Genomic DNA, 57,671 nt, shown 5'->3' with positions numbered 1-57,671 from the left:
CACCGCCGCGATCAGCCTGCCCGCCGGGGCCAGCTGTATCGACGCCGCCTACGCCCAGTACGGCGAGGCGGCCCACGGCTGTATCGGCGCCCGGGTCAACGGGCGCCTCACCTCCCTGTCCTCCCCGCTCTCCGACGGGGACACCGTGCAGCTGCTGCTCGCCCACGACGCCTCCTCCGGGCCGGCCGCCGACTGGCTGGAGCACGCCCGGACCCCCGCCGCCCGGATCGCCATCGGCAGCTGGCTCGCGGCCCATCCCGACGGCGCCGGACCCGACGCCGCGGCCCCCCGGGCGCCGCTGTCCGTGACCGGGCTGCGGGGCGGAGGGGGCAACGCCGTCGTCGACCTCCCCGACGCCCACGTACGGCTCGCCGGCTGCTGCACTCCGGTGCCGCCCGACGCGGTCGCCGGGTTCGTCGTCCGGGGCGGGGCCGTCACCGTGCACCGGATCCACTGTCCGGCGGTGGACCAGATGCGTTCCGTGGGCCGCACCTCGGTCGCCGTGCACTGGCGGGCCACCGCGGACTGCCGCGTCACCCTGCTCGCTGAATCGTTCGGCCGCCCGCACCTGCTGGCCGATCTGACCGAGGCCATCGCCCGTCAGGGGGTCGAGGTGATCTCGGCCACCGTGGAGCCGCCGGTCGAGCAGCGGGTCCACCACTCCTACACGCTGCAACTGCCCGACGCGACGGGCCTGCCCGCCCTGATGCGCGCCATGCGGGACGTGCCGGGCGTCTACGACGTCAGCCGGGCCTGAGACTTCCGGGGGAAGGGCGGGGCCCGGGTCCTCGGATCCGGAGCGGCGCGGTACGGCGTGAGGGGGCGTACGCCGGGGGAGTGAGCGGGGCGGCCAACGGCGGGCGCCACACGTTCGGGTGCCCCCGTCGCGCGTCGCTCGCGGGCGCGCTCCGGGCGCTGGTAAGCGGTGGTGGATGCAGCTCACCTCCCCGCGCCTGCGCGCCGCCCTCCTCGCGGCGGCCTCCCTGACCCTCGTCGCCGCCGTGCTGCCCCCGCCGAAGCCCCTGGGCATCGGCGACCGGCTGTTCCCGGAGCTCGGCAACCCGGGGTACGACGTCCTCTCGTACGACCTCTCCCTCACGTACAAGGACAACCTGACCCCCCTCGACGCGGTCACCGTCATCGAGGCCCGCACCCTGGAGCCGCTGGAGCGGATCAACCTGGACTTCACCAACGGGACGGTGGCTTCCGCCGAGGTCAACGGGGAACCGGCGGGCGTCGAGAGCGTCGGGGAGGACCTCGTGCTGACCCCCGCGCACGCCGTGGCCGCGGGGACGCCGCTGCACCTCGTCGTCCGGCACACCAGCGACCCGCGAGGCCGCGCCGACGGCGGCTGGGTGCCCACCGAAGACGGCCTGGCCATGGCCAACCAGGCAGACGCCGGCCACCGCGTCTTCCCCTGCAACGACCATCCCGCGGACAAGGCGTACTTCACCTTCCGGATCACCGCCCCCGCCGGGACGACGGTCGTCGCCAACGGGGTCCCGAGCAGCCTCCCCTCCGCCCGCGCGGGGGGCGCGGCGGTGTGGACGTACAAGACCCTGCACCCGATGGCCACCGAGCTGGCCCAGGTCTCGGTCGGCCGGTCCGCCGTGGTCCACCGCACGGGGCCGCACGGACTCCCGCTGCGCGACGTCGTGCCCGCCGCCGACCGGGAGCGGCTGGAGCCCTGGCTGGGGAAGACCCCGGGGCAGATCGAGTGGATGGAACAGCGGGTCGGCCGCTACCCCTTCGAGAACTACGGCGTGCTGATCGCGCGGGCCAAGACCGGCTTCGAGCTGGAGACGCAGACCCTCTCCCTCTTCGAACACGGCCTCTTCGCGGGAGAGGGCTACCCCGAGTGGTACGTGGAGTCCGTCATGGTCCACGAGCTCGCCCACCAGTGGTTCGGCGACAGCGTGACCCCGCGGACCTGGTCCGACCTGTGGCTCAACGAGGGACACGCGACCTGGTACGAGGCCCTCTACGCGGACGGCCTCGGCAAGTACTCCCTGGACCGGCGCATGCGCGAGGCCTACCAGCGCTCCGACCAGTGGCGCGCCGCGGGCGGCCCCCCCGCGGCCCCCAAGGCGGCGGCCCCGGGGGAGAAGATCGGGCTGTTCCGGCCGGTGGTCTACGACGGGGCCGCGCTGATCCTCTACGCACTGCGGCAGGAGATCGGAACCGAGGCCTTCGACCGGGTCGAACGGAACTGGGTGGCGGAGCACAAGGACGGGACAGCCGGCACGGACGACTTCGTACGCCTGGCCTCCCGCGAGGCGGGACGCGACCTGGAGCCCTTCCTGGAGCCGTGGCTCTACGGGCAGACCACGCCGCCGATGCCGGGACACCCGGAGTGGAGCAGCCCCGCGACCCCGAAGGCGAGCCCGAAGCCGACCCCGAAGGCAGCTCCCGCACCGCGTGCCGAGACGGCTCCCGGGACGGCCCCGAAGGCGGCCCCGGCGGATCCGGCCGCCGGAAAAACGGTATGACGGGCCAGGAACGGGCATGTCACCATCGACGAGGCCGACCGGGGAATCACCGGACGCGGTCACACGTTGGACGTGACAGCGCTTGGTCACGCGCAGCGGTACCTTTGGCCCTGACCTGGTCTTGACCGTGGACATGCTCCCGGTCTCCGACCGTGATCATGGCAGTGACCGCGGTCGGCGCGGACGCAATCGAATCGACGTAAGGATCCAATGACCTCCTCTTCTTCCCCTTCCCAGGACCCGCGGGACGCGCAGAACGTGCGGGACTCGCAGAGCTTCACCGAGAGCCTTCGGGCCGATGCCCTGATGGAAGAGGACGTCGCCTGGAGCCACGAGATCGACGGAGAGCGGGACGGCGACCAGCTCGACCGCTCCGAGCGCGCGGCCCTGCGCCGCGTCGCCGGTCTCTCCACCGAACTCGAAGACGTCACCGAGGTCGAGTACCGACAGCTCCGCCTGGAGCGCGTGGTCCTCGTCGGTGTGTGGACCTCCGGGACCGTGCAGGACGCCGAGAACTCCCTCGCGGAGCTCGCCGCCCTCGCCGAGACCGCGGGCGCCCTCGTCCTCGACGGCGTGATGCAGCGTCGCGACAAGCCCGACCCGGCCACCTTCATCGGCTCCGGCAAGGCCCGCGAACTGCGCGACATCGTGCTGGAGAGCGGCGCCGACACCGTCGTCTGCGACGGTGAGCTCAGCCCCGGCCAGCTCATCGCGCTCGAAGACGTCGTCAAGGTCAAGGTCGTCGACCGGACCGCGCTCATCCTCGACATCTTCGCCCAGCACGCCAAGTCCCGAGAGGGCAAGGCGCAGGTCGCGCTCGCGCAGATGCAGTACATGCTGCCGCGCCTGCGCGGCTGGGGCGCCTCGCTGTCCCGGCAGATGGGTGGCGGCGGCGGTGGCGGCATGGCCACCCGAGGCCCCGGTGAGACCAAGATCGAGACCGACCGGCGCCGCATCCGCGAGAAGATGGCCAAGATGCGCCGGGAGATCGCGGAGATGAAGACCGGCCGCGACATCAAGCGGCAGGAACGGCGCCGCAACAAGGTGCCCTCGGTCGCCATCGCCGGCTACACCAACGCCGGCAAGTCCTCCCTGCTCAACCGCCTCACCGGTGCGGGCGTCCTGGTGGAGAACGCACTGTTCGCCACCCTCGACCCGACCGTGCGCCGCGCCGAAACCCCCTCCGGCCGGGTCTACACCCTGGCCGACACGGTGGGCTTCGTCCGGCACCTGCCCCACCACCTCGTCGAGGCGTTCCGCTCCACGATGGAGGAGGTCGGCGACTCCGACCTCATCCTGCACATCGTGGACGGCTCGCACCCGGCACCGGAGGAGCAGCTGGCGGCCGTGCGCGAGGTGATCCGCGAGGTCGGCGCGGTCAACGTGCCCGAGATCGTGGTCATCAACAAGGCGGACGCCGCGGACCCGCTGGTCCTGCAGCGCCTCCTGCGCATCGAACGGCACTCCATCGCCGTCTCGGCGCGCACCGGAATGGGCATCGAGGAACTCCTCGCGCTCATCGACGCCGAGCTGCCCCGGCCCGAGGTCGAGGTGGAGGCGCTGGTGCCGTACACCCGCGGCGGGCTGATCGCCCGGGCGCACGCCGAGGGCGAGGTCATCTCCGAGGAGCACACCCCGGAGGGCACCCTGCTCAAGGCCCGGGTCCACCAGGAACTCGCGGCGGACCTGGCACCGTACGTGCCCGCCAAGCAGTAACCGGACAGCGGACACGGCACCACAGCGCACGGCACCACACCGCACCACACGACCGAGGGCCCCTCGCACAGGCGAGGGGCCCTCGGTCGTGTCATGCCCCGCGGCTCACTTGAACTTGCCGCTGACCGCCTCGTAGATACCCTTGGCCTCCGGGCCCAGCCTGGGGCCGGCCAGCCAGCCCGCCTTGGCGGGGCCGATCGAGGTGTTCGACACCAGCGCCGGCTTGCCGTCGGCGCCCGCCGCGACCCAGCCGCCACCGGAGGAACCACCGGTCATCGTGCAGCCGATCCGGTACATCACCGGGTCCGCCTGGGTCAGCGCCAGCCGGCCCGGCTTGTCCGCGCACTGGAACGCCTTCTGCCCGTCGAAGGGCGCCGCCGCCGGATAGCCCGTCGCCGTGATGCTCGCGACCTTCGGCACGGCCGGGGCGCTGAACTCCACCGGGAGCGCCGAGCCGACCGTCTCCTCCAGCGACTTGCCGCTGCCCTTCTCCGGGGTCACGTGCAGCACCGCGAAGTCGTAGGGGGCACCCGCGCCTCCCGTCGGACCGCCGGTCGCGATCCACTGGTCCGACGTCTGCGCCCAGTCGCTCCACCACACGCCGTACGGGGCCACCTGCTCGCGCGGCGCGCCCTTGAGCGCCGCCGCCGGCCGGCCCGCGTTGTTGTACGACGGGACGAAGGCGATGTTGCGGTACCAGCCGCCGGCCTTGCCCGCGTGGACGCAATGGCCCGCAGTCCAGACCATGTTGGACTTGCCCGGGTGGGCCGGGTCCTTCACCACGGTCGCCGAGCAGACCATCGAGCCCTCGGGGCCGTCGAAGAAGACCTTGCCGGAGGCGGGAACGCTCGTGTGGTACGGCGCGGAGGCCGGCTTCGCCGCCACGGCCGCCGGCGTCGGGTCGGTGACGCCCTGGTCCTTGCCCGCGTCCGGGTCGACCGCCGGGCGCTGCGGCTGCTCGGCGTCACGCATGCGGTCGGGGTCCCACAGGCCGTCGATGATCGGGTTGACGTAGTCGCCCGCCTCGCGGAGCCAGTCCTCCTTCTTCCAGTTCTTCCACGCGCCCCCCTTCCACTTCTCCATGTCGAACCCGTGCTGCTTGAGCCTGTCCTTGAGCTCCTGCGGAATCTTGATTCCGTCCGTGGCGGCGGAGGGCGGGGGCGCGGCCACGGTCGGCTTGGCGTCGCCGCCCGCCTCGCCGTCGCCGGGCCCGCACGCCGCGGCGGTCAGCGCCAGCGCTGCCACGCACAGGATCGCGGTGACCGGTCGGTTCGGTCGCATGTCGTAAGTCCCCCTGGTGTTTCGAGGTGTTGAGGCGGTGTCGTCCGGGTGGATCGCAGCACCCCACTATGCCGCCGTGAGGGAGGACGGTGCCTCCCGGGTCGGTGGTTCCTGCCTCCGGGCCCCGCCCAGACGTCACGCGCGGATGCCCCGTCCGTCCTCGTGTGCCCCTTTCCGTCGTCCTCGCCCGTTCGTGCCGACGGCCAAGGATCTTCCGCCGACCCGTGATCCGTCGCCGTCACCGTCGTTGGTACGTACGGGGGATGGAGCAGCAGCGTTCATGTTCGAGACGCAATCCGGAAGAGCAACCCGTGCGGGAGGACCGACAGTCGTGGCCTTGACCGAGCCGACCGCAGCCGCGGCACAGACCCCGCCGCAGACATCCGCACAGACCTCTCCGCAGGTTCCGCCGCATGTTCGGCCGCATGTTCGGCCGCCGGAACCGCCGCTGGTCCCGGCACAGGGGAGCCGTGCGCCCGCCGCTGCCGAGGGCATCCTGCGCAGGCAGGCTCTGCGGGAGTCCGCCGCCCGGACGTACGCCCGCTCGCTGCCCATCGTCCCCGTACGCGCCCGGGGGCTGACGATCGAGGGGGCCGACGGGCGGCGCTACCTCGACTGCCTCTCCGGAGCGGGGACCCTTGCCCTCGGGCACAACCACCCCGTCGTCCTCGAAGCCATCCGCGGGGTCCTCGACTCCGGGGCCCCGCTGCACGTGCTCGACGTGGCGACCCCGGTCAAGGACGCCTTCACCACCGAGCTGTTCGCCAACCTGCCCGCGGGACTGGCCGCCGACGCCCGCGTCCAGTTCTGCGGCCCGGCCGGGACGGACGCCGTCGAGGCCGCGCTGAAACTGGTCCGCGCCGCCACCGGCCGCACCGGGCTGCTGGCCTTCACCGGGGCCTACCACGGCATGACCTCCGGGGCCATGGACGCCTCGGGCGGCGCCACCGACGTACGGGTGACCCGGCTCCCGTACCCGCAGGACCACCGCTGCCCGTTCGGGGTCGGCGGCCCCGAGGGCGCCCGGATCGGCGCCCGTTGGACCGAGAGCCTGCTGGACGATCCCAAGAGCGGGGTGCCCCTGCCCGCCGGCATGATCGTCGAGCCCGTCCAGGGCGAAGGCGGCGTCCACCCGGCCCCGGACGCCTGGCTGCGCAGGATGAGGGAGATCACCTCCGTCCGGGGCATCCCGCTGATCGCCGACGAGGTGCAGACCGGCGTCGGCCGCACCGGCGCCTTCTGGGGCGTCGACCACGCGGGCGTGGTGCCCGACGTGATGGTGCTGTCCAAGGCGATCGGGGGCAGCCTGCCGCTCGCCGTGATCGTCTACCGCGCGGAGCTGGACGTCTGGACGCCGGGAGCCCATGCCGGAACGTTCCGTGGGAACCAGCTCGCCATGGCGGCGGGCACCGCCACGCTCGCCTACGTCCGCCGCAACGGCCTCGCCGAGCGCGCCGCCGTCCTCGGCGGGCGGATGCTCACGGCCCTGCGCGGGCTGGCCGCCGACCTGCCCTGCGTCGGGGACGTCCGCGGTCGAGGCCTGATGATCGGCCTCGAACTCGTCGACCCCGACACCGGAGCCACGGCCCCCGCCCTCGCCGCCGCCGTCCGCCAGGAGTGCCTGGACCGCGGACTGATCGTCGAACTCGGCGGCCGGGATTCCAGCGTCGTACGCCTGCTGCCCCCGCTGACCCTGACCGACGAGCAGGCCACCGCCGTCCTGGACCGACTGGCCGACGCCCTCCCCGCCGCGGCCCGCCGGCCCCTCTGACCCGCACCCCAAGGACCCCCGATGCCCGACCCCACCCCCCACCCCCCAACCGACCGGCCAACCACCGAGGCCTCCCCCTCGACCCCCGCCCTGACGGACCGGCCGACGACGCCGTCCTCCCCGTCGGCCGCCGTCCCATCGGAGTGGACGGCCACCGCGTCCTCTCCGTCGGCCGCCGCCCCGTCGGACCGGCCAGCCACCGCGTCCTCTCCGTTTGCCGCCGCCCCGTCGGACCGGACGGCCACGCCGTCCTCCCTCTCGGCTGCCGTTCCGTCGGACCGGACAACCAGCGAGGGCTCCCCGTCGGCCCTGGTCTCGACGGACCGGACAGCCACGCCCTCCTCCCCGTCGGCTCCCGCTCCGACCGGCCGGGCGTCCTCTCAACCCGTCACCAACCCTGCCGATCCGGTGGCCGGTCCGCCCCCGGAGCCCACGCTCCAGGGCCGCACCCCGAAGCTCACGCCGGCCCCGGACCCCACACCTGACGGCCCTGCCTCAACGCAGACGGCTCCCCGTCCCCTGCCCACCACCGGGCCGGACCGCCATGCCCCCCTGCAGCCCGCCCCTCGCGGCCACGCGCCGACGGATCAGACGGCACCCCTTGCCTCGGCCGCAGTCCCCGCCCCGCAGCAGTGCCCGCCCCCGGGGCCCACCCGACCCGACAACGCCCCGACGGACCAGGCGGCCCGTCTCCTGCCCGATGCGGTCGGCCCGGATCCCTCAGTTCCCGGCCGCGCTCCCGCGGACCTCGCGGCGGACCAGCCGACGGACCGGGCAGCCCCCCGCCCCCCGAGCGGTTCGGCGGCCGGCTCGGCTCCGGGATCCGCCCTCACCGGCCGCGCCCCGGCAGCCCAGCCTGTCTCCAGGCCTCCGATCGCTTCGACCGGTCCGGACTCCACCCCGGCACACACCCGGGACCCCGAACTTCCCCACGGCCCCCAGACGGCCACCACGGACCCGGCCGCCCCCGCAGGTCCGGTGTTCGGGGTGGGCCCGGAAGCCGTTGTTCCAGGTCGTGCTCCGGCGCCGCACGGGCCGGAGGACCCCGCGCTTCCGGAGGAACCGGCGCACCGCCCGGTCATCGCCGCCGGGACGGGTTTCGACCCGGACCGGCCGGAGGAGCCCGCGCCGGAGGCGGCCGCCCCTTCCGGGCAGCCGGGCGCGGTCCGGCAGCCCGCCGGGATCTCCCCGGCGGGTACCGTGCCCCGGCAGAAGGACGGCACCCCGCGCCCCCGACCCGGCGGTACGGGACCCGTCGGCCCCGAACCGGCCGTGCTGCCCGACCTGCTCGACCACCCCGACCCGGCCGTCGCGGCCGAGGCCGCCACGGTGGAGAACCTGCTGCGGTGCTGGGTCCGCGAGAGCGGCGTCCCCCGCCCCGACGGGCCCGTCGGAACCCTGCTCCGCATCCCCCTCCCCGCATCCGGCGCCGCCCTCCTCGTCCCCGTCCGCCACTGGTCCCCGGCAGGCTGGCACCGCTTCGCACCCGCCCGCCTGGAAGGCGCCCCCGCCCACGCCCCCGCCGTCGACGCCGTCACCCTGGCCGCCCTCATCGCCCGCGAGGGCACCGGCCGCGGAGGGGCCGACCTCGTCGGCCGGGTCGCCGACTCGGTGCGCCGCACCGCCGAGTTCATCGCCGACCGGCGCCAACGCCCCGAGGCCCCCGTCCCCATCACAGGGGACCGCTTCCTCAGCGCGGAACAGTCACTCCTCCTCGGTCACCCCCTCCAGCCGGACCCGAAGAGCCGCGAAGGACTCTCCGAAGCCGAAGTACGCCACTACTCACCCGAACTGCACGGCTCCTTCCCCCTGCACTGGATCGCGGTCGCACCCACCGCCCTCGCCACCGACTCCGCCTGGACCGAACGGGGCCGCCCGGTCTCCGCCGCCCAACTCCTCGCCCGGCTCGCCCCGGGACTCCCGACCCCCGCCGGCACCACCCCCCTCCCCCTGCACCCCTGGCAGGCCCGCGACCTCCTCCAGCGCCCCGCCGTCACCGCCCTGCGCGACGCGGGACTCCTCACCGACCTGGGCCCCCACGGCGCCCCCTGGTACCCCACCTCCTCCGTCCGCACGGTCCACCGCCCAGGCGCCCCCGCGATGCTCAAGCTCTCCCTGGGCCTGCGCATCACCAACTCCCGCCGCGAGAACCTCCGCAAGGAACTCCACCGCGGCGTCGAGGTGCACCGACTGCTGCGCACCGGCCTCGCCGAGCAGTGGCAGGCAGCCCACCCCGGCTTCGACATCGTCCGCGACCCCGCCTGGGTCGCCGTCGACTCCCCGGACGGCACCCCCGTCCCCGGACTCGACGCCCTGCTGCGCCACAACCCCTTCCACTCCGACGACGACGCCGTCTGCGTCGCCGCGCTCACCGCCCTCCGCCCGTGGCCCGGCCGGACCACGGTGCGCTCCCGGCTCGCCGACACTGTCTCCCGGCTCTCCCTCTCCACCGGACGCTCCACTTCCGCCGTGGCCGCCGAGTGGTTCCTGCGCTACCTCGACCACGTCGTCCTGCCGGTCCTCGCGTTCGACGCGCTCGCCGGCATCGCCCTCGAAGCACATCAGCAGAACACCCTCGTCCTCCTCGACCGGGCCGGCTGGCCGGTCGGCGGCCGCTTCCGCGACAACCAGGGCTACTACTTCCGAGACTCCCGGCGCGCCGAACTGGAACAGCGGCTCCCCGGCATCGGCAGAGCCAGTGACACCTTCGTCCGCGACGCCGTCACCGACGAACGCTTCGCCTACTACCTCGGCATCAACAACGTGCTCGGCCTCATCGGCGCCTTCGGATCCCAGCGGCTGGCCGACGAGCGTGTACTCCTCGCCGCCTTCCGCCGCTTCCTCGGCAAGGCCGCGGGCCTCGGTCCGCTCCCCGCGCAGCTGCTGGACTCACCCACCCTCCGCTGCAAGGCGAACCTGCTCACCCGCCTGGGCGGCCTCGACGAGCTCGTGGGCCCCGTCGAAACGCAGTCCGTCTACGTCACCATCGCCAACCCCCTCCACGACTGACGCGCTCCCACCGACACGGAGAAGAGCCCCGATGCCCTCCACCGACACGACCGCCTACTCCGGCACCGCATCCACCACCGGCCCCGGCCTTTTCCGCCCCACCGCACTCAGCCCCGCCAAACGCCGGCTCACCGCCCGACTGCTGCCCCTGCTCGCCGAGGCGGACCTCCTCGACTCACCCGCCGACTGGGACACCGCAGCCACCCCGGCCGGGGACTTCCGTCTCGAACCCGTACGGCCGGACCGCGACCTGGAACTCCTGACCGGCTGGATGAACGACCCCGAGGTGGCCGCCTACTGGGAGCTCGACGGGCCCGCCACCGTTACAGCCGCCCACCTGCGGGCGCAGCTCGACGCGGACGGCCGCAGCATCCCCTGCCTCGGCCTCCTCGACGGCACGCCGATGAGTTACTGGGAGATCTACCGAGCCGATCTCGACCCCCTCGCCCGTCACTACCGGGCGCGCCCCCACGACACCGGTATCCACCTGCTCATCGGAGACCGCGCCCACCGCGGTCGTGGTCTGGGCGCCACACTGCTGCGCGCCGTCGCCGGCCTGGTCTTCGACCACCGGCCCCGCTGCGCACGCGTCATCGCCGAACCGGACATCCGCAACACCCCCTCCGTATCAGCCTTCCTGACCGCCGGTTTCCGCTACTCCGCGGAAATCCAGCTCCCTGAGAAGCGCGCCGCCCTGATGATCCGGGAGCGGTCGCTGCGCAATCTCCTCTGACCGCCCTCCCCCGACCGTTCTTCTTGGGCGGTCCCCCTCTGACCGTCCCCCTTCGACGGTCGTTCTCCACCAGCCCTTCCCCGATCGCCGCGCCGCGTCCGGTGGTGCAACGCCTCTCCCTTCGAAAACTCTGCGTCACGCAGCAAAGTTCCCGATCCCGAGGAGTCCCGTGCCGAATTTCCCCGCAGCCCCCGACTCCGCCGAGCCCGTCCTGCCCCCGTCACCGCAACATCCCTGCACGCCGCCCGAACTCAACCGCCCGACCTGGGACCTCGCCGCCCGCCGCCTGCTCGCCAAGATGATCGGCGAGTTCGCGTACGAGGAGATCGTCAGCCCCGTCCCCGCCCCGGCCGCCGCCGGGGACGCCTGGACGCTGGCCCTCGACGACGGGAGCGCCCTCGGCTTCCGCGCCCGCCGCCGCGCCTACGGGAGCTGGCACGTCACACCGGACACCATCACCCTCACCCCGGCACCCCCCTCCACCCGGCCCCCGGTCGCCTACGGGGACCCCTACGACTTCCTCGTCCGGGCCCGCACCCTCCTGCGCCTCGACGGCCCCACCCTCGGCCACCTCGTCCACGAGCTCAGCGCCACCCTCGCCGCCGACGCGCGCCTCGACCACCACGCGCTCACCGCCGACGTCCTCGCCGACCTGGACTACGCCGACCTCGAAGGCCACCAGACCGGACACCCCTGGCTCGTCCTGAACAAGGGCCGGGTCGGATGGTCCGCCGCCGACGCCGCGACCTGGGCGCCCGAGGCCCGCAACCGCCAGCGCCTGCCGTGGTTGGCGGCCCACACCTCCCTCGCCGAGTACCGCGGCACCGCCGGCCTCGAAGACCCCGCACGCCTGTACTCGGCCGAACTCGACCCGGTCACGCGCGCCGCCTTCGACCAGGCCCTCCGCGACCGGGGCCTCGATCCCCGCGGCTACCTCTACCTCCCGGTCCATCCCTGGCAGTGGGACGAGATCGTGCTCCCGCTCTTCGCCCCCGCCCTCGCCTCGGGCGCACTGGTCCCGCTCCCCGCCGACCTCGACACACGGCTCCCGCAGCAGTCCATCCGCACGTTCCTGAACCTCACCCGGCCCGACCGTCACAGCGTCAAACTGCCGCTGTCCGTCTTCAACACGATGGTCTGGCGCGGCCTGCCCAGCGACCTCACTCTCGCCGCTCCCGCCGTCACCGCCTGGATCCACTCCCTCCGCGACGCCGACCCCTTCCTGAGCCGCGAGTGCGGGGTCGTCCTGCTCGGCGAGGTCGCCTCCGTCACCGTCCGCCACCCCGTCTACGACCGGCTCCCCGAGGTGCCCTACCAGTACAAGGAACTCCTCGGAGCGATCTGGCGCGAACCCCTGACCGGCCACCTCGCCCCCGGCGAACGCGCCCGCACCCTCGCCTCGCTCCTCCACGTCGACCCACGCGGCCGCGCCTTCACCGCCGAACTCGTCGCCCGGTCCGGACTGACACCCACCGCCTGGCTGCAACACCTCTTAGCCGCCCTGCTGCCCCCGCTCCTGCACTTCCTCTACCGCTACGGCACCGTGTTCTCCCCGCACGGCGAGAACACCATCGTGATCTTCGACGAGCAGGACGTACCGGTCCGCCTCGCGGTCAAGGACTTCGTCGACGACATCAACATCAGCAGCGAGCCGCTGCCGGAGCACGCCTCCATGCCCGACGAGGTCAGGGCGGCCCTCCTCACCGAGCCCCCCGGCTACCTCACCCAGTTCATCCACTCGGGACTCTTCGTCGGCGTCTTCCGCTACCTCTCCGCCCTCTGCGAGGACCGGCTCGGCCTCCCGGAGAGCGACTTCTGGTCCCTCGTACGGGCGGAGATCCTGCGCCACCAGGCCCGCTTCCCGGAGTTCAAGGACCGCTACGAGCTGTTCGACCTGCTCACCGAGCGGATCGACCGGCTCTGCCTCAACCGGAACCGACTGCACGAGGACGGCTACCGCGACCGCCCCGACCGTCCGCACGCCGTCACGCACGGCACGGTCGCCAACCCCCTGCACCACCCGTGAGTGATGATCGATGCGTCCGCTGTCGGTGGCGCCCCGTAGGGTTGGCACTGCTATGACGAAGCCCTCCCTCCCCGACCTGCTGCATGCCGCCGTCTCCGCCGTCGGCGGCACGGAGCGGCCCGGCCAGGTGGCCATGGCCGAAGCCGTCGCCGAAGCGATCGACGACAACTCCCACCGGCTGATCCAGGCCGGCACCGGCACCGGCAAGTCCCTCGGCTACCTGGTGCCGGCCCTCGCCCACGGCGAGCGCGTGGTCGTCGCCACCGCGACGCTGGCCCTGCAGCGCCAGCTCGTCGAGCGCGACCTGCCGCGCACGGTGGAGGCCCTCCACCCGCAGCTGCGTCGGCGACCGCAGTTCGCCATGCTCAAGGGCCGGTCGAACTACCTGTGCCTGCACCGCCTGCACGAGGGGGCGCCGCAGGACGAGGAGGAGGGCCTCTTCGACCAGTTCGAGGCGGCCACCCCCACCAGCAAGCTCGGCCAGGACCTGCTGCGCCTGCGCGACTGGGCGGACGAGACCGAGACCGGCGACCGCGACGACCTCACGCCCGGCGTCTCGGACAAGGCCTGGAGCCAGATCTCCGTCTCCTCCAGGGAATGCCTGGGCGCCACGAAATGCGCCTACGGTGCCGAATGCTTCGCGGAGGCGGCCCGGGAGCGGGCCAAGCTGGCCGACGTGGTCGTCACCAACCACGCGCTGCTCGCGATCGACGCCATCGAGGGTGCCCCCGTCCTGCCGCAGCACGAGGTGCTGATCGTGGACGAGGCCCACGAGCTGGTCTCCCGCGTGACGGGGGTGGCCACCGGCGAACTCACCCCCGGTCAGGTCAACCGGGCCGTGAAGCGTGCCGCCAAGCTGGTCGACGAGAAGACGGCGGACTCCCTCCAGACCGCCTCCGAGACCTTCGAGCGGGTCATGGAGCTGGCGCTCCCGGGCCGCCTGGAGGAGGTTCCCGAGGACCTCGGCTACGCGCTGATGTCCCTGCGGGACTCCGCCCGCAGCGTGATCTCCGCGATCGGCGCCACCCGCGACAAGTCCGTCCACGACGAGGACGCCGTCCGCAAGCAGGCACTGGCCGCGGTCGAGAACGTCCACGCCGTGGCGGAGCGGATCATGAACGGCTCCGAGTACGACGTCGTCTGGTACGAGCGCCACGACCGCTTCGGCGCCACCCTCCGGGTCGCACCGCTCTTGGTGTCCGGGCTGCTGCGCGAGAAGCTGTTTGAGGACCGCTCGGTGGTTCTCACCTCCGCCACCCTCAAGCTGGGCGGCGACTTCAACGGGGTGGCGGCCTCCCTGGGCCTCTCCCCGGAGGGCGTCGAGGGGGACGACGTGCCCGTGTGGCGGGGCCTGGACGTCGGATCGCCGTTCGACTATCCCAAGCAGGGCATCCTCTACGTCGCCAAACACCTCGCCACCCCGGGCCGCGAAGGCACCCGCGGGGACATGATGGACGAGCTGGCGGAGCTCATCGAGGCGGCCGGCGGTCGTACCCTCGGTCTCTTCTCCTCCATGCGCGGGGCCAAGGCGGCCGCCGAGGAGCTGCGCGGTCGGCTGGAGAACCCGATCCTGCTGCAGGGAGAGGAGACGCTGGGCGAGCTCATCAAGGCCTTCGCCGCCGACCCGAAGACCTGCCTGTTCGGAACGCTCTCGCTCTGGCAGGGGGTGGACGTCCCCGGACCCAGCTGTCAGCTCGTGATCATGGACCGGATCCCGTTCCCGCGTCCGGACGACCCGTTGATGAGCGCCCGGCAGAAGTCGGTGGAGGAGCACGGGGGCAATGGCTTCATGGCCGTCGCGGCCACCCACGCCGCACTGCTCATGGCCCAGGGAGCGGGTCGGCTCGTACGGGCCTCCGGAGACCGGGGCGTCGTCGCGGTGCTGGACCCCCGGCTGGCCACCGCCCGCTACGGAAGCTTCCTGAGGGCCACCCTGCCGGACTTCTGGTACACCACGGACCGCAACCAGGTCCGCCGCTCGCTGGCCGCGATCGACGCCACCGCCAAGGCCGACGGGAAGTAGCAGGCGCCGGGAAGCGGCCGCCGGGAAAGCAGTCGGCGGGGCGATGTGGCCCTCGGCGGGCGAGCGGCCCGCCCCGGTCTCCGTGCCGGCACCGGGCGTACCCGTACGTGGGCATGGAACAGCTCCGGGACCGGCGCAGTGGGTCCCGGAGCTGGCTGAGGGGCGGCGGGGTCTCAGACCCGGCGCAGTACCGCGACGACCTTGCCGAGGATGGTGGCTTCGTCGCCGGGGATCGGCTGGTAGGCGGCGTTGTGCGGGAGCAGCCAGACATGGCCGTCTTCGCGCCGGAAGCGCTTGACGGTGGCCTCGCCGTCGAGCATCGCGGCGACGATGTCGCCGTTCTCCGCGACGGGCTGGCGGCGGACGGTGACCCAGTCGCCGTCACAGATGGCGGCTTCGATCATCGAGTCGCCGACGACCTTGAGGACGAACAGTTCGCCGTCGCCGACGAGCTGGCGGGGGAGCGGGAAGACGTCCTCGACCGACTCCTCGGCGAGGATCGGACCGCCGGCGGCGATCCGGCCGACCAGGGGAACGTAGGAGGCGGCGGGCTTGCCCGTGGTGTCGGTGGGCTGCGAACTCGGCTGGTCCGAGCCGCGCACCTCGTAGGCGCGGGGACGGTGCGGGTCGCGGCGCAGGAATCCCTTGCGCTCCAGGGCCATGAGCTGGTGTGCCACGGAGGAGGTGCTGGAGAGGCCCACGGCCTGGCCGATCTCGCGCATCGACGGCGGGTAGCCGCGCCTCTGCACCGAGTCCCGGATGACCTCGATGACCCTCCGCTGCCGGTCGGTGAGCCCGGAGCTGTCGGCGCGGATGCCTGGAGGTCGCCCTGGCAGCGAGCGTGCGGGGCGTACGGGCTCCGCCTCCGGGTTCAGGCTTGCGTCGTTCATGGCATGCACCGGCTCGAGTCGGCTCTGGGAGCGGTTCTGGGCAGTGATGGTGGCACTGTCTGCGGTGGTGGTCACGTCGGCCCCTCTCGAAATGTTCTCCCTAGCTGGACAACGGTAGTAGCTTTCGAAAGGTTGCGCCAAACACACGTTCGAGTGAAAAATCGCGGATCCCCCACCTGGGCTAGATCGGTGGGTGTATGGACGGTCGGCCCGGAGGTCGGTCGAGAGGGTGTCCCGCCGGCCGGTTTCCCGAACGCGGGTTCGGCTCCGCGTCTGCTGCTTACGGTACCCTTCCCGGTCGGACCGCCACCTCTCGGGCCCGCGTCCAGTGTGGCAGCGGGAGGCCCCTTCCCCGGTCATCGGACACCGCGACACGCGGAGCGGCGCAAATCAGCCGCAACCCAAGATCTAGTGGTTGGATGAGCGGCGCCACCCAGAAGTTGTGGTCCTCGGTCTGCTGGGGGTCCCGACATCGCATATGCTTGTGGCTGCTTCACGAGCCCCCGGCAGTGCCTGGTCCCTGTCGTTCAGGGGCTCAGTGAGGTGATTCAGCCGTGCCAAAACGAAGGGTGAGGGAACCATGCACTGCCCCTTCTGCAGGCACCCCGACAGTCGCGTCGTCGACAGCCGCACCACGGACGACGGGACGTCGATCCGTCGGCGCCGCCAGTGCCCCGACTGCTCCCGTCGCTTCACGACGGTGGAGACGGCCTCCCTGATGGTGATCAAGCGCAGTGGAGTGACCGAACCCTTCAGCCGCACCAAGGTCATCTCTGGCGTCCGCAAGGCGTGCCAGGGGCGGCCGGTCACCGAGGACGCCCTCGCCAAGCTCGGCCAGCGGGTCGAGGAGGCGGTGCGCGCCACCGGCAGCGCCGAGCTGACCACCCATGACGTGGGTCTGGCCATACTCGGCCCGTTGCAGGAGCTCGACCTGGTCGCGTACCTGCGCTTCGCGTCCGTTTACAAAGCGTTCGACACCCTTGAAGACTTCGAGACCGCCATCGCGGAACTGCGCGAGCCGCGGCCTCACCCCCATGAGTGCGAGCCCGGAGGGACCGCTCCGGTCGTCCCCGTGCCCGCCTCCGCCGCCGACTGACCGGCGGGGCCGCGCCCCGGCGTGGTCCGGCCCGTCTCGGCGGGTCGACATTCGCAGAACAAGACACACAGCACCGTGCCGCGGAATATCGCTGGCACATTAGGGCGTTTTTGCCCGCATATGGGAGGAAGCGGCATGACAGAGACGGCGAGCGGCTCGGCACGAGGTTCCCGCGCCAAGGGGACCAAGACTGCCAAGAGCGGCCTTCGGATCGAGCGCATCCACACCACCCCCGGCGTGCACCCGTACGACGAGGTGAGCTGGGAGCGCCGTGACGTCGTCATGACCAACTGGCGCGACGGCTCGGTCAACTTCGAGCAGCGTGGCGTCGAGTTCCCCGACTTCTGGTCGGTGAACGCGGTCAACATCGTCACCAGCAAGTACTTCCGCGGCGCGGTCGGCACCCCGCAGCGCGAGACCGGCCTGAAGCAGCTCATCGACCGGATCGTGAAGACGTACACGAAGGCCGGCGAGGACAACGACTACTTCGCGTCCCCCGCCGACGTGGAGATCTTCGAGCACGAGCTGACCTACGCCCTCCTGCACCAGATCTTCAGCTTCAACTCGCCGGTGTGGTTCAACGTCGGCACGCCCCAGCCGCAGCAGGTCTCCGCCTGCTTCATCCTGGCCGTCGACGACTCCATGGAGTCGATCCTCGACTGGTACAAGGAAGAGGGCATGATCTTCAAGGGCGGCTCCGGCGCCGGCCTGAACCTCTCCCGCATCCGCTCCTCCAAGGAGCTCCTCTCCTCCGGCGGCAACGCCTCCGGTCCGGTCTCCTTCATGCGCGGCGCCGACGCGTCCGCCGGAACGATCAAGTCGGGCGGCGCCACCCGCCGCGCGGCCAAGATGGTCGTCCTGGACGTGGACCACCCGGACGTCGAGGCCTTCATCGAGACCAAGGTGAAGGAGGAGGAGAAGATCCGCGCCCTGCGCGACGCGGGCTTCGACATGGACCTGGGCGGCGACGACATCACGTCCGTCCAGTACCAGAACGCCAACAACTCCGTCCGCGTGAACGACGAGTTCATGACGGCCGTCGAGAACGGCACCGAGTTCGGCCTCCGGGCCCGCATGACCGGCGAGGTCATCGAGAAGGTCGACGCCAAGGCGCTCTTCCGCAAGCTCGCCGAGGCCGCGTGGGCCTGCGCCGACCCGGGCATCCAGTACGACGGTGTGATCAACAACTGGCACACCTGCCCCGAGTCCGGCCGCATCACCGCGTCCAACCCGTGCAGCGAGTACATGCACCTGGACAACACGTCCTGCAACCTCGCCTCGCTCAACCTGATGAAGTTCCTCGACGACGACGGCAAGGGCAACCAGTCCTTCGACGCCGAGCGCTTCGCCAAGGTCGTCGAGCTGGTCATCACCGCGATGGACATCTCCATCTGCTTCGCGGACTTCCCGACGCAGAAGATCGGCGAGAACACCCGCGCCTTCCGCCAGCTGGGCATCGGCTACGCCAACCTCGGCGCCCTCCTGATGGCGACCGGCCACGCGTACGACTCCGACGGCGGCCGCACCCTCGCCGCCTCGATCACCTCGCTGATGACCGGCACCGCGTACAAGCGCTCCGCCGAGCTGGCCGCCATCGTCGGCCCGTACGACGGTTACGCCCGCAACGCCGACTCGCACAAGCGCGTCATGAAGCAGCACGCCGACGCCAATGCCGTCGCGCCGCGCACCGACGACCTCGACAACGTGATCTGGGCCGCGGCCACCGAGGCCTGGCAGGACGTCCTGCGCCTCGGCGAGAAGAACGGCTTCCGCAACTCCCAGGCCTCCGTCCTCGCGCCGACCGGCACCATCGGTCTCGCGATGTCCTGCGACACCACCGGTGTCGAGCCGGACCTGGCCCTGGTCAAGTTCAAGAAGCTCGTCGGCGGCGGCTCGATGCAGATCGTCAACGGCACCGTCCCGCAGGCCCTGCGCCGCCTGGGCTACCAGGAGGAGCAGATCGAGGCGATCGTCGCGCACATCGCCGAGCACGGCGTGGTCGTCGACGCCCCGGGCCTGAAGACCGAGCACTACGAGGTCTTCGACTGCGCCATGGGCGAGCGTTCCATCTCCGCGATGGGCCACGTCCGCATGATGGCCGCGATCCAGCCCTGGATCTCCGGCGCGATCTCCAAGACGGTCAACATGCCGGAGACGGCGACCGTCGAGGAGATCGAGGAGATCTACTTCGAGGCGTGGAAGATGGGCGTCAAGGCGCTCGCGATCTACCGCGACAACTGCAAGGTCGGCCAGCCCCTCTCCGCCAAGAAGAAGGAGGAGGAGGAGAAGGCCGAGGTCACCGAGAAGGCCGAGGAGACCATCCGCACGGCGGTCGAGAAGGTCATCGAGTACCGCCCGGTCCGCAAGCGCCTCCCCAAGGGCCGCCCGGGGATCACCACCTCCTTCACGGTCGGTGGCGCCGAGGGCTACATGACGGCGAACTCCTACCCGGACGACGGTCTGGGCGAGGTCTTCCTGAAGATGTCCAAGCAGGGTTCGACCCTCGCGGGCATGATGGACGCCTTCTCCATCGCCGTCTCCGTCGGTCTGCAGTACGGCGTCCCCCTGGAGACGTACGTCGCGAAGTTCACCAACATGCGCTTCGAGCCGGCCGGTATGACGGACGACCCGGACGTGCGGATGGCGCAGTCGATCGTCGACTACATCTTCCGTCGCGTGGCGCTGGACTTCCTGCCGTTCGAGACCCGCTCGGCCCTCGGTATCCACTCCGCCGAGGAGCGTCAGCGCCACCTCGACACCGGCTCCTACGAGCCGCTGGAGGACGAGGAGCTCGACACCGAGGCCCTCGCCCAGTCGGCGCCGCTCGCGTCGGTCCCGGCGGCTTCCGCCCCGAAGCCGGTCGAGATCGTCCCCGTCCCGGCCCCGAAGACGGCGCACTCCAACGCCGAACTGGTCGAGATGCAGCTCGGCGTCTCCGCCGACGCCCCGCTCTGCTTCTCCTGCGGTACGAAGATGCAGCGCGCCGGCTCCTGCTACATCTGCGAGGGCTGCGGCTCCACCAGCGGTTGCAGCTGAAGGAGCGGAACCGCGTCCGGCGCGCCAGTGAGCAGCTGCCGCCGAGGGCGCTGATCCGCGCTTGAGAGAGGGTGCCGGCCATGTGCCGGCACCCTCTCCGGCGTTGTGGGTCCCGTGCGGCGGTTCCGAGAATCGTCCGATGACCGACGAGAAGAACCGCCTCATCCTCCGGATCGTCGTGCCCGGTCCTCCCGAGCCGGGCGCCCGGGTGGAGGTACGGCCGGTGGTCGACGGCGTGGACATCCTGGCGGAGGCGTTCACGGAAGGGCCGGGCCGGTCTCCCGGGTACCTCCTGCCGCCGGACGGACCCCTCACGGCCGGCGCGGAGCCGCGCGAGGTGCGGTTGGCCGAGGCGCAGTGCACCGAAGGGTGCTGCGGTGCCCTCTACGTGACCGTTCGGCGCGACGGCGACGAGGTGATCTGGGATGGGTGGCGCAATCCCGACGAGGACGAGGTCGACCTGCCCGAGTTCCGCTTCGACGCGGGGGAGTACCGGGCGGAGGTCGAGCGGGTCGCCGCGGACCACAGCTGGGAGTGGCCCGCGCGCACGGTCGCCCGCCTGCTGACGCAGCACCTCGCGGCGCGCACCGACTGGCTTCCGGCATGGGACTGCGAACTCGGCAGCATGTCCGCCTGGCCGTGGGAACCCGACCGCATCAACCTCTTCTTCTTCCATCCGAGCAGCTCGGCCATCGGGGAGGAACGGCCCCGGCTGCAATTCCGGATGGCGCTCGCCCTCTCCGGAGACGACCCCGCCGCGCAGGCGGAGGGACTCGCCGTCCGGCTCACGGCCGGCGACCCGAGGCCGAGCGCCGAAGTGTGCGGCGGATCGCCCGAGTTCGCCCGGCAGCTCGGGTACGGCTGGCCGCGGCGCGGGTGACTCCGACCGCGCGCTGCGGGGGAGGGCGCAGGTCAGGGGGGCCGGGGACACGGGCGGCACAGCGGCCGGACCGGGCAAGGGCATGAACGCGGCGGCCCAGGTCACCGCCTCGTACGACCGGCTCCCCGGCGCCGGGACGACAAGGTCCCGGACGAGGCCGTACTGCTGCGGGTCGCCGAGCATGTGCTGCCGACGATCCCCGGCTGCACCTCGGGCTGAGCCGGCCGGTCCGCGTGGCGGACGCCGCGATCATTGTGCGGGGCCGGGTGATCACGGACCCTGGAGCTGGAGTTCACGGTGGGGGAGTGGGAGAGCCATGTGGAACGGTGACGAGCTGGACCTGGACGCGTACCTGACGCGCATCGGGATCGGTGCGGAAGACGGTGCCGCAAACGGACGGGGACGCGGACGCGGAGACGGGGACGGGAGCGGGGTGCGGCCCCGGGAACTCCGGCCGGACCTGGAGACGTTGTACGCGGTGCACCGTGCCCACACCGCCGCCATCCCCTTCGAGAGCCTGGACGTCCTGCTCGGCCGCCCCGTCGCGCTGGAGGTCAAGGCCATCGAGGACAAGCTCGTGCACGCCCGCCGCGGCGGGTACTGCTACGAGCAGAACACGCTGCTGGCCGCTGCTCTGGAGCGGATCGGCTTCGAGGTTTCCGGGCGCGGCGCCCGCAACCGCACCCGGGGCGACGCCCTGCTGCCCGTGACCCACGCGGTCCTCGTCGTCACCGTGGAGGGGGAACCGTGGCTCTGCGACGCCGGGTTCGGCTACGTGGGCCCGCGTGAGCCCGTCCCGCTCGCACGCCCCGGCGCAGAGGTGCGCCAGGGGGCGTGGACGTACGCCGTGCACGCCGAGGAGGAGGGCGTCCTCGTACTGCGGGCCCTGCGCGGGGACGTCTGGCGGGACCTGTACGCCTTCTCCCCGCAGCACTACCACCCCGTCGACTACGTCCTGCTCAACCACTACAGCTCCTCGCACCCCCGCTCCGCGTTCCTGGGGCAGACCATCGTCCAGTACCCCGGCGAGGACGTCCGCCTCGCGCTCGTGGGCCGGGAGCTGACCCGTCTGTACCCCGACGGCCGGACCGAGCGCGCGTCCGTGGCCACGGAGGACCTGCTCCCATTGCTGGAGCGGGAGTTCGGCATTCGGCTGTCCGAGCGGGATGCGGCGGAACTGGTGCGGATCCACCGCTCCGGGGACTGACCCCGGCCCCGCCCGGCCCGTACGATGGCGCGGTGCTGGTCAAGTGGATTCGCTGCACGGTGACGGACCGACGCGGGTTCGAGCGTGGGCAGCGCAAATGGGCGGGGCTGCCCGGCGAACCGGGCTTCCGGGGGCAGGGCGGCGGCTGGAGCAGGGGCCGGCAGGGGGTCGCGCACGTCTTCGCGTTCTGGGAGAGCCGGTCCTTCTACGACTCGTTCATGGCCCGCTCGCACGACAGGCTCGCGGCCTCCCAGAACGGCACCTTCACCGACGCGCGGGTCACGCTCTTCGACCACCGCTTCGACGTGAAGACGGGCTTCGAGCCGCGCTTCAGCGACGCCGACGTGGTCCGGGTCGCCCACACCCGGGTGCGGGAGGGCCGTGACGAACACTTCGCCCGCATGCAGGAGAAGGTGTGGAATCCGGCCATGGCGGGCTCCCCCGGAATGATCCGCGGCCTCTTCGGGGAGGCGCCCGGCCGGGAGTTCCTCGTCCTGTCGATGTGGCTCGCCGCGGCCGAGCACGGCAAGTACCGGCAGGAACGGGTGGAGCGGCTCTCGCTGCGCGCCCAGACCGAAGCCGACGTCGAGGCGCTCACCGGGGACGTCGTGGACCTCGAACCCGCCTGGACGGTATGACCGTACGACGAGCGACGCCCCGACCGGCGTGCCCGTGACGTGCGCCGGTCGGCGGCCGAATAGGGTCGTGGAATGGTACGACCACGGCGCATCGTCCTTGTCCGCCACGGGGAATCGGAGGGGAACGTCGACGACACGGTGTACGAGCGGGAACCCGACCACGCCCTGCGGCTCACCCCGTCCGGCCGCGAGCAGGCCGGCGCGGCCGGGATCCGGCTGCGCGAGCTCTTCGGGGACGAGCACATCAGCGCGTACGTCTCCCCGTACCGCCGGACCCTGCAGACCTTCCGCGAACTGCGGCTGGACCCCGCCCGGGTGCGCATGCGGGAGGAGCCCCGGCTGCGCGAGCAGGACTGGGGCAACTGGCAGGACCGGGACGACGTACGGCTCCAGAAGGCGTACCGGGACGCGTACGGGCACTTCTTCTACCGGTTCGCCCAGGGGGAGTCGGGCGCGGACGTCTACGACCGCGTCGGTTCCTTCCTGGAAAGCCTCTACCGCAGCTTCGAGGCCGCCGACCACCCGGAGAACGTGCTGCTGGTGACGCACGGCCTGACGATGCGGCTCTTCTGCATGCGCTGGTTCCACTGGTCGGTCGCCGAGTTCGAGGCCCTCTCCAACCCCGGGAACGGCGAATTCCGGGTACTGATGCTCGGGCCGGACGGCCGGTACCGGATGGACCGCCCATTTGAGCGGTGGACCACACCCGAGCCTTACGACCTGGACGGCTAAAGTGGCGCGGGATGACCGCTGACTCCACTCCCGAGACGCGCTACGCACGCGCCACGTCCAGCCTCCGAGGGCTGGCCCTGGGGGACGCCCTGGGCTCCCAGTACTTCGTCCCCGTGAACTACCCGCTGCTGAAGCGGCGCGAGCTGCCGCCCGGCAGCGAGCCGTGGCAGTGGACCGACGACACCGAGATGGCCTGCTCGGTGGTGGCCGTGCTCGCCGCGCACGGACGCATCGACCAGGACGCGCTGGCGGCCTCGTTCGCGGACCACCACGACTTCGACCGCGGCTACGGTCCCGCCGTCAACCGGATGCTGCGTCTCGTCCGGGAGGGCGAGGACTGGCGCACGCTGGCGGCCGAGCTGTTCAACGGCCAGGGCTCCTGGGGCAACGGCGCCGCCATGCGGATCGCGCCCCTGGGCGCCTGGTACGCGGACGACCCCGAGCAGGCCACCCACCAGGCGGAGATCTCCGCCTACACCACCCATCAGCACCGTGAGGCGGTGTGCGGGGCGATGGCCGTGGCCGCCGCGGCCGCGCTGGCGGCCTCCCCGGCCGGTCCGCCGACCGCCGAGGCGCTGCTGGACGGGGTCATCGCGCTGGTGCCGCGCAGCGCCGTGGGCGCCGGCGTGCGCCGGGCCCGGGACATGCTGGACTACGGCGACGCGACCACCGTGGCCGCGGTGCTCGGCTGCGGGCGGCGCACCAGCGCCCACGACACGGTGCCGTTCGCGCTGTGGTCGGCGGCGCGGTCGCTCGGCGACTACGAGCGGGCGTTCTGGACCACCGCGCAGGTGGGCGGGGACGTGGACACCACCTGCGCGATCGTCGGCGGGGTGCTCGGCGCACGCGGGGAGGCGGCGCTGCCGCAGGCCTGGCTGGCCCGCACAGAGCCCCTCCCGGAGTGGCTGCCCGGGTCGGCGGGCTGAGCCGGCGGTCCGAGCCGACGGTCCGAGCGGGCGAGCGTGCCGTCGCGGACGACGTTCGAGGGCCCGGGTGCGGGGGTGAACCCCCGGCCCGGGCCCTCGTACGTACGGTCCTTCGTGCTCAGGCGGCCGGACCGGCTTCGGCGGCAGCCCCGTTGAGGGCTTCCAGGTCGCTCTTGCGGACCCGGATCACCAGCAGCGCGGTGGCCAGCGCCAGACCCGCCATGGCCACGGCGGCGGCGAAGGCGGTGGAGATGCCATGGGCGAGGACGAGGTCGCCCCAGGGGTCGGGCATCCGCCCGGTCTCCTTGAACGCGGCGAGCTGCGCCGGATCGGCCTGCGCCATGAAGGCCGGCACCTGCTTCTCGGCCTCCTCGCGGCCCGCGGTGCCGAAGACGGTGACCAGGATGGACAGGCCGAGCGAACCACCCACCTGCTGGCTGGCGTTGAGCAGCCCGGAGGCCGCACCCGCCTCCTTCGGAGCCACTCCGGAGACGGCGGTGAGGGTCAGGGTCACGAAGTTGAGGCCCATGCCGAAGCCGAAGAGCAGCATCGGGCCGAGCACCCCGGACACGTACGAGCTGTCGGTCCGGATGAAGCTGAGCCAGGCCAGCCCGGTCCCGGTGAGCGCGGACCCGGCGACCATGAAGGGCTTGGGGCCGAAGCGCGGCAGGAAGCGCTGGGAGAGGCCCGCGGCGGTGATGATGGCGGCGGTCACGGGCAGGAAGCCGACGCCGGACCGGATCGGTGAGAAGTCCAGCACGTTCTGTACGAACTGGACGATGAAGAAGAACATGCCGAACATGGCGGCGGCCAGTCCGAGCATGATCGCGTAGGTGCCGGCCCGGTTGCGGTCGGCGAACATCCGGAGCGGGATGATCGGATCCGCGGCGCGCGACTCGATCACCACGAAGGCGCCGAGCAGCACGACGGCGGCGATGAAGGAACCGATGGTCAGCGAGTCGCGCCAGCCCTCCTCGGAAGCCCGGATGAACCCGTAGACGAGCGCCGTCATGCCTCCCGTGGAGGTGAGGGCGCCGGCGGCGTCGAAGCGGCCGGGGTGGCGCTCGGACTCGTTGATGAAGAGCGGCGCGAGGACGGCGATGAGCACGCCGATCGGCACGTTGACGAAGAGGACCCACCGCCAGTCGAGCCACTCCGTGAGCATGCCGCCGGCCAGCAGGCCGATCGCGCCGCCGCCCGCGGAGACGGCGGCGAAGACGCCGAAGGCGCGGTTGCGGTCGGGGCCCTCGGCGAAGGTGGTGGTGATCAGGGCGAGCGCGGTCGGCGAGGCGATGGCGCCGCCCACGCCCTGGAGGGCGCGGGCGGCCAGCAGTTGCCAGGGCTCCTGGGCGAATCCGCCGAGCAGGGACGCCAGGGTGAAGAGCAGGATCCCGGTCATGAAGACGCGGCGGCGGCCCAGGATGTCGCCCGCACGGCCGCCGAGCAGCAGCAGGCCGCCGAAGGCCAGCGTGTAGGCGCTGATCACCCAGGAGAGGTCGGTGGTGGAGAAGGAGAGGGCGGTCTGGATGTGCGGGAGCGCGATGTTCACGATCGTCGCGTCGAGGACGACCATGAGCTGGCAGGCCGCGATGACGGCGAGCGCCACTCCGGGACGCCCGGGCCGTCGGGCGGCCCCCGGTATCCGTGGAGCGTCGAGTCGGGTGCTTGTCACTGTGGATCCCCCCGAAGTGAAATAGTGAACGCATTCGTTCACTGCGGGTCCAAGGTAGGAGGCCCCCAGTAGGGAACGCAAGCGTTCACTAGGGTTGGAAATCCGTGCGAGCCGCGCGGGTCGGTCGGAGGTATGGAGCATGACGGGTTCGGGTCGGCCGCAGGGCGTGGCGCCGGGGCGCAGGCGGGGGCCGGAGCTCGAACGGGCGATCCTCGACGCGGCGCTGGAGCAGCTCGGCACGGCCGGCTGGGCCTCCCTCACCATGGAGGGCGTCGCGGCCGGGGCGCGCACCGGGAAGGCGGCGCTCTACCGGCGCTGGTCCTCCAAGGCGGACCTCGTCGCCGACGCGCTGAGGGAAGGCCTGCCCGAGATGGGCGGGATCGCGGACCACGGATCCGTGCGGGAGGACCTGTACCGGTTGTGCGTGCGGATGCGGGACGTCATGCGTTCGCCGGCCGGTGAAGCTCTTCGCGCAATGCTTCACGAATGCGACCATGCTCATGCTGACCGGTTCCGGGCGGTCATCTGGGACGGACTGCACGAGCCGGCGCACCGGCTGATCCGCGAGCTGGTGGACCGCGGAATCAAGCGGGGAGACGTTCGACCGGATGCGATGAGTCCGCTGATCACCGATGTGATTCCGGCGATGCTGATGTACCGAACCAAGCTGTGCGGGAGCGAATGGCCGGACGCGGAAATCGCGGAGATGATCGACGGGCTGATGGTGCCGATGCTCCGGGGCTGAGGTCCGGCGCGGGTCCGCGAGGGGCGTGCGCGCGGGCTCGCCGGGGGCGCGCGTCCGGCCCCGCGGGTCCGGTCCGGCCCGGCTTGCCGCAGGCCGGGGTGTGCAGGCGGCCCGGGGCGGCGTACCCTTGCTGGCGCCATGCCGTACGAAGCACCCACCCACACCGTCGAGCGCTCCCTCCGTGCAACCACCGGCTCCAAGGTCATCGCCGGGGTCGACGAGGTCGGACGAGGAGCCTGGGCCGGTCCCGTCACCGTCTGCGCGGCGATCACCGGTCTGCGCCGGCCGCCCGCGGGGCTCACCGACTCCAAACTGCTCACCCCCAAGCGGCGCGACGCGATGCTCGACGTCCTGGAGGACTGGGTCACCGCGCACGCCCTGGGGCACGCCTCCCCGGAGGAGATCGACGAGCTGGGGATGACCGCCGCCCTGCGGCTGGCGGCGGTGCGCGCGCTGGAGGGCCTGCCGGTGCGGCCCGACGCGGTGATCCTCGACGGCAAGCACGACTATCTCGGCCCGCCCTGGCGGGTTCGTACGGTGATCAAGGGCGATCAGTCCTGCGTCGCCGTTGCCGCGGCCTCGGTGATCGCCAAGGTCCGGCGCGACCGGATGATGGCCGAACTGGGCGAACGGGGCGACGGAATAGAGGACTTCGCCTTCGCCGCCAACGCCGGCTATCCCTCGCCCGTGCACCGGGCCGCACTCGAGGTGCGGGGGCCCACCGTGTACCACCGGCTCTCGTGGTCGTACCTCGACGCGCTGCCCCAGTGGCGCCACTTGAAGAAGGTGCGCCGGAGCGAGGAATCGACGGAGCTGGAAAACGGAGGCCAACTCGGCTTCGATTTCTGATCGCACCCACGTGCCACCCACCGGTACGTTTCGTACCGGTGTTTGATAGATATCAACTCATGCCTCTCACCCCCGCCATCGAGGAGCCTCAGATTCACGAGAGTGCCCAGGGTCCCCGCGTCACGCCGGCCGCGAGCCGCACCGCGCAGACCCCCCGCCCCGTACCTGGTCCGCGTCCCGCAGCCGTTCCCCGGCCCGGGCGCCCCGGTCCCGTCCGGCCCGCCCCGCCCGCGCAGCGCGCGGCACAGGCCACCGCCGGACCCGTTCCCGCAGCCCCCGCCGCGCCGTCCGTCTCGGCGGCCGTGCCCCAGGTCCAGCTGATCCCGGCCTCCGCCGAGGGTGCGCTGGACGCGGCCGAGGAGGCCGTGGACCTGCTGCTCGACACCGGGCGCGCGCCCGGCGACATCCTGGTGCTCACCACCGGCGACCCGCACCCGTGGGCCGCGCACGAGCTGTCCTTCGGCGAGGCCTCCTACTGGGCCCAGCACGACGCCAAGGACGACATCTTCTACGCGGACGCGGCGCAGGTGCAGCGCGCCGTGGGCCGTCCCGTCGTGGTCTTCGCGGCCAACGGCGGACCGGCCAGTGCCATCGCCGCCGCGCTGCCGGTCGCGCTGACGCGTGCCGGGGCCCTGCTGATCGTGTGCGGCGACGCGCAGCAGATCAACTCCGTGCTGGGTGCGGGCGTCTGACGCCGTGGACCCCATGCGGGCGAGGGGCGGGGCGGGCCGGGTGCCGGCCCCGCTGAAGTCCTGGGCCTGACCAGCCGTACGCCCTTCCGGGGGTACGGCCGTCCGGCCTGCCCGCGTGCCGGTGCGGCCGCCGTCCGCCGGGACCGTGCGCGCACCGCGGGTCCGGCCCGCGGCGCCGGGTGGTGCCCTACGCCCGTTCGCGGGCTCCGGGGCGCTACGGGAGACCCGGTCCGCGCCGCGCCCTGCGCGCGGAGGTGGGCCGGCCCGGTGTGACGAGGCCTCATGGGGGTCCCGGCGCCCGGGTGTTCCGATGTCGGAACCGGCCGCGTCGCCGGCAACGCCCGGGTTTCCGGGACCGGCCGTCCGCTCAGCGGGCGGCGGTACGGCGCAGCGGCTCGGCCGCCCCGCCGGCGGTGCTGAGGGTCAGGGGTGCCGTCTCGGCCGCCAGCGATCCGAGGTGTCCGGGTCTGGTGTCCGAACCGGGGCTTCGCCCGCCGCGGCCTTCGCCCAGCACCTGCCAGCCCCCTCGGGTCAGCGTGATGTAGGCCCCGCAGCGCAGTCCGTGCAGGGTGCAGGCGTCCCGCAGGCCCCACATCCAGGCGCCGTCCTCCTCGGTCCACCGCTCGTCGCCGTCGCGGCAGTACATCAGCACCGCCGTCCTGGCCGGGGTCCGCCGCCGCAGGTCGTGCGGGATGACCCGGCGCAGCCGGGACAACAGGGCGTTGCGGTACTCCCAGCCGTCCGCCGAGTTGGACCGCTGGACGAAGGAGGCGCTCGCCACCAGCCGGTCCTCGGGGCCGAGGACCGCGATGACGGCGGTGGAGGGCGAGGGTCCGTGCCGGGAGTGCAGCCCGCTGACCAACTCGCGCGGATTGCTGAGCAGGGGGATCCCGGCCGCTGTCCACTCGGCGGGTTCGAGCAGCCGGCCATGACGGCTGGCGCCGCCGGTCGCCGTTGCCAGGGACGTGGTCGAGGGCGGGGCGAATCCGAAGGTCACGGTCCTCCCTTCGGGTACACGCCCGCGAGCGGGCACGGCTGGGCTGTGGGCGCGCCGCGGCGCGGCCCTGGAGAGTGCCGTCGAGCCGAGCGGGAGCACTCCGATTCTCGCGTGGTGCGCGAGGGTGGGGCAATGAGCATTTGAAGCAGCAGACCGGAATTCGCCGGTATGCCGTTCATATCCTTGCCCCGCCACGCCGGAGATGACGCATTCGGCTACGGCTGGAGCGCGAGCACCAGCGGAAACACCCCCTTGGCACCCGCCCGGCGGAGCAGCCGGGCGGCCACCGCGAGGGTCCACCCGCTCTCCGCCCGGTCGTCGACGAGGAACACCGGCCCCGATGCCTCGGACAGGCTTTCCGCCAGGGCCTGCGGGACGGTCAAGGCCTGGTGGAGCCCCCGGACCCGCTGGGCGCTGTTCGAGGCCGGCAGCCCGAACTCCGGTGCCTGATCGGTGTACTCCAGGGCGCCGAGCAGCGGGATCCGTCCGACCTCGGCAATCCGGGCGGCGAGGGAGCCGACCAGCAGGGGACGGCTCCGCGAGGGCAGCGCGACCACGCCCACGGGCCGGGCGGGGGAGTCCGCCGCGCCGGAGGCCCAACCCCCGGGGCCGCGCGCCCAGTCGGCGAGTACGGCGACCACGGCCTGGGCGACATCGTCCGGAACCGGCTGGTCGGCCGTCTGCGGGGCCAGCATCGGGCGCAGCCGGTTGCCCCAGCCGATGTCGGACAGCCTGCCCAGGGCCCGGCCGGTCGAGGCCTGTTCCCCGGCCGGGATCCGGCCCTTGAGGTCCACGCCGACCGCGGCGAGCCCGGTGGGCCACATCTTGCGGGGCTCCAGTTCCACTCCCGGGCGGCTCAGTTCGCCGCGGGCGGTGTCCAGGGCGGTGCCCGACACGTCCGCGGTGAAGCGGGCGCCCGCGCAGTTGTCGCAGCGGCCGCAGGGCGCGGCCTCCTCGTCGTCCAGCTGGCGGCGCAGGAACTCCATCCGGCAGTCGGTGGAGGCGGCGTAGTCCCGCATCGCCTGCTGCTCGGCGGACCTCTGCCGGGCGACCCAGGCGTAGCGCTCGGCGTCGTACACCCACGGTTCGCCGGTGGAGGTCCAGCCGCCCTTGACGCGGTGGACGGCGCCGTCCACGTCGAGGACCTTCAGCATCGTCTCCAGGCGGGTGCGGCGCAGGTCGACGAGCGGTTCCAGGGCGGGCAGGGAAAGGGGGCGGCCCGCCTGGGCCAGGACGTCCAGGGTACGGCGGACCTGCTCCTCCGGCGGGAAGGCGACCGAGGCGAAGTACTGCCAGATCGCCTCGTCCTCGCGGCCGGGCAGCAGGAGCACCTCGGCGTGCTCCACACCGCGGCCCGCGCGGCCGACCTGCTGGTAGTAGGCGATGGGGGAGGAGGGTGACCCCAGGTGCACGACGAAGCCGAGGTCGGGCTTGTCGAAGCCCATCCCGAGGGCGGAGGTGGCCACGAGGGCCTTGACGCGGTTGGCCTGGAGGTCGTTCTCCGCCTGCTCGCGGTCGGCGTTCTCGGTCTTGCCGGTGTACGAGGAGACGGTGTGGCCGCGGTGGCGGAGGTAGGCGGTGACCTCCTCGGCGGCGGCCACCGTCAGGGTGTAGATGATTCCGGAGCCCGGCAGGTCGGTGAGGTGGTCGGCGAGCCAGGCGAGCCGGTGGGCGGCGTCGGGGAGGGGCAGCACGGCCAGGCTCAGGCTCTCGCGGTCCAGCGGGCCGCGCAGTACGAGGGCGTCCGTACCGGCTCCGGTGCCGAGCTGTTCGGCGACGTCCGCCGTCACCCGGGCGTTGGCGGTGGCGGTCGTCGCGAGGACCGGGACCCCCGGCGGGAGGTCGGCCAGCATGGTGCGCAGCCGGCGGTAGTCGGGGCGGAAGTCGTGCCCCCAGTCGGAGATGCAGTGGGCCTCGTCGACCACCAGGAGGCCGGTGGCGGCCGCGAGCTTGGGGAGCACCTGGTCGCGGAAGTCGGGGTTGTTGAGGCGTTCGGGGCTGACCAGGAGGACGTCGACCTCGCCCGCCGCGACCTCGGCCTGGATGCCCTCCCACTCCTCCGGATTGGCGGAGTTGATGGTGCGGGCGCGGATCCCGGCCCGGGCGGCGGCTTCGACCTGATTGCGCATCAGCGCGAGCAGTGGGGAGACGATCACGGTGGGTCCGGCGCCGCCCGCCCGCAGCAGGGAGGTGGCCACGAAGTACACGGCGGATTTGCCCCACCCCGTGCGCTGGACGACCAGAGCCCGCCGCTTGTGCGCGACGAGGGCCTCGATCGCCCGCCACTGGTCCTCGCGCAGCCGTGCGGTGCCCGTGGGGTCGCCCACGAGGCGGGCGAGTACGGAATCTGCGGAGGACCTCAGGTCTGCGTTCATACCCCCATGCAACCCGATGGTTCTGACATCGCGCCAATGGCGCTCTCAACCTGTGGATATTGAAGATTCAAGCGAGTTATCCACAGGGGTTTCGTGATCGGTCCGCACACGGGACCGTCGAGCCATGACGACGAACCACGAATCTCGCAGTCAGTCCGACCGGCCCTCCATCAGCCCCTCCGGAACCCCCGAGGCATCCCGGATCACCTTGCGCAGCCCCGCCGAACTGGCCGACGCGCTGCCCTACATGCTCGGATTCCATCCGACCGACTCCCTCGTCATGGTCGCCGTGCACGGCGAGGGCGGACGCTTCGGCGGACGTCTGCGCGTCGGAATCCCCTCCACGCCCGCCGAATGGGAGGACACCGCCCGGCAGGTCGCCGAATGCCTCGTGCGGGGCAGTGAGCGGCGCGGCGGCAGGCCGGACGGCATCGTGGTCTTCCTGTGCCAGGACCCGCAGGCCGGGGAGAGCGGACAGCGGGTGATGACCCGGCTGCGGCCGCTCGCCCAGCGGGTGCGCCTCGCCTGCGGCGCCCTGGACGTGCCCGTCCTGGAGGCCCTCTGCCTTTCCGGAGGCCGCTACTGGTCCTACACCTGCGACGACCCCGGCTGCTGCCCGGCCGAGGGCAACCCGCTCGCCCCGCCGGGCACCTCGGTCATGGCCGCGGCGGCGACCTTCGCCGGACTCCAGGTCCGGGGCTCGCTGAAGGAGATCGAAAGCCGGCTCACGCCCCTTGCCGGAGCCGGGGCCGCGGAGCAGGAGGAGGCCCTCGACCGGGCGGCCGTCGCCCTCGTCCCGAAGATCCTCGACGGGGCCACCCGCCAGGAGGTCGGAGCGGAGACCATCACCCTCGCCAAGACCCTGATGCGCCGCCTGACCCTCGCGCCGCCCGTCGAAGGCGGTCCGCGCGCCGACGACTGGGACGACGCCCTCCTCGGGCACGACGAGGCCGCCGCCGTGATCCTCGGCCTCCAGGACCGCGAGATCCGCGACATCGCCGCCGAGTGGATGGAGGGCGACGAAGCCGCCCCCGCTCTGCGCCTGTGGCGGGCCCTGGCCCGGCGCTGCGTCGGTGCGTACGGGGAACACGCGGCGGCGCCGCTCACCCTGGCCGGCTGGGTCTCCTGGTCCGGCGGGGACGAGCCGACCGCACGCATCGCCCTCGCGCTCGCCCTGCGGGCCGACTCCGAGTACCGCTTCGCCCAACTGCTCCACCACGCGTGCAACGAGGGCATCGACCCCGAAGGGCTGCGGCAGTGCCTGCGGGAGGAACGCCGACGCCGCGAACCCCGGCGCAAGCGCTCCGCCGCCACCACCCGTCCGCCCGGCCGCCGGGACGGGAAGCGGCGCCGTCCGACCCGCCGCCCCGAGGGGAGCGACCAGTGAGCCCGTGTCGAAGTACCGGAGGCCGTGGTCCCGTGGGGCGGCACCGGGACCACGGTCCCCAGCGGCGCCTCCGGAGCGCGGTGGGCACGGCACCACGACGTCGGGGCGACACCCCGTGCGGGCAGCCACCACCGGGGCCCGTGACCCGGGCGGGGGTGAGGGCGTTCAGCTGGGGGGAGGTGGGCGCCCGGCCGCGCCGCCGCCCAGCGGAACCGGCCGGAGCGCAGAGAAGGCGGCACATGGCTCCCCCCGTACCTGAAACCGACCCGTCCGGGCCCCCTGCGCCCACCGCCCCGGGGCGTCGCACCGCACTGGCCACCGAGGCCGGGCCCGAATCCCCCTCCAAGGGCCACGGGGCCGGGCCGGGCGGCCCGCCCTACGGCCGGCCGGCGGTGGAGGCGGTGGTGGAGCGGGTGCCTTCAGGGTCCACGGACCGCCAGGCCGGTGCCCCCGTCGGGACCGAGCCGGAGGCGCGGCCCGCAGGACCGCCCCCGCCGCGGCAACCCGCTGTGGGGGCCGCGCGCCGGCCCGAGCTGCCACCGGTGCACGGTGCCGTCATCTGCGTCGCCGCGCCCTGCCTGGTCATTTCTCCCGAGCACGGCCAGCTGACCGGGCGGGGCATCGACGGCATCTACCGCGCGGGGCGGCGCCTGCTGTCACGCTGCGTCCTGCGCGTCGGCGGACGGGATCCGGTCGCCGTCCAAGCACGCAGCCTCTCCGCCGACCGGGCCTCCTTCACCGCGACCGTCCGCACCGGCATCGAGGCAGGTCCCGACCCCGACATCGGAGTCGAGCGCGTCCGCCACGCCGACGGCACCGAGCGCATCACCCTGCGCAGCTTCGCCGCCCGCCCGCTGCGCCTCCCCGTGGAGGTCTCCCTCGGCACCGACCTGGCCGAGCTCGCCGCCGTGGCGGCCGGCCGGGCCGGGCCGGAACTCGCCGCCGGGGTGCACGCCGCCGGACTGCGCTGGAGCACCGGCGACGCCCTCGCCGTCACCACCGCCGAACCGGCCCCCGACGACGTCCTCGCCTCGGCCGGACTGCTGCGCTGGCAGCTCGACCTGGGACCGGGGGAGTCCCGCAGCATCGAACTGCGGACCACGCGCGACCGGTCGACGCGGGCCCCCGCCGGACAGGTCGCGAACCCGTTCTCCGCCGCCCGCGCCGAGGGGGACGACCCGAGGGCCGACGCCTGGTTCCGTACCAGCCTCGACGACCTGCGCGCCCTGCTCCTGAGGGATCCCGAGGCACCCGCGGACGCCTTCGTGGCGGCCGGAGTGCCCTGGCGGCTTGGGCCGGCCCCCGCCGAGTCGCTGTGGGCCGCGCGGATGGCGCTCCCGCTCGGCACCGGGCTGGCCGCCGCCACCCTGCGGATCCTGGCCCGGAGCCAGACCGGGGGCTGCGGCCCGGAAGCGGGGAAGATCCCGGGACCGCTGCGCGCCGCCGGACCGCAGCTCCCGCCGGGGTGCACCGGAACCGAGGCGACCCTCGGCTTCCCGGCGGTGCTCGCCGAGGCGCGCAGATGGGGGCTGCCGGAGGAGGAAGTGGCCCGGCTGCTGCCCGCCGCGGAGCGCTGCCTGGGCTGGCTGCGCGGCGCGCTCGGGGAGGACGGCTTCCTGGCCGACCCCGATCCCGGGCCGCGGCGCTGCGAGACCCAGGCCCACGCACACCGGGCCGCGCTGCTCGGCGCCGATCTGCTCGCCGACTGCGGACGGCCCGGAGCCGCGGAATGGCGGGAGTGGGCCGCCGCCCTGCGGGACCGGTTCCGGGACCGGTTCTGGATCGACGGCCCGGACGGAGGCCGCCCCGCCGCGGCACTGCACCCCGACGGCCGTCCGCTGCCCCGGCTGACCGGGGCGGCCGCGCACCTGCTGGACACCGGCCTGCTGGGTGGCGGGGAGTTCGCACCCGGCCTGCTGGATCCCGCCCGGACCGAACACCTCGCCCGGTTGCTCGGAGCCCCGGCCATGGATTCCGGATGGGGGCTGCGCAGCATGGCCGCGCGCGAACCGGGACACAACCCCTTCGGGCACCGGTCCGGAGCGGTGAGGGCCCACGAGAGCGTCCTCGCGGTGGCCGGGCTCGCCCAGGCCGGCTTCGACAAGGAGGCCGCCGGACTGCTGCGGGGGCTGCTCGACGCGGCCGAGTCCTTCGGGTACCGCCTGCCCGAGATGTACGCGGCCGAGCAGCGCACCGCCGGCAGCGCACCGCTCCCGCACCCCGCGGCCTGCAGGCCCGCGGCGGTGGCCGCCGCCGCGGGGATCCACGCCCTCACCGCGCTCGCGGGCATCCGCCCGGACGCCCCGGCGGCGACCGTCGCCGTCACTCCGCGGGCGGGCGCTCCCCTCGGCGCACTGCGCCTCTCCGGCCTGAGGGTGTCGGAGGAACCGTTCGCCGTCCGGATCAGCCGCCTCGGCGTCGGCATGGTGGAGGAGGCGGCCGATGGGCTCCAACTGCGGGGTTAGGGGGTTTCCGACGGATCTCCGCGGCGGCGCGACGCCCGGCACGCACTCTCGCCGCACCGACCGAAAGTCCGAGTGCGTCCAGTACGCGGGCTCCCGGTCGGCACGCCGAGAGCACGCACCGGACGCCGCTCCCTCTGGGTTCCAGATCACCGTCTCCCGGATCACCAAAGCTCTGTTTATCGTCAGGCAGACGACTATGATCGCGGCATGTCGCCCTACGACCCGTCGGCCTTTCCGCCCTTCGCCGTCACCGTCGACCTGGTCGTGCTCACCGTGCGGCGCCACGCGCTCTGCGCGTTGGTCGTCCGACGGGGTGAGCAGCCGTTCCAGGGCCGCTGGGCGCTGCCCGGCGGATTCGTCCGCGGGGACGAGGACCTGGGGGCGGCCGCCGCCAGGGAACTCGCCGAGGAGACCGGGCTGTGCGCGCACGACCCGGCCGCGCCCGGCGTGGACAACGGCGCCCATCTCGAACAGCTCGCCACCTACGGGGACCCGCAGCGCGACCCGCGGATGCGGGTCGTCAGCGTGGCCCACCTGGTCCTCGCCCCCGACCTGCCCGCGCCCCGGGCCGGCGGCGACGCCAACGGCGCCCGCTGGGCGCCCGTCGACGAACTGCTGGAGGGCGCCGACCAGGCCTCCGCCGGGCTGGCCTTCGACCACGCGCGGATCCTCGCCGACGGTGTGGAGCGCGCCCGCTCGAAGATCGAGTACTCCTCCCTGGCCACCGCCTTCTGCCCGCCGGAGTTCACCGTCGGAGAGCTGCGCCGGGTGTACGAGGCGGTGTGGGGGGTGGCGCTGGACCCCCGCAACTTCCACCGCAAGGTCACCGGCACTCCCGGTTTCCTGGTGCCGGCCGGAGGGACGACGACCCGTCAGGGCGGTAGGCCGGCCCAGCTGTTCAGGGCGGGCGGGGCGACCCTGCTCAACCCGCCGATGCTGCGGCCGGAAGTCTGATCCTCCCCGGGGAGACCTTCGCCGCCCGCCGGGGTGGTCCCGGGCGGCAATCACGGCACCGGCACGGACCGGTTGCATAGAAAATCGGACATATCGCGTTATCTTGCTTGCGGTACTCACCCTGCCGCAGAGCGGTCTCACCCCCCGCGAGAGAAGCGATGCTCCAGGCCATCGGACTCACCAGCACACCCCGTCGAGAACTCCCGCCCGTCGTGAACGACCTCACCTTCGAGGCCCGCCCGGGGTGCGTGACCGCCCTGCTCGGCGAGCCGGGTTCGGGCAAGACCACCGCGCTGCGGCTCATGCTCGAACTCGAACCGGGCCGGGGCGTCACCTACTTCCGCGGCCGCCCGCTGCACCGGATCCCGCATCCGGGCCGCGAGGTCGGCGTACTCCTCGGAGACGTTCCGGGGCACCCGTCGAGGACGGTCCGCAACCAACTGCGGATGCTCAGCGCCGCCGTCGGGGTCCCCGCGTCCCGGGCGGACGCCCTGATGGAGATCGTCGGCATCGGCGGCCTGCGCGACCAGAGGCTCGGGTCGCTCTCGGCCGGCATGGAGCGTCGCGTCGCCCTCGCCGCAGCGCTGCTCGCCGACCCCTGCACCCTGCTCCTCGACGAACCGGCCGCCGGCCTGCATTCCCGTGAGCGGGCCTGGCTCCACGGGCTGCTGCGCGGTCACGCCTCCCTGGGCGGGGCGGTGCTCTTCACCACCGACGATGCGAAGGAGGCGGCCCGGCACGCCGACCGGGTCGTGTCCATCGCCTCGGGCCGCCTCGTCGCGGACCAGGACGCCGCGGACTTCGCCCGCACCCGGCTGCGACCGCGGGTCGCCGTGCGGACCCCGCACGCCGCCCGGCTCGCCGACGTACTGGGTCGTGAGGCCCGCTCCGCCCACAGGGTGGTGGAGATCGTCGAGGAGAGCGGCAGCCGACTGTCGGTGTACGGCAGCAACTGCGCCGAGATCGGCGAGGCGGCGTTCAGGCACGGAGTGCTCGTCCACCAACTCGCGGACGAGACCGGGGACGCGGGTGCGCCCGTCCCGCCGGTACCGCAGGCCCGGACCCGCGGCGGAAGCGCGGCCCGGGTGGACGTCCGCGCGGAGGCGCGCGCGGAGGTTCGGGCAGAGGTTCGGGCTGACGTTCGGGCAGAGGCGCAGGGCCGACAGGTGCCGGGCTCCGTGGCGGGCCTCGTGGCCGGAGCAGAGGCCTCGGTCCGCGGGGGCCCCCGCCCGGACCCCCGCTCCGCGCTCCTCACCGGGCCGGCGTCCGGCGACCCCGGTGCGGGATCCGGCCCCGACGCCGTACCCGGTGTGAGCCCCGTCCGCGCCGCGCCCCCTGCCCGGGAGGCGGAACCCGTCCAGGGCCCGTCCCCGGAACCGGTCCGGCCCGCGGGGCAGGGCCCGGCCGCGGCTCCGGTCCCGGACCGGCTCCCCGCCGCTGTCGTCCATGCCTCGGCGGCCGGGGACCCCGACGTGTCCGACCACCCCGGCCCGGGCGGGGGCGGTGGGCCGAGTCATGGCCGTTCCGGGCGGGGCTCCTCCGGGCTGCGGCGGGTACGGCGGGTGGGCGGCCCGCTGTGGCCGCTGCGCTACGAGCTCCGCCGGGTGTTCGGCACGGCCGCCCCACTGCTGACCGCCGCCCTCGTCGTCACCGCCTCCGTGCTCACCTCCCTGGTACTGGCGCGCGCGGGCCACACCCCGCAGAGCCGACTGCTCGCCGCCTGGCCGGAGCTCTTCCCGCTGCCGCCCGCCGCGCTCGGGGCCGGGCTGCTCGGCTCCCTGGCCTTCGGTGAGGAGTACCGCTACCCCGCCCTCGCCGCCGGCCGGGGCACCGTGCCCCGGCGGCTGGGGCTGCTCACCGCCAAACTCGCCGTCTGCGCCGTCCTCGCCCTGGCCCTCGGCACGCTCACGGTCGCCGCCGACACCGCGGCGCTCCGGCTCGTCTTCGGCGGCGCCGGGCCGCTGAGCCCGCCGGCGGAATGGGTCTCCCCCGCGGCGAGTTGGGCCGGGCTGCTCGTCGGCTGCGCCTGGGCCGGGGTCCTCGCCTCGGGGGTGTTCCGCGCCGCGTCCGTGGGCTTCGCTGCGGTGCTCGCCGTACCGGTGGCCGTCGTACCGCTGGTGCGCAAGGTCCTCGACGGGCCGTCCGCGTACCCGGTGACCGGCATCGCCTCCCGCCTGCGCGGCCTGACCTGGTCGGCGTGGCCTCCGGAGGTGGACCGGATCGTGCTGGGGACCCTTCGTGTGATGGTCCAACCCGTCGGCACCGCACTGGTGTTGTCGCTGATGGTCCTGTTGTGCGCCTATGCGTTCACAGGACTGCGCGGGCGGGTCCGTTGGTGATCGTTCCGGTGCGGGAGGCGACTTCGCCGGGACCATAGAAGTCCAGATCGGGCCGGATCACCCGAAGCGGATCGCAACTCCCCGCAAAAGGCCCGGTTCTTTACGATAAGTCGTCAATTGCGTAGGTGGCACCGATCACCCTTTCGTGTGCTTTTCACCAAAGACCTCAAGGGTGATGAAGGCGAGGCCGACAAAGGATTCGTGAGTACCCTTGCGCACACCATGATGACCGCCGCCCGCCATGCCGACTCCGGCCTCGCCGGCTCGGGCGAACTCGACCGCTACCCCTACCCGGAGGCCTCCGGGTCCGACCGGGTCGGACCGCCCCACTGGGACGGGGGCGACGTCGAGCTGAGCCGCGTCGGCCGCCGGGCGGCAGGCAGCCGCGGGCGCGGTCTGCACGGCCAACTCGTCCAGCAGCTAGGCCAGATGATCGTCTCGGGCGACCTCGGCGCGGACCGCCCCCTGGTCCCCGAGGAGATCGGCCAGCGCTTCGAGGTCTCCCGCACGGTCGTCCGCGAATCCCTGCGGGTCCTGGAGGCCAAGGGCCTCGTCAGCGCCCGCCCCAACGTGGGCACCCGCGTCCGGCCCGTCGCCGACTGGAACCTGCTCGACCCCGACATCATCGAGTGGCGCGCCTTCGGACCCCAGCGCGACGACCAGCGCCGCGAGCTCAACGAGCTCCGCTGGACCATCGAACCGCTGGCCGCCCGCCTCGCGGCCGGCCACGGCCGCCCGGACGTCCAGCAGCGCCTCGCCGACATGGTCGAGATCATGGGGCACGCCCTCGGGCAGGGCGACGCGATCACCTTCGCGCGCGCCGACAACGAGTTCCACGCACTGCTGATCCAGGTCGCAGGCAACCGCATGCTGGAGCACCTGTCGGGCATCGTCTCCGCCGCCCTCCAGGTCTCCGGGAGCCCCGTCACCGCCTGCGACCGGCCCAGCGAGACCTGCGTCGCGCACCACGCGCGGATGGTCGAGGCGCTCGCGGCCGGTGACGCGACGGGGGCCGAGAACGCCATGCGTCAGCTCCTGACGGTGCATCCGGAGGTCGAGCGCGTGGTCCCCGCCCCGCGCGAGCACTGACGCGCCGACGCGCGGGGGCGCGGGGGTGCACACCGGTCGCCGGGCCCGTTCCGGGTCCGGCGACTCCGGCGTGCGGGGGCCTTCCCGGGGCCTCCGGACGCGTGCGTACGGCCACGGGACGGGCACGGACGGGAACCGGATGTGATTCGGGCCACGAAGATTGGGCGTAACGCTCCGCGACGTCACGCGATGACGTAAGAGGTGATGGCCGACGGAGGGAAGACAGCAGCCCTTGGGGATGCTGTGCAGCTCCCCGGCCCCTGCCCGCGCCCCCGGCCCATCCCCAGTCGGTGGTCGTCGGCTCCGGTCCAGCACCAGGCCGGGGTCGGAAGCCGTTCCCATCGTTCCGAGAGGTTGTTCGTGTCGGCCAGCACATCCCGTACGCTCCCGCCGGAGATCGCCGATTCCGAGTCTGTGATGGCGCTCATCGAGCGGGGCAAGGCCGAGGGGCAGATCGCCGGCGATGACGTGCGTCGGGCCTTCGAGGCTGACCAGATTCCTGCGACCCAGTGGAAGAATGTCCTGCGCAGCCTCAACCAGATCCTTGAGGAAGAGGGTGTGACACTGATGGTCAGTGCCGCGGAGTCGCCCAAGCGCACCCCCCGCAAGAGCGTCGCGGCGAAGAGCCCCGCCAAGCGGACGGCGACCAAGACCGTCGTGGCGAAGACGGCGGCCCCTCCGGCCGCGGCCGGCATCGTCGCGGACACCGGAACGGCGGAGCCGGACACCACCGACGCCCTGGCCGAAGAGCCCGTGGCCGAACCGGTCGCGAAGAAGACCGCCGCCCGGAAGACGGCCGCGAAGAAGGCCGCTCCCGCGAAGAAGGCCGCGGCGAAGAAGACGGCAGCGAAGAAGACCGCCGCCAAGAAGGACGCGGACGAGGACGGCGAGGAGACCGCGGACGAGGGCCCCGACGCCCCGAAGGCCGAGGCCGAGGAGGAAGAGGAGGGCGGGGAGAACAAGGGCTTCGTCATTTCGGACGACGAGGACGACGCCCCCGCCCAGCAGGTCGTCGTGGCCGGCGCCACCGCCGACCCCGTCAAGGACTACCTCAAGCAGATCGGCAAGGTCCCCCTCCTCAACGCCGAGCAGGAGGTCGAGCTCGCCAAGCGCATCGAGGCGGGCCTGTTCGCCGAGGACAAGCTGGCCAACTCCGACAAGCTGGCCCCCAAGCTCAAGCGCGAGCTGGAGATCATCGCCGAGGACGGCCGCCGCGCCAAGAACCACCTGCTGGAGGCCAACCTCCGCCTCGTGGTTTCCCTCGCCAAGCGCTACACCGGCCGCGGCATGCTCTTCCTTGACCTGATCCAGGAGGGCAACCTGGGTCTGATCCGCGCCGTGGAGAAGTTCGACTACACCAAGGGCTACAAGTTCTCCACGTACGCGACCTGGTGGATCCGGCAGGCGATCACCCGCGCCATGGCCGACCAGGCCCGCACCATCCGCATCCCCGTGCACATGGTCGAAGTGATCAACAAGCTCGCCCGCGTGCAGCGCCAGATGCTCCAGGACCTCGGCCGCGAGCCCACCCCGGAGGAGCTGGCCAAGGAACTCGACATGACCCCCGAGAAGGTCATCGAGGTCCAGAAGTACGGCCGCGAGCCGATCTCCCTGCACACCCCGCTCGGCGAGGACGGCGACAGCGAGTTCGGTGACCTCATCGAGGACTCCGAGGCCGTCGTCCCGGCCGACGCCGTCAGCTTCACGCTCCTGCAGGAGCAGCTGCACTCGGTCCTCGACACGCTGAGCGAGCGCGAGGCCGGCGTGGTCTCGATGCGGTTCGGCCTGACCGACGGCCAGCCCAAGACCCTCGACGAGATCGGCAAGGTCTACGGGGTCACCCGCGAGCGCATCCGCCAGATCGAGTCCAAGACCATGTCGAAGCTGCGCCACCCGTCCCGGTCCCAGGTCCTGCGCGACTACCTGGACTGACCGGAACGGCCGAAGGCCCCGACACGACCGGTCCGGGCCCGGTACGGGTACGCCCCCGGGCCGGCCGGACCGGACGGTCGAGCGGATCCGGAGCGGATCCGGAGCGGCCCCGCACCGGATCTCCACCGGCCGGGGGCGCGGGGGCCCACGACGGTGGCCGCGCGGGTGCGCCCGGCCACCGGGCGACCCACTCTGGGTGGAGTCATGCACACTCAGAGTCAGGAGGCCTCATGCGTCGTCCCTTTGCCCGTGCTCTGGCGGGCGCGCTGACCCTGGTGGCGGGAGCGGCCGTGCTGCCGCTGGCCCAGGCCCCCGGGGTGGCCGCGGACAGCGTGGTCATAGGCGGGAAGCCGGTGAACGTGGCCGACAGCCCGTGGGTCGTGGCCCTCGCCAGCCGTGACCGGTTCGGAGGTACCCGGGACGGGCAGTTCTGCGGGGGCGTCGTCGTCGCCCCGACCACGGTGGTGACCGCGGCCCACTGCCTGGGCCGGCAGGTGCTGGGCGGGACGGTCGAATCCGTCGCCGACTTCCGCGTGATCACCGGACGTACGGAGCTGCGCGCCGACGAGGGCCGCGAGATCGCGGTGCGCGCCGCCCGGGTGAACCCGGCCTACGACCCCGGGAGCAACGCCGGGGACCTGGCCGTGCTGGAACTCGCCGAGGCCGTTCCGGCGCAGTACGTGCTCCCCATGGCCGAGGACGGCCACCCGGCGTACGCCGTGGGCACCGAGGCGGCCGTGTACGGCTGGGGCGACACGAGCGGCTTCGGAGACTACGCGTACGGGCTGCGGGCGGCGCAGGTCACCGTGCTGGCCGACGACGTCTGCCGACGGGCGTACCCGGGGGACTCGGACGGCCAGTACCGGGCGGAGTCCATGGTGTGCGCCGGGGACCGGGACGGCGGCAAGGACGCCTGCCAGGGGGACAGCGGGGGTCCGCTGGTGGCCGGGGGGCGGCTGATCGGGCTGGTGTCGTGGGGGCGCGGCTGCGGGCGCGCCGACAGTCCGGGCGTGTACACCCGGATCGCCCCGTTGGTCGGATTCGTGAGCGGCGCCGAGAGGGCCGCGCGGCCCGACGGGGTATAAGGAGCCCCGCGGGGTGTCGGGAGGGGCTCCAGGAGGCCTGTGCGGCCCTGCACGGGGGTGTGGGGGCGTACGGGCCGGCCGTACGCCCGGGGAAGTGCCTCGGATATGAGGACGGGCGGCGTCCCTGGGTCTCAGAGATGCCGCCCGTCGACCGGCCTGGCCGGTCCTGGCTCGTCGGATGCGAGGTTAGGCCTTGTGTCAGCGGTCCTCGGTGTCGGCAGCATTAGCGGCCGGAGCGGACGTGAGCCGCTCGGTCTCATCCTGTATTTCCGCGGCGATCTTCTTGAGTTCCGGCTCGAACTTACGCCCGTGGTGGGCGCAGAAGAGCAGTTCACCACCGCTCAGGAGGACGACGCGCAGATATGCCTGGGCGCCGCAACGGTCGCATCGGTCAGCGGCCGTCAGCGGGGTCGCGGGTGTCAGAACAGTAGTCACGTCGCCTCTTCTCTAGCTCGACGAGCTGTCGTACCAGGGTCAACATCCAACCAGGCCGAAAACGTTCCCGCTCGCGGCTTTTCCTCGAAACTTCCTTCCGAAGCTGGCCGGCTGCTGCCGGTTGGCGGCGAAGGAGCCGTATTGCGTTGCTTTACGGTTTCGCGTTGTCAGTCGTTCGCTTGTAGCAGTTCCCGTCCTCCCCGGCGTGAGTGCCGGTTGTGCATGAGGACGTGCCCGAACCCTAAATGGTTCATGCCTGGAAGGGAACGTGATGTTTGCTTCACCCTCACGGGGGATCGAACACCCGTGCGGATCTGCACTAGGCTGAGGAAGTGACGAGGGTGGCGTTGCATCGGCTCTACCAGGCCTCGGTACCCTCTGACCGGCAGCCGAGCCACCCCTGCGCCCGACCGGGCCAGAAAAGAAATTCAGCGAGGAGCGAACTGCGTGACCGCCGACACGTCCGTGCCTTCCAGCGCGCTGCTGTCCGGAGCAGACCGGGACGGTTCCAACTACACCGCGCGGCACCTGCTCGTCCTCGAAGGCCTTGAGGCCGTTCGCAAGCGCCCCGGCATGTATATCGGCTCCACCGACAGCCGAGGCCTGATGCACTGCCTCTGGGAGATCATCGACAATTCCGTCGACGAGGCCCTGGGCGGCTACTGCGACCACATCGAGGTGATCCTCCACGAGGACGCCTCGGTCGAGGTCCGCGACAACGGCCGCGGCATCCCGGTGGACGTCGAGCCCAAGACCGGCCTGTCCGGGGTCGAGGTCGTCATGACCAAGCTGCACGCGGGCGGAAAGTTCGGCGGCGGCTCGTACGCCGCCTCCGGCGGTCTGCACGGCGTCGGCGCCTCCGTGGTCAACGCCCTCTCGGCCCGCCTGGACGTCGAGGTCGACCGGGGCAGCTCCACCCACGCCGTCAGCTTCCGCCGCGGCGTCCCCGGGTTCTTCACCGAGCAGGGCCCCGACAGCCCCTTCGACCCGGCCGGCGGCCTGCGCAAGGTCAAGCGGATCCCCAAGGGCCGCACCGGCACCCGGATCCGCTACTGGGCGGACCGGCAGATCTTCCTCAAGGACGCCCGCCTCGGCCTGGAGACGCTGTACCAGCGCGCCCGCCAGACGGCCTTCCTCGTTCCCGGCCTGACCATCGTGGTCCGCGACGAGCGGGGCATCGACGGCGCCGGCAAGACCGAGGAGACGTTCCGCTTCGACGGGGGCATCAGCGAGTTCTGCGAGTACCTCGCGCAGGACAAGGCCGTCTGCGACGTGCTGCGCCTGACCGGCACGGGCACCTTCAAGGAGACCGTCCCGGTCCTCGACGACCGCGGCCACATGACCCCCACCGAGGTCACCCGCGAGCTGGGCGTGGACATCGCCCTGCGCTGGGGCACGGGGTACGAGACCAACCTCAAGTCCTTCGTGAACATCATCGCCACTCCCAAGGGCGGTACGCACGTCTCCGGCTTCGAGCGCTCGGTCGCCAAGACCGTCAACGAGGTCCTGCGCTCGGCGAAGCTGCTGCGCGTCGCCGAGGACGACGTGGTCAAGGACGACGCGATGGAGGGCCTGACGGCCGTCGTCACCGTCCGCCTCGCCGAGCCGCAGTTCGAGGGCCAGACCAAGGAGGTCCTCGGTACCTCCGCCGCGACGCGCATCGTCGCCGCCGTCGTCGCCAAGGAGCTCAAGGCCTTCCTGACCTCCACCAAGCGCGACGACAAGCAGCAGGCCCGTGCCGTGATGGAGAAGATCGTCGCGGCCGCGCGGACCCGTATCGCGGCCCGCCAGCACAAGGAGGCGCAGCGCCGCAAGACCGCGCTGGAGTCCTCCTCGCTGCCGGCCAAGCTGGCCGACTGCCGCAGCGACGACGTGGACCGCAGCGAGCTCTTCATCGTCGAGGGGGACTCGGCCCTCGGTACGGCCAAGCTCGCCCGGAACTCCGAGTTCCAGGCCCTGCTGCCGATTCGGGGCAAGATCCTCAACGTCCAGAAGTCCTCGGTCTCGGACATGCTCAAGAACGCCGAGTGCGGAGCGATCATCCAGGTCATAGGGGCAGGCTCGGGTCGTACCTTCGACCTCGACGCCGCCCGCTACGGCAAGATCGTCCTGCTCGTCGACGCCGATGTGGACGGCGCGCACATCCGCTGCCTGCTGCTGACGCTCTTCCAGCGGTACATGCGGCCCATGGTCGAGGCGGGCCGGGTCTTCGCGGCCGTCCCGCCGCTGCACCGCATCGAGCTGGTCCAGCCCAAGCGGGGCCAGGACAAGTACGTGTACACGTACTCGGACAACGAGCTGCGCCAGACGCTGCTGGAGTACCAGCGCAAGAACGTCCGGTACAAGGACGCCATCCAGCGCTACAAGGGCCTCGGCGAGATGGACGCGGACCAGCTGGCGGAGACCACCATGGATCCCCGCTTCCGCACCCTGCGCCGGATCAACATCGGAGACCTGGACTCCGCCGAGCAGGTCTTCGACCTGCTCATGGGCAACGAGGTCGCCCCGCGCAAGGAGTTCATCACCAGCTCCGCGGCGACTCTCGACCGCTCGCGCATCGACGCCTGACCCGGACGCGGCTCCGGCACGCCGGCGCTCTTCCCTCCATCACCTGAAGGAGTGAAGAGCGCCGGACATCAGTCCTGAAAACGACCATCGAGCACATCCTTGTGGGCACGCGGCCAATGCGGCGGCGGACAAGGAGAGTTCGGTGGACAAGCACGACGGTCGCGATGCCGGAACGATCCGGCTGGACGACCCCTGGTACGACGCCCTGGCCGTGGGCTGGGGCGAGGGCGGGGAAACGGTCCCGCCCCGCCCGGACGCCGGGGGCCGGACCGCGTCCGGCGCATCCGAGATCTACCTCGAAGTGCAGCGGAGCGCCGCCTTCCAGGAGGTCCGCGGCCGCTACCGCAGGTTCGTCGTCCCCGCGACCGCCGGGTTCTTCCTCTGGTACGTGGCCTACGTGGTCGCCGCCACCACGGTGCCCGCTCTGATGGCCCGGCCCGTCTTCGGCCCGGTGAACGTGGCCCTGCTCGCGGGGCTCGGGCAGTTCCTGAGCACCTTCCTGCTGACCTGGGCCTACGCCCGCCACGCCCGCCTCAGGCGGGACCGGGCCGCACTCGACCTGCGCTGGACGGTCTTCGAGCAGGAGCGCGACCAGGGGCGGACCGCGGCCCGGGGGGAGGACCGGTGAACAGCGAGCACCAGACCCTCGCGCTGATCCTGTTCAGCGTCTTCATCGCCGTCACCCTCGGCATCACCACCTGGGTCAGCCGCAGCCGGCACGGTTCGGCCGAGGAGTTCTACGCGGGCGGGCGACTCTTCTCCCCCATGGAGAACGGTTTCGCCATCGCCGGCGACTACATGTCCGCCGCCTCCTTCCTCGGGATCTCCGGCCTGATCGCCCTGTTCGGGTACGACGGCCTGCTGTACTCCGTCGGCTTCCTCGTGGCCTGGCTCCTGGTCCTCTTCCTGGTCGCCGAGCTGGTACGCAACTGCGGCCGCTTCACCCTCGCGGACGTGGTCGCCGCCCGGATGAGCGAGCGGCCCGTACGGATCGCCGCCGGGATCTCCTCCGTCGTGGTCTCGGTGCTCTACCTGGTCGCGCAGATGGTCGGGGCGGGCAGCCTGGTGGGCCTGCTGCTCGGCAGCTCGGGCGCCGCGGCGCGGACGCTCACCGTGATCGGCGTGGGCGCCCTGATGGTGGTCTACGTCTCCTTCGGCGGGATGCGGGCCACCACCTGGATCCAGATCGTGAAGGCCGTCCTCCTGATGGGCGGGGCGATCACCCTGACCGTGCTGGTCCTGCTGCGCTTCCACGGGAACTTCGGCCAGCTGCTCACCAGCGCCGCCGATCGCAGCGGGTACGGCGCCCGCTTCCTGGGCCCCGGCCTCCGGTACGGGGGCGACTGGACCGCCCGCGTCGACTTCATGAGCCTCGGGCTCGCCCTGGTCCTGGGCACCGCGGGGCTGCCGCACATCCTGTCCCGCTTCTACACCGTGCCCACGGCGCGGGCGGCCCGCCGGTCCGTCGTCTGGGCGATCGGGCTGATCGGCGGCTTCTACCTGATGACCATCGTGCTGGGCTTCGGGGCCGCGGCGCTGCTCGGGCCGGATCAGGTGCGGGCCTCCAACGCCTCGGGGAACACGGCCGTACCGCTGCTGGCGGCCTTCCTCGGCGGGGGCGCGGAGTCCACCGGGGGCGCGGTGCTGTTCGCGTTCGTGGCCGCCATCGCCTTCGCGACCATCCTCGCCGTGGTCGCCGGGATCACCCTCGCCTCGTCCGCCTCCGTCGCGCACGACCTCTACGCCTCCCTCAAACGGCGGCACGCCCGGCAGCGCAGCGAGGTCGCCGTGGCGCGCGTCGCGGCCGTGGGGATCGGGGCGGTGGCGATCGGCCTCGGGCTGGTCGCCCAGGACCTGAACGTCGCCTTCCTGGTGGGGCTGGCCTTCGCGGTGGCGGCCTCGGCGAACCTGCCGGTGCTGCTGTACTCGCTGTTCTGGCGGGGGTTCACCACGCGGGGTGCGGTCTGGTCGGTGTACGGGGGGCTGGTCCCGGCGGTGCTGCTGGTCGTCCTGTCGCCCGTGGTCTCGGGGAGCCCCGAATCGCTCTTCCCCGGTGTCGACTTCCAGTACTTCCCGCTGCAGAACCCGGGGATCGTCTCCATCCCGCTCGGGTTCCTCGCGGGCTGGCTGGGGACGGTCACCTCGGGCGAGGAGCCGGACGAGCGCAGGCACGCGGAGACGGAGGTGCGCTCCCTGACGGGGGCCGGCGCGGTGTGAGTCCTCAGGGGCCCGCCGAGGGGACCCACGCGTAGCGGTGTTCCGGGCGGCCGGTCTCGCCGTAGCGCAGGGCCAGGGTGACGCGGCCGGCGCGGTCCAGGAGCTTCAGGTAGCGCTGAGCGGTCTGCCGGCTGATGCCGGCGCGGTCGGCGACCTGCTGGGTGGACAGGGGGCCTTCGGCGGTGCGCAGGACCTGGCGCACCAGCTCGGCGGTGGTGGGGGAGTGGCCCTTGGGGAGCTCGTTCGGGGTGCCCGCCGCGGCCAGGGCGCCGAAGATCCGGTCCACCTCGGCCTGCTCGGCCTCGCCACCGCCGGAGAGGGAGCGGCGCAGGGCGGCGTAGGCCTCCAGCCTGGCGCGCAGTCCGGTGAAGGTGAACGGCTTGACCAGGTACTGGAGGGCGCCGAGCCGCATGGCCGCCTGGACGGTGGCCAGGTCCCGGGCGGCCGTGACCATGATCACGTCGGTGTGGTGGCCCAGCTGGCGCATGCGGCGCACGAGGTCGAGGCCGTTCTCGTCCGGCAGGTAGTGGTCGAGGAGGACCAGGTCCACGGGCCTGGTGGTGAGGAACTCCAGCGCCTCGGCCGCCGAGTGGGCCCGGCCGGCCACGCGGAAACCGGGAACCTTGGCCACGTACGCCTCGTTGATCCGGGCAACACGCATGTCGTCGTCGACGACCAGTACGGCCAGCTCACCGCTCGGGGTCCCGTTCACCGCAGGGCCTCCGGGAGCACGACGGAGAACTCCGCCCCTCCGTCCGAGGCTGCCCCGGCCCGCGCGCTGCCGCCCTGCCGCTCCGCGAGGCGGCGTACGAGGGCGAGTCCGAGGCCGCGTTCGCGGTGGGCCTCGGGCTGCTTGGTCGACCAGCCCTCGGTGAAGATCTCCTCGTGGCGCCCGGCGGGGACGCCCGGGCCGCTGTCGCGCACCCGCAGCACGGCGGTGCGGCCCTCGGCGTGGAGGTCGACCTCCACCATGGGTGCGGCCGAGCCCGCCGTCGCGTCCAGGGCGTTGTCCACCAGGTTGCCGAGGATCGTGACGAGGCCTCCCGGGTCCACCAGGCGGTCGGGGAGGAAGGCGGTCGGAGCGAGCCGCAGGGGGACGCCCCGTTCCGCGGCGACGGTGGCCTTGCCGACCAGCAGGGCGGCCAGCAGCGGGTCGTGGACCTTCTCGGTGACCTGCTCGGCGGTGCTGCGGTGCACTCCCGCGACCTCGTTCACGAAGGCGACGGCCTCCTCGTGCAGTCCCAGTTCGAGCAGGCCGAGGAGGGTGTGGAGGCGGTTGGCGTGCTCGTGGTCCTGGGCGCGCAGGGCGTCGATCAGGCCCTTCGTGGAGTCCAGCTCGCGGCTCAGGTGCTCCACCTCGGTACGGTCGCGCAGGGTGGCGACGGCGCCGCCGTCGTCGGTCGGCATCCGGTTGGCGACCAGGACCCGCGGGCCCTGGACGGTGAGCAGGTCGCGTCCGGTGACGCGGCCGGCGAGGACGTCGCTGGTGCGGCCCGGACCGAGGAGCTCGTCGAGCGGGCGCCCGGCGAGGGTGCGGGCGGTGTCGGGGGAGAGCCCCAGCAGCCGGGCGGCCTCGTCGTTGACGAGCCGTACGCGGTCGTCGCCGTCGAGGGCGATCACGCCCTCGCGGATGGAGTGCAGCATGGCCTCGCGTTCCGCGAGGAGACCGGCGATGTCGGAGAACGCGAGGTCGCGGGTCTGCCGCTGGATCCGGCGGGACAGCAGGTAGGCGGCGAGCGCTCCGGCGGCCAGGGCTCCGCCGGCGTAGGCGAGCAGTCCGGGGATGGCGCCGAGGAGCCGCTCGCGCACGCTGTCGTAGGGGATGCCGACGGAGACGGCGCCGACGATCGCGCCGTCGGCGGCGACCAGGGGGACCTTTCCGCGGGCCGAGCGGCCGAGGGTGCCCTCGTCGATCTCCATGACGTCGTGTCCCGCCAGGGCGTCGCCGGGGTCGGTGGAGACGGGCAGCCCGATGCGGTCGGGGCTGGGGTGGGAGCGGCGGATGCCCTTCAGGTCCACGACGACCACGTACTCGGCTCCGGTGGCGCTGCGGATCCGCTCCGCCGCGGCCTGTACGGGCGTGTCCGGGAACGGCCCCGACCTCAGGAGGTCGGAGGCCAGGGCCGGGTCCGCCGCCGCGCTCTGGGCGATGGCCAGCGCGCGGCGCATGGCCTGGTCGTCCAGCTGGACGCTGAGCGGGGCGAGGAAGAGCCCGGTGGCCAGCACGAGGACCCCGGCGGCGATGGCCAGCTGGGTGAGCAGGATCTGCGAGACGGCCCGTCGGGGCAGCCCGAGGCGTGGGGCACTCGTGGGGAGGAACCGCATGACCAGTAACCGTAGGTCGGCGACGGCGTAAGCGGAATGCCTGGGTTCTCCCGGTGCGGGTGGCGGCGGGTAGGGGGCCGTCCGGCGCGGCCCGCTCCCACGGTTCGCTGCGGCCGAAGTGGGTGTCGCGCGGCTCCTGGACGTCGAGGAGGTACTGCGGTGGCGCCTTCCCGTGGACGATGCGCTCCAGGTGGCCCCGCCCCGCTCGTCCCGTCCGCCCGTCCGCCCGTCCGCCCGTCCGCCCGTCCGCCCGTCCCGTCAGTGGCCGGGGCGGCCAGACCCGTCACGGCAGTGGCCGGGGCGGCCGCGGGCCGTCGTAGTGGCCGCTCGGCCGCATGCGCAGGGGGCGCTCCTGGTACTCCTCCAGCGCGTGTGCGATCCAGCCCGCCGTCCGGGCCACCGCGAACACCGTTTCCCCGGCCTCGGCGGGCATGGCGCAGGACACCGTCAGCACCGCGAGGGCCAGGTCCACGTTCGGGTGCAGTCCGTGCCGGGCCATCACGGTGGCCACGTCCCGGGCCGCGCCCAGCGCCGGACCGGCCTGGGGGAGCCCCTCCAGCCGGCCGAACAGGGCCCGCGCCCGCGGATCCTCCCCGCGGTACAGGCGGTGGCCGAGGCCGGGGACCCGCCGCCCGGCGCGCAGGTACTCCGCCACCACCGGCGCGGCGCCGCCCCGTTCCAGGACCTCCGTCACCATCCGGTGCGCCAGCCGCCCGGCCGCCCCGTGCAGGGGGCCCTCCAGTGCGCCCAGCCCGGCCGAGACCACCGCGTAGGGATGGGCCCGCGCCGAGGCGGCCACCCGCACCGCGAGGGTGGAGGCGGCCAGGTCGTGGTCGACCAGCAGCGCCAGCGCCAGGTCCAGCACGTCCAGGGCCGCCGGGTCGGGATCCACGGCCGTCAGCCGGGACCACAGTTCCCAGGCGAGCCGTCCGTCCCCGACGCGGGCCGGGGCGGCCTGCGGCAGGGCGCCGACCAGCGTCGGCACGAGGCAGCGCGCCGAACCCAGTACGGCCTCCTCGGACAGGTCGAAGCGGAGCGGGTCCGCCACCGCCGCCGCGGTGACGGCGACCCGCAGCCGGTCCAGGGGGCCGCTGTGCTCCGGCAGGGCGGCCACCGCCCGGCGGGCCGCGGCGAGCGCCTCCGGGGGAGCGGCGAACCGGGCCCCGTGCGGCAGGCTCCCCGTCCACAGCCACTCGGCGACCTCCTCGTAGGCGTACCGCGAGGCCAGTTCGACGGCGTCCACGCCCCGGAAGAAGTACCGGTCGGCCTCGATGAGTGTGAGCGAGGTGCGGACGGAGAGCTCCCCGGGCGGGCCCGCCGCCTCACGGCGGCTGCGCCGGGCCAGTGCCTCCACCTCGCGCGCGTCGAAGCTGCTGCCCCGGCCGACCGGGTCGCGGCGGCTGCTGAGCTGGCCGCGGCTGACGTAGGCGTACACGGTGGCCGGTTTCACGCCCAGGAGGCGGGCGGCCTCCTGGGTCGTGAGCCGCCGGGTTCCCTCGGCGGCGGGAGGGCCGTCGGCTGCGTGATCAGACATGACACTCAGCCTACATACATTGATTGAATCAATATTGACAAGGATTGAGTCAAGGATGGATGGTCGATTCATGAACACCACCGTCGAAGTACCCCGCGGTCTCGCGGGAGTCGTGGTCACCGAGACCCAGCTCGGTGACGTCCGGGGCCTGGAAGGCTTCTACCACTACCGCCAGTACTCGGCCGTCGAGCTCGCCGAGAGCCGCACCTTCGAGGACGTCTGGCACCTGATGTTCCGCGGTGCGCTGCCCGCCGACCGTGCCGGGCGGGACGCCTTCGCCGCCGAGATCGCGCCACTGCGCCACCTGCCCGCCGACGTGCGGGACGCCCTGCCCGCCCTCGCCCGCGCCACCGCCGCCTCCGGGCCGCTCGCCGGGCTGCGCACCGCCCTCTCGCTGCTCGGCGCCACCGCCGGCTTCCGCCCGGTCTACGACCTCACCCCCGAGGCCCGCGCCGCCGACGCGCTCGCCGCCTGCGCCGCCGTGCCGACGCTGCTCACGGCTCTGCACCGGCTGGGCCGCGGCCTGGAGCCCGTGGAGCCGCGCGACGACCTCCCGTACGCCGCCAATCACCTCTGGATGCTGACCGGCGAGGAGCCCGACCCGGTCCGGGCCCGCGCCGTCGAGCGGTACCTCGTCTCGACGGTCGACCACGGCTTCAACGCCTCCACCTTCACCGCCCGCGTGATCGCCTCCACCGGCGCGGACGTCGCGGCCTGTCTGACCGGTGCGATCGGCGCGCTCTCCGGACCGCTCCACGGGGGCGCGCCCAGCCGGGCCCTGGACACCCTCGACGCCATCGGCACGGTGGAGCGGATCGGGCCGTGGATCCGGGAGCGGGTGCTCGCCGGGGACCGGATCATGGGCTTCGGGCACCCCGTCTACCGCACCGAGGACCCGCGCTCCCGGATGCTGCGGGGCATCGCGCGGGACTTCGGCGGGCCGCTCGTGGACTTCGCCGTGGAGGTCGAGCGGCAGGTGGAGGAGATCCTCGCCGAACTCAAGCCGGGCCGCGAGCTGCACACCAACGTCGAATTCTACGCGGGCGTGGTCATGGAGCTGTGCGGGCTGCCGCGCGAGATGTTCACCCCCACCTTCTGCGCGGCCCGGGTGGTCGGCTGGAGTGCGAACATCCTCGAACAGGCCGCCGACCCGAAGATCATCCGGCCGGCCGCGCGCTACGCCGGCCCGACCCCGCCCCGGCCGGTCCCCCCGCTGGGCTGACTACGATCGTCCGGGTGAACAGCAGGCAGCCCGCTCCCCCCGCCCGGACCGTTCCGGTCGTCGTCCTCTCCGGATTCCTCGGTTCCGGCAAGACCACGGTGCTCAACCACTTGCTCGCCCACCGTGCGGGGACCCGGATCGGGGTCGTCGTCAACGACTTCGGGTCGATCGAGATCGACGCGATGTCCGTGGCCGGGCAGGTCGGCGACTCGATGGTCTCGCTCGGCGGCGGCTGCCTGTGCTGCGCGGTCGACGGCAGCGAACTGGACGCGTACCTGGAGAAGCTCGCCGCACCCGTCCACCGGATCGACGTGATCGTCATCGAGGCCAGCGGACTCGCCGAGCCGCAGGAGATGGTCCGGATGCTCGTGGCCAACGAGAATCCGGCCGTCCGCTACGGCGGCCTGGTGCAGGTCGTCGACGCGGCCGAGTTCGACGCGACCCGGGCCGCGCACCCCGAGACCGACCGCCACCTGGCCGTCGCCGACCTCGTGGTGCTGAACAAGACCGACCGCGTGGACGCCGCCGAACGGGCCCGCGTCGAGCGGGAACTCGCCGCGCTCTGCGCCCCGGGCATCCCCGTGGTCGCTGCCGAACACGGGCGGATCGACCCGGAGCTGCTCTTCGACCGCCGGCCCTGGTCGCGGACCCGGGGGCAGCTGTCCTTCGAGGACCTGCTCACGGAGGCCGCGGAACACGAGCACACCGACGGGCAGGACCACCACGGCCACCTGCACGCGGCCTACGAGGCGGTCGAGTTCACCTCGCACGAGGCGCTCTCCCCGCGCCGCCTCATCGACTTCCTCGACCGCCGCCCGTCCGGCCTCTACCGGATCAAGGGCTTCGTCTGGTTCGGCGTCCCCGGCCACCAGGAGCGTTACGAGGTCCACTCGGTCGGCCGCTTCCTGCGCTTCGCCCCCGGCCCCTGGGGGCGGGGGGAGCCGCGCCGGACGCAGCTCGTCCTGATCGGCTCCGCCCTCGACGGCCCCGGGCTGCTGCACGAGCTGGCCGACTGCGAGGAGGAGGACCCGCGGAACACTCCGCCGGAGAGCATGTGGGGCGTGCTGCGGTACGTGGACCGGGCCGCGGACGCGACGGACGCGGACGCGACGGCCGGGGACGCCGGACCGGAAGGGGACGCCGCAACCGGCGAGTGAGCCGGACCCGGCGGCCGGGACGGTCGGCGCCCTTACGCCCGCCGGGTGTTGCTGGGACGCTGGACGGATGGTCGCGGACGGGGAAGACCGGCGGCTCGCGGGCCGGGCGGGGACATGGACCGGGATCTGGGCGGGCGCGTGGACGGTGGCCCTCACCGGCGTCTTCACCGGGCTGGCACGGCTGTTCATGCTGTGGGACCTGCACACCAGGGCCGACTCCGGGCTCTCCCGCGTCCAGGGACCGGCCTGGATGTACCTCGCGCTGGCCGTGATCGTCGGCTTCGGCCTCCTCGCGGCCTCCCCGGGGCTGAGCCCGCGCGGGGTCCGGACGGCCGGGGTCGCCGCCGGGGTGCTCTACGTCGGGACGGTCACGCTGGCGTACGGCTGGTCGGCGCGGGCCGCCGACGGGATCCTGCGGGACCGGGGAGTGGCGTACCCCGCCGTGGTCACCGCCACCTGGACCCGCGGGAACCCCGACACGGGGGAGGTGTACCTGGCGGACGTGCGGCTGGAGGACGGCCGGACCCTCACCCTCGCCGCGTCGCCGAGCTTCTTCCGCGGGGCCGAGTGGGCCCGGGAGCACCCGGTGGGCACCGCGTCGGAGGTGACCGTGGACCCCGAGGGCGTGGCCCAGCCGCGGTTCGGTCCGCCGCCGACGGGCGCCGCCGTGGGCTGGCCGGCCGCCGGGGCCGGGGCGCTGGCCGCGGCCTCCCTGGCGGCGGCCCTCCCCCTGGGCGCCCGTACCGCGGCCCGCCGCGCCCGGCGGGCCGGGGGACCCGGGTCCCGGGACGCGGTCCCCCACGGCCGTGGCCACCGCGACGGGCCGCGCCCCGGAGGGGCCTGACGGACGCACGGGGCGACGGCTCCGGTCACGCCACCTCGACCCCGTACTCCCGCAACAGGTCCTCCAGACCGCCGCGGTAGCCCTTGCCGCCGATCACGAACTTCCAGTCGCCGTTCGGGCGGCGCCGGAAGGAGCCCAGGACCAGGGCCGTCTCGCCCGCCCTGCCGTCCGAGACCTCCAGCTGGTCGATCTCCCCTCCGGCCGCGTCCAGCAGCCGGATCCGGGCGTCGGTGAACCCCGCCAGGTCCGCGTCCGGATCGGCCTCCGGGTCGATCGCGGCGACCAGCACCAGGCGGTCGGCGCGCTGCGGCAGGGCGTCGAAGCCGACCTCGACGGCGGCCTTGTCGGGCGCCGTGTGCGGACGGGAACGCACCGAACCGTCCGGGGTCTGCGGGTTGTTGAAGAACACGAAGTGGTCCTCGCTCAGCACCCGGCCGCCCTCGCAGACCAGCGCGCACACGTCCAGCGCGACCCGGCCCGACCAGTACATCCCCAGCACGTTGCGGTCGGCCGCGACGGGCGGCGGTTCCAGGGGCAGGGCCGGGACGGTGTCGGCGGCCGGATCCGACCTCCGCGCAGCCGCCCCCGCGGCCGGCCGGGTCGCCCGCTGGGCCGGTACGGCGGCCTCCCCGGTGCTCCCGCCCAGTCGCCCCCGCAGTCCGTACCGGTGCAGCAGCTCGACCAGTTCGGCCCCGGGAACCAACTCCAGCGGCTTGCCGTTGGCAAAGGTGTACGACCCGGGCCCGAAGGACGCGGTGGTGACCAGCACCCCCTTGTTCGCCCCTTTGTCCTGGACCGTGCCGTACAGATCACGCACGGCCGTCGGCGGCACCGTGTTCCGGTAGCGCTTGACCTGCACCACGATCCGCCCGCCCCGGATCGGGGCCGGGTCCAGCGCCTCGACGTCCACACCGCCGTCGCCCGACCGCTGCGTGGTCACCGCCTCCATGCCCATCGCCCGGAACAGCTCCGCCACCAGGTTCTCGAAGGCGATCGGGTCCATCACGAAGAGGTCGGGCTCCTCCTCGCCGTCCGCGTGCCCGCCGTGGCTGACGACCCCGCCGGCGCCGCCGACCTCGCCCGGCCTGCGGCCCGCCCGTACGGCCGTCAGCTGGTCCGGCCGCGCCGACAACTGCCCGCGCAGGCCGTCCGTCAGACAGTCCACGGCGCTCACCTGCTCCAGCCGCAGCCCGGAGAAGGCGGAGTGCGGGACCTGCACGGTCGTCAGGACGAGCTGTGCCTCCCGGCCGGTCACCGGATCGTGGTCGTCCACGAACCCGTTGACGACCACCGACTCCAGCGCCCCGAACTCGTCCGCCGCGTACACCTCGCGCAGCACCAGCAACACGCACTGGGCCAGCAGGTCCCGGTAGAGCGCCCGGCGCTGGGTCGCCGGCCGGGCGGTCTCCTTGTCCTGGTCCGTGCCCGCCACGTACCGCACGGACTTCGTCTCCGGCACGGCCTCGTACCGGGGCAGCTCCCAGTCCAGCACGAGCTGCCGCGCCGCCGGGTCGTACGCCGCCGAGACCTGGCGGGGCAGCTCCTCGGGCCAGGCCGTGGAGGCGTACAGCGCCGCCGAGAAGTACTCCACCGCCGCCTCGGGATCTCCCGCGCGCAGCGCGTCGGCCAGTTCGGTGAGACCGCCGTTGTGGCGGCGGATCCCGGCGAGCTGCTCCGCCGCCCACCGGTCGTACTGCTGCCGGTACGCGGCCAGCTGCCGCAGCCGCTCCTGCTCCGCTGCGTGCGCGGCCTGCCATGCCTGCGTGTACCGGTCGTGGGCCTCCCGCTCGGCCTGGGCGCGACGTCCCGAGCCGAGGGTCCAGCCGCTGCTCTGCTGCTGGAACTGGTGGAGCTGGGGCATCGGCACCGGGTGGGCGAGGGTGCCGGGGGCGAAGGCTTCGAGCCGCTCGTCGCGGATCAGGGAGGCCATCCGGAAGGCCGGTGCCCGGCAGCCGGTGGCCAGCAGCCCCTGCAGGGCGGCGACCTCGGCTTCGAGCTGCTCGGTGCGCCGCCGGGCCTCGGCCTCCCGGTGCTGTCTGTAGGCGGCCTGCTGCTCCCGCCGGTCCCGGGCGACGTCCCGCTCGTAGGCCCGCTGCCGGCGCTCGGCCTCACGCTGCTGGATCAACTGCGTCCGCTGCTGCTGCCGCTGGGCCTCCGCCCAGACCCCGATCAATCCGCTCGACCGACGACTCATCAGCTCTGTTCTCCCCCCACCCGCGTGTACGGGGAAAACACTAGTCGGGTCGCAGGGCGGGCGGTCCGGGATCCGCACGGACCGCCCGCCCCGCACCTTCCGCTACAGCGCGCCGCCCGCCAGTGCCTGGACGTCGGCCGG

The 57,671-nt window shown here is 73.1% G+C and carries 42 protein-coding genes (2 of these 42 cut by a window edge); 31 read left to right on the top strand and 11 right to left on the bottom strand.

Annotation, left to right across the window (positions count from 1 at the left end):
* From ACZ5D2_RS23360 to hflX, 3 genes are all read left to right on the top strand, one after another.
* A protein-coding gene (locus ACZ5D2_RS23360) for a RelA/SpoT family protein (RefSeq protein WP_371676352.1) crosses the window boundary here: on the top strand, positions 1 to 757 show its 3' end. The gene continues 1,334 nt to the left of window position 1, outside the view; only the last 757 of its 2,091 coding nucleotides appear in the window; the start codon falls outside the window, past its left edge; the stop codon is at positions 755 to 757.
* A gap of 175 nt (positions 758 to 932) precedes the next feature.
* On the top strand, positions 933 to 2,489 hold the full coding sequence (locus ACZ5D2_RS23355) for a M1 family metallopeptidase (protein ID WP_371676351.1): 1,557 nt from the start codon (positions 933 to 935) through the stop codon (positions 2,487 to 2,489).
* A 210-nt stretch (positions 2,490 to 2,699) separates the two neighbouring features.
* Positions 2,700 to 4,205 carry a GTPase HflX gene (hflX, locus tag ACZ5D2_RS23350; RefSeq protein ID WP_371676350.1) on the top strand — a complete coding sequence of 502 codons (1,506 nt, stop codon included), beginning with the start codon at positions 2,700 to 2,702 and terminating at the stop codon, positions 4,203 to 4,205.
* Between the two features lie 105 nt (positions 4,206 to 4,310).
* Here hflX and ACZ5D2_RS23345 read toward each other — a convergent pair whose 3' ends face one another.
* A complete protein-coding gene (locus tag ACZ5D2_RS23345) occupies positions 4,311 to 5,486 on the bottom strand; it encodes a trypsin-like serine peptidase (protein ID WP_371676349.1) in 1,176 nt (391 codons plus the stop codon).
* 280 nt (positions 5,487 to 5,766) lie between these two features.
* Between ACZ5D2_RS23345 and ACZ5D2_RS23340 the strand changes: the two genes are divergently transcribed.
* The 5 genes from ACZ5D2_RS23340 (at position 5,767) to ACZ5D2_RS23320 (ending at position 15,048) form a co-directional block, all read left to right on the top strand.
* On the top strand, positions 5,767 to 7,257 hold the full coding sequence (locus ACZ5D2_RS23340; RefSeq protein ID WP_371676348.1) for a diaminobutyrate--2-oxoglutarate transaminase family protein: 1,491 nt from the start codon (positions 5,767 to 5,769) through the stop codon (positions 7,255 to 7,257).
* Positions 7,258 to 8,337: 1,080 nt separating this feature from the next.
* On the top strand, positions 8,338 to 10,266 hold the full coding sequence (locus tag ACZ5D2_RS23335; protein ID WP_468931672.1) for an IucA/IucC family protein: 1,929 nt from the start codon (positions 8,338 to 8,340) through the stop codon (positions 10,264 to 10,266).
* Between the two features lie 31 nt (positions 10,267 to 10,297).
* Positions 10,298 to 10,999, top strand: a complete 702-nt coding sequence (locus ACZ5D2_RS23330; protein WP_468931650.1) for a GNAT family N-acetyltransferase — start codon at positions 10,298 to 10,300, stop codon at positions 10,997 to 10,999.
* Between the two features lie 169 nt (positions 11,000 to 11,168).
* Positions 11,169 to 13,025, top strand: coding sequence for an IucA/IucC family protein (locus tag ACZ5D2_RS23325; protein ID WP_371676346.1), 1,857 nt, complete (start codon positions 11,169 to 11,171; stop codon positions 13,023 to 13,025).
* Between the two features lie 52 nt (positions 13,026 to 13,077).
* Positions 13,078 to 15,048 (top strand): ATP-dependent DNA helicase, encoded by a 1,971-nt coding sequence (locus ACZ5D2_RS23320; protein ID WP_468931646.1) that lies wholly within the window; start codon positions 13,078 to 13,080, stop codon positions 15,046 to 15,048.
* A gap of 173 nt (positions 15,049 to 15,221) precedes the next feature.
* On the opposite strand, the gene lexA is transcribed toward ACZ5D2_RS23320, so the two are convergent.
* On the bottom strand, positions 15,222 to 16,013 hold the full coding sequence (lexA, locus tag ACZ5D2_RS23315) for a transcriptional repressor LexA (RefSeq protein ID WP_030239576.1): 792 nt from the start codon (positions 16,011 to 16,013) through the stop codon (positions 15,222 to 15,224).
* A gap of 505 nt (positions 16,014 to 16,518) precedes the next feature.
* Here lexA and nrdR point away from each other — a divergent pair.
* The 7 genes from nrdR (at position 16,519) to ACZ5D2_RS23280 (ending at position 24,453) form a co-directional block, all read left to right on the top strand.
* Positions 16,519 to 17,034 (top strand): transcriptional regulator NrdR, encoded by a 516-nt coding sequence (gene nrdR, locus ACZ5D2_RS23310; protein WP_030239578.1) that lies wholly within the window; start codon positions 16,519 to 16,521, stop codon positions 17,032 to 17,034.
* A 135-nt stretch (positions 17,035 to 17,169) separates the two neighbouring features.
* Positions 17,170 to 20,070, top strand: coding sequence for a vitamin B12-dependent ribonucleotide reductase (locus tag ACZ5D2_RS23305; RefSeq protein ID WP_468931643.1), 2,901 nt, complete (start codon positions 17,170 to 17,172; stop codon positions 20,068 to 20,070).
* Positions 20,071 to 20,209: 139 nt separating this feature from the next.
* The gene (locus ACZ5D2_RS23300; RefSeq protein ID WP_468931640.1) at positions 20,210 to 20,950 is read left to right on the top strand and encodes a hypothetical protein; all 741 of its coding nucleotides are present in this window, start codon (positions 20,210 to 20,212) and stop codon (positions 20,948 to 20,950) included.
* 316 nt (positions 20,951 to 21,266) lie between these two features.
* Positions 21,267 to 22,157, top strand: coding sequence for an arylamine N-acetyltransferase family protein (locus ACZ5D2_RS23295; protein ID WP_371676342.1), 891 nt, complete (start codon positions 21,267 to 21,269; stop codon positions 22,155 to 22,157).
* A gap of 32 nt (positions 22,158 to 22,189) precedes the next feature.
* Positions 22,190 to 22,795, top strand: coding sequence for a YdbC family protein (locus tag ACZ5D2_RS23290; RefSeq protein WP_030239584.1), 606 nt, complete (start codon positions 22,190 to 22,192; stop codon positions 22,793 to 22,795).
* A 72-nt stretch (positions 22,796 to 22,867) separates the two neighbouring features.
* Positions 22,868 to 23,527, top strand: coding sequence for a histidine phosphatase family protein (locus ACZ5D2_RS23285; RefSeq protein ID WP_356219543.1), 660 nt, complete (start codon positions 22,868 to 22,870; stop codon positions 23,525 to 23,527).
* 11 nt (positions 23,528 to 23,538) lie between these two features.
* The gene (locus ACZ5D2_RS23280) at positions 23,539 to 24,453 is read left to right on the top strand and encodes an ADP-ribosylglycohydrolase family protein (RefSeq protein WP_371676340.1); all 915 of its coding nucleotides are present in this window, start codon (positions 23,539 to 23,541) and stop codon (positions 24,451 to 24,453) included.
* Between the two features lie 118 nt (positions 24,454 to 24,571).
* On the opposite strand, the gene ACZ5D2_RS23275 is transcribed toward ACZ5D2_RS23280, so the two are convergent.
* Entirely contained in the window at positions 24,572 to 26,125 is a 1,554-nt protein-coding gene (locus tag ACZ5D2_RS23275; RefSeq protein WP_371676339.1) for an MFS transporter, read from the bottom strand.
* Positions 26,126 to 26,264: 139 nt separating this feature from the next.
* Here ACZ5D2_RS23275 and ACZ5D2_RS23270 point away from each other — a divergent pair, with 139 nt between their 5' ends.
* From ACZ5D2_RS23270 to ACZ5D2_RS23260, 3 genes are all read left to right on the top strand, one after another.
* Positions 26,265 to 26,870 (top strand): TetR/AcrR family transcriptional regulator, encoded by a 606-nt coding sequence (locus tag ACZ5D2_RS23270; protein WP_468931634.1) that lies wholly within the window; start codon positions 26,265 to 26,267, stop codon positions 26,868 to 26,870.
* Positions 26,871 to 27,008: 138 nt separating this feature from the next.
* On the top strand, positions 27,009 to 27,719 hold the full coding sequence (locus tag ACZ5D2_RS23265; RefSeq protein ID WP_468931631.1) for a ribonuclease HII: 711 nt from the start codon (positions 27,009 to 27,011) through the stop codon (positions 27,717 to 27,719).
* Between the two features lie 59 nt (positions 27,720 to 27,778).
* Positions 27,779 to 28,411 (top strand): hypothetical protein, encoded by a 633-nt coding sequence (locus ACZ5D2_RS23260; RefSeq protein WP_468931628.1) that lies wholly within the window; start codon positions 27,779 to 27,781, stop codon positions 28,409 to 28,411.
* Between the two features lie 367 nt (positions 28,412 to 28,778).
* On the opposite strand, the gene ACZ5D2_RS23255 is transcribed toward ACZ5D2_RS23260, so the two are convergent.
* On the bottom strand, positions 28,779 to 29,408 hold the full coding sequence (locus tag ACZ5D2_RS23255; protein WP_371676335.1) for a hypothetical protein: 630 nt from the start codon (positions 29,406 to 29,408) through the stop codon (positions 28,779 to 28,781).
* A gap of 215 nt (positions 29,409 to 29,623) precedes the next feature.
* A complete protein-coding gene (locus tag ACZ5D2_RS23250) occupies positions 29,624 to 31,783 on the bottom strand; it encodes a RecQ family ATP-dependent DNA helicase (RefSeq protein WP_468931624.1) in 2,160 nt (719 codons plus the stop codon).
* Positions 31,784 to 31,907: 124 nt separating this feature from the next.
* On the opposite strand from ACZ5D2_RS23250, the gene ACZ5D2_RS23245 reads away from it, so the two are divergent.
* The 7 genes from ACZ5D2_RS23245 (at position 31,908) to ACZ5D2_RS23215 (ending at position 43,034) form a co-directional block, all read left to right on the top strand.
* Positions 31,908 to 33,170 carry a DUF4192 domain-containing protein gene (locus tag ACZ5D2_RS23245; RefSeq protein WP_371676333.1) on the top strand — a complete coding sequence of 421 codons (1,263 nt, stop codon included), beginning with the start codon at positions 31,908 to 31,910 and terminating at the stop codon, positions 33,168 to 33,170.
* A gap of 239 nt (positions 33,171 to 33,409) precedes the next feature.
* Positions 33,410 to 35,635, top strand: a complete 2,226-nt coding sequence (locus ACZ5D2_RS23240; RefSeq protein ID WP_468931620.1) for a glycogen debranching N-terminal domain-containing protein — start codon at positions 33,410 to 33,412, stop codon at positions 35,633 to 35,635.
* A 207-nt stretch (positions 35,636 to 35,842) separates the two neighbouring features.
* Entirely contained in the window at positions 35,843 to 36,589 is a 747-nt protein-coding gene (locus tag ACZ5D2_RS23235; RefSeq protein WP_356209512.1) for an NUDIX hydrolase, read from the top strand.
* Between the two features lie 158 nt (positions 36,590 to 36,747).
* Positions 36,748 to 38,928, top strand: a complete 2,181-nt coding sequence (locus ACZ5D2_RS23230) for an ATP-binding cassette domain-containing protein (RefSeq protein ID WP_468931617.1) — start codon at positions 36,748 to 36,750, stop codon at positions 38,926 to 38,928.
* Between the two features lie 147 nt (positions 38,929 to 39,075).
* Positions 39,076 to 40,017 (top strand): FadR/GntR family transcriptional regulator, encoded by a 942-nt coding sequence (locus tag ACZ5D2_RS23225; RefSeq protein ID WP_468931614.1) that lies wholly within the window; start codon positions 39,076 to 39,078, stop codon positions 40,015 to 40,017.
* A 360-nt stretch (positions 40,018 to 40,377) separates the two neighbouring features.
* On the top strand, positions 40,378 to 41,949 hold the full coding sequence (locus ACZ5D2_RS23220; RefSeq protein ID WP_371676329.1) for an RNA polymerase sigma factor: 1,572 nt from the start codon (positions 40,378 to 40,380) through the stop codon (positions 41,947 to 41,949).
* Between the two features lie 230 nt (positions 41,950 to 42,179).
* Complete coding sequence (locus ACZ5D2_RS23215) at positions 42,180 to 43,034, top strand: S1 family peptidase (RefSeq protein WP_371676328.1); 855 nt, start codon at positions 42,180 to 42,182, stop codon at positions 43,032 to 43,034.
* 198 nt (positions 43,035 to 43,232) lie between these two features.
* Here the strand turns inward: ACZ5D2_RS23215 and ACZ5D2_RS23210 are convergent, their stop codons facing one another.
* Positions 43,233 to 43,469 (bottom strand): DUF7455 domain-containing protein, encoded by a 237-nt coding sequence (locus ACZ5D2_RS23210; RefSeq protein ID WP_030239625.1) that lies wholly within the window; start codon positions 43,467 to 43,469, stop codon positions 43,233 to 43,235.
* Between the two features lie 447 nt (positions 43,470 to 43,916).
* On the opposite strand from ACZ5D2_RS23210, the gene ACZ5D2_RS23205 reads away from it, so the two are divergent.
* The 3 genes from ACZ5D2_RS23205 (at position 43,917) to ACZ5D2_RS23195 (ending at position 48,254) form a co-directional block, all read left to right on the top strand.
* The gene (locus tag ACZ5D2_RS23205) at positions 43,917 to 46,037 is read left to right on the top strand and encodes a DNA gyrase/topoisomerase IV subunit B (protein ID WP_371676327.1); all 2,121 of its coding nucleotides are present in this window, start codon (positions 43,917 to 43,919) and stop codon (positions 46,035 to 46,037) included.
* A gap of 142 nt (positions 46,038 to 46,179) precedes the next feature.
* Positions 46,180 to 46,665, top strand: a complete 486-nt coding sequence (locus ACZ5D2_RS23200; RefSeq protein ID WP_468931609.1) for a DUF485 domain-containing protein — start codon at positions 46,180 to 46,182, stop codon at positions 46,663 to 46,665.
* Entirely contained in the window at positions 46,662 to 48,254 is a 1,593-nt protein-coding gene (locus tag ACZ5D2_RS23195) for a solute symporter family protein (RefSeq protein WP_371676325.1), read from the top strand. The genes ACZ5D2_RS23200 and ACZ5D2_RS23195 overlap by 4 nt, the downstream gene beginning before the upstream one ends.
* A gap of 4 nt (positions 48,255 to 48,258) precedes the next feature.
* Here ACZ5D2_RS23195 and ACZ5D2_RS23190 read toward each other — a convergent pair whose 3' ends face one another.
* From ACZ5D2_RS23190 to ACZ5D2_RS23180, 3 genes are all read right to left on the bottom strand, one after another.
* Positions 48,259 to 48,966 (bottom strand): DUF7342 family protein, encoded by a 708-nt coding sequence (locus ACZ5D2_RS23190; protein WP_371676324.1) that lies wholly within the window; start codon positions 48,964 to 48,966, stop codon positions 48,259 to 48,261.
* Positions 48,963 to 50,579, bottom strand: a complete 1,617-nt coding sequence (locus tag ACZ5D2_RS23185) for a sensor histidine kinase (protein WP_468931604.1) — start codon at positions 50,577 to 50,579, stop codon at positions 48,963 to 48,965. The genes ACZ5D2_RS23190 and ACZ5D2_RS23185 overlap by 4 nt, the downstream gene beginning before the upstream one ends.
* Positions 50,580 to 50,862: 283 nt before the next feature.
* Positions 50,863 to 52,113, bottom strand: a complete 1,251-nt coding sequence (locus ACZ5D2_RS23180; protein ID WP_371676322.1) for a citrate synthase — start codon at positions 52,111 to 52,113, stop codon at positions 50,863 to 50,865.
* Between the two features lie 70 nt (positions 52,114 to 52,183).
* On the opposite strand from ACZ5D2_RS23180, the gene ACZ5D2_RS23175 reads away from it, so the two are divergent.
* From ACZ5D2_RS23175 to ACZ5D2_RS23165, 3 genes are all read left to right on the top strand, one after another.
* Positions 52,184 to 53,335 (top strand): citrate synthase/methylcitrate synthase, encoded by a 1,152-nt coding sequence (locus tag ACZ5D2_RS23175; protein ID WP_371676321.1) that lies wholly within the window; start codon positions 52,184 to 52,186, stop codon positions 53,333 to 53,335.
* Between the two features lie 14 nt (positions 53,336 to 53,349).
* A complete protein-coding gene (locus ACZ5D2_RS23170; protein ID WP_371676320.1) occupies positions 53,350 to 54,492 on the top strand; it encodes a CobW family GTP-binding protein in 1,143 nt (380 codons plus the stop codon).
* A gap of 67 nt (positions 54,493 to 54,559) precedes the next feature.
* A complete protein-coding gene (locus ACZ5D2_RS23165) occupies positions 54,560 to 55,336 on the top strand; it encodes a hypothetical protein (protein ID WP_371676319.1) in 777 nt (258 codons plus the stop codon).
* Between the two features lie 25 nt (positions 55,337 to 55,361).
* On the opposite strand, the gene ACZ5D2_RS23160 is transcribed toward ACZ5D2_RS23165, so the two are convergent.
* Together ACZ5D2_RS23160 and ACZ5D2_RS23155 are read right to left on the bottom strand one after the other, a co-directional pair.
* Complete coding sequence (locus ACZ5D2_RS23160) at positions 55,362 to 57,530, bottom strand: restriction endonuclease (RefSeq protein ID WP_468931598.1); 2,169 nt, start codon at positions 57,528 to 57,530, stop codon at positions 55,362 to 55,364.
* Between the two features lie 102 nt (positions 57,531 to 57,632).
* Positions 57,633 to 57,671, bottom strand: partial view of a DNA gyrase/topoisomerase IV subunit A gene (locus ACZ5D2_RS23155; protein WP_371676317.1) — the 3' end only. The gene runs 2,418 nt beyond the window's last position; only the last 39 of its 2,457 coding nucleotides appear in the window; its start codon lies off the right edge, out of view — the gene reads right to left on this strand; its stop codon occupies positions 57,633 to 57,635.

The sequence above is a fragment of the Streptomyces sp. NPDC031479 genome, assembly GCF_055581065.1.
This window is presented reverse-complemented; position numbering and strand designations above follow the sequence as displayed.

Excerpts from the sequence above, each read along its gene's own strand:
- ACZ5D2_RS23355 (WP_371676351.1), top strand. The coding sequence starts at position 933 with ATGCAGCTCACCTCCCCGCGCCTGCGCGCCGCCCTCCTCGCGGCGGCC.
- ACZ5D2_RS23345 (WP_371676349.1), bottom strand. The coding sequence starts at position 5,486 with ATGCGACCGAACCGACCGGTCACCGCGATCCTGTGCGTGGCAGCGCTG.
- ACZ5D2_RS23180 (WP_371676322.1), bottom strand. The coding sequence starts at position 52,113 with ATGTCTGATCACGCAGCCGACGGCCCTCCCGCCGCCGAGGGAACCCGG.
- ACZ5D2_RS23240 (WP_468931620.1), top strand. The coding sequence starts at position 33,410 with ATGGCTCCCCCCGTACCTGAAACCGACCCGTCCGGGCCCCCTGCGCCC.
- ACZ5D2_RS23285 (WP_356219543.1), top strand. The coding sequence starts at position 22,868 with ATGGTACGACCACGGCGCATCGTCCTTGTCCGCCACGGGGAATCGGAG.
- ACZ5D2_RS23305 (WP_468931643.1), top strand. The coding sequence starts at position 17,170 with ATGACAGAGACGGCGAGCGGCTCGGCACGAGGTTCCCGCGCCAAGGGG.
- ACZ5D2_RS23260 (WP_468931628.1), top strand. The coding sequence starts at position 27,779 with ATGCCTCTCACCCCCGCCATCGAGGAGCCTCAGATTCACGAGAGTGCC.
- ACZ5D2_RS23250 (WP_468931624.1), bottom strand. The coding sequence starts at position 31,783 with ATGAACGCAGACCTGAGGTCCTCCGCAGATTCCGTACTCGCCCGCCTC.
- ACZ5D2_RS23165 (WP_371676319.1), top strand. The coding sequence starts at position 54,560 with ATGGTCGCGGACGGGGAAGACCGGCGGCTCGCGGGCCGGGCGGGGACA.
- ACZ5D2_RS23175 (WP_371676321.1), top strand. The coding sequence starts at position 52,184 with ATGAACACCACCGTCGAAGTACCCCGCGGTCTCGCGGGAGTCGTGGTC.
- ACZ5D2_RS23270 (WP_468931634.1), top strand. The coding sequence starts at position 26,265 with ATGACGGGTTCGGGTCGGCCGCAGGGCGTGGCGCCGGGGCGCAGGCGG.
- ACZ5D2_RS23265 (WP_468931631.1), top strand. The coding sequence starts at position 27,009 with ATGCCGTACGAAGCACCCACCCACACCGTCGAGCGCTCCCTCCGTGCA.
- ACZ5D2_RS23320 (WP_468931646.1), top strand. The coding sequence starts at position 13,078 with ATGACGAAGCCCTCCCTCCCCGACCTGCTGCATGCCGCCGTCTCCGCC.
- nrdR (WP_030239578.1), top strand. The coding sequence starts at position 16,519 with ATGCACTGCCCCTTCTGCAGGCACCCCGACAGTCGCGTCGTCGACAGC.
- ACZ5D2_RS23235 (WP_356209512.1), top strand. The coding sequence starts at position 35,843 with ATGTCGCCCTACGACCCGTCGGCCTTTCCGCCCTTCGCCGTCACCGTC.
- ACZ5D2_RS23300 (WP_468931640.1), top strand. The coding sequence starts at position 20,210 with ATGACCGACGAGAAGAACCGCCTCATCCTCCGGATCGTCGTGCCCGGT.
- ACZ5D2_RS23215 (WP_371676328.1), top strand. The coding sequence starts at position 42,180 with ATGCGTCGTCCCTTTGCCCGTGCTCTGGCGGGCGCGCTGACCCTGGTG.
- ACZ5D2_RS23245 (WP_371676333.1), top strand. The coding sequence starts at position 31,908 with ATGACGACGAACCACGAATCTCGCAGTCAGTCCGACCGGCCCTCCATC.
- ACZ5D2_RS23330 (WP_468931650.1), top strand. The coding sequence starts at position 10,298 with ATGCCCTCCACCGACACGACCGCCTACTCCGGCACCGCATCCACCACC.
- hflX (WP_371676350.1), top strand. The coding sequence starts at position 2,700 with ATGACCTCCTCTTCTTCCCCTTCCCAGGACCCGCGGGACGCGCAGAAC.
- ACZ5D2_RS23185 (WP_468931604.1), bottom strand. The coding sequence starts at position 50,579 with ATGCGGTTCCTCCCCACGAGTGCCCCACGCCTCGGGCTGCCCCGACGG.
- ACZ5D2_RS23160 (WP_468931598.1), bottom strand. The coding sequence starts at position 57,530 with ATGAGTCGTCGGTCGAGCGGATTGATCGGGGTCTGGGCGGAGGCCCAG.
- ACZ5D2_RS23340 (WP_371676348.1), top strand. The coding sequence starts at position 5,767 with ATGTTCGAGACGCAATCCGGAAGAGCAACCCGTGCGGGAGGACCGACA.
- ACZ5D2_RS23295 (WP_371676342.1), top strand. The coding sequence starts at position 21,267 with ATGTGGAACGGTGACGAGCTGGACCTGGACGCGTACCTGACGCGCATC.
- ACZ5D2_RS23230 (WP_468931617.1), top strand. The coding sequence starts at position 36,748 with ATGCTCCAGGCCATCGGACTCACCAGCACACCCCGTCGAGAACTCCCG.
- ACZ5D2_RS23280 (WP_371676340.1), top strand. The coding sequence starts at position 23,539 with ATGACCGCTGACTCCACTCCCGAGACGCGCTACGCACGCGCCACGTCC.